General features: G+C 52.1%; 55 protein-coding genes, 1 tRNA gene, 2 pseudogenes and 1 other annotated feature (1 of these 59 only partly in view). Of the genes and pseudogenes, 37 read left to right on the forward strand and 21 right to left on the reverse strand.

Features of this window, described 5'->3' with window-relative positions; genetic code table 11:
* The first annotated feature begins 108 nt into the window (after positions 1-108).
* Positions 109-181 (forward strand) — a sequence feature (ROSE (Repression Of Heat Shock gene Expression) occurs in the 5'-region of heat shock genes and acts as an RNA thermometer to modulate expression.).
* Positions 175-588, forward strand: coding sequence for a small heat shock chaperone IbpA (gene ibpA, locus OGW44_RS06730; protein WP_003023882.1), 414 nt, complete (start codon positions 175-177; stop codon positions 586-588). (Overlaps the previous feature by 7 nt.)
* Before the next feature lie 92 nt (positions 589-680).
* On the forward strand, positions 681-1109 hold the full coding sequence (gene ibpB / locus OGW44_RS06735) for a small heat shock chaperone IbpB (RefSeq protein ID WP_003827096.1): 429 nt from the start codon (positions 681-683) through the stop codon (positions 1107-1109).
* Here ibpB and OGW44_RS06740 read toward each other — a convergent pair.
* The gene (locus OGW44_RS06740) at positions 1098-1319 is read right to left on the reverse strand and encodes a hypothetical protein (protein WP_185654892.1); all 222 of its coding nucleotides are present in this window, start codon (positions 1317-1319) and stop codon (positions 1098-1100) included. The two genes, ibpB and OGW44_RS06740, sit on opposite strands and share 12 nt — an antisense overlap.
* A 71-nt stretch (positions 1320-1390) precedes the next feature.
* Here OGW44_RS06740 and OGW44_RS06745 point away from each other — a divergent pair, with 71 nt between their 5' ends.
* Positions 1391-3052, forward strand: a complete 1662-nt coding sequence (locus tag OGW44_RS06745; protein WP_047415676.1) for a putative transporter — start codon at positions 1391-1393, stop codon at positions 3050-3052.
* Here OGW44_RS06745 and OGW44_RS06750 read toward each other — a convergent pair whose 3' ends face one another.
* Positions 3053-3769: a GntR family transcriptional regulator gene (locus OGW44_RS06750; protein WP_046276201.1), complete on the reverse strand. Its 717-nt coding sequence runs from the start codon at positions 3767-3769 to the stop codon at positions 3053-3055.
* Between the two features lie 223 nt (positions 3770-3992).
* Here OGW44_RS06750 and OGW44_RS06755 point away from each other — a divergent pair, with 223 nt between their 5' ends.
* Positions 3993-5612 carry an alpha-glucoside-specific PTS transporter subunit IIBC gene (locus OGW44_RS06755; protein ID WP_046276200.1) on the forward strand — a complete coding sequence of 540 codons (1620 nt, stop codon included), beginning with the start codon at positions 3993-3995 and terminating at the stop codon, positions 5610-5612.
* Positions 5609-6931 (forward strand): 6-phospho-alpha-glucosidase, encoded by a 1323-nt coding sequence (locus OGW44_RS06760; protein ID WP_019078008.1) that lies wholly within the window; start codon positions 5609-5611, stop codon positions 6929-6931. The genes OGW44_RS06755 and OGW44_RS06760 overlap by 4 nt, the downstream gene beginning before the upstream one ends.
* Here OGW44_RS06760 and OGW44_RS06765 read toward each other — a convergent pair.
* Complete coding sequence (locus tag OGW44_RS06765) at positions 6928-7821, reverse strand: AraC family transcriptional regulator (RefSeq protein ID WP_137352487.1); 894 nt, start codon at positions 7819-7821, stop codon at positions 6928-6930. The two genes, OGW44_RS06760 and OGW44_RS06765, sit on opposite strands and share 4 nt — an antisense overlap.
* A 167-nt stretch (positions 7822-7988) precedes the next feature.
* Here OGW44_RS06765 and OGW44_RS06770 point away from each other — a divergent pair, with 167 nt between their 5' ends.
* The 5 genes from OGW44_RS06770 (at position 7989) to OGW44_RS06790 (ending at position 13101) form a co-directional block, all read left to right on the forward strand.
* The gene (locus tag OGW44_RS06770; RefSeq protein WP_137380536.1) at positions 7989-9704 is read left to right on the forward strand and encodes a solute:sodium symporter family transporter; all 1716 of its coding nucleotides are present in this window, start codon (positions 7989-7991) and stop codon (positions 9702-9704) included.
* Positions 9701-11194, forward strand: a complete 1494-nt coding sequence (locus OGW44_RS06775; protein ID WP_185654893.1) for a sulfatase-like hydrolase/transferase — start codon at positions 9701-9703, stop codon at positions 11192-11194. The genes OGW44_RS06770 and OGW44_RS06775 overlap by 4 nt, the downstream gene beginning before the upstream one ends.
* Before the next feature lie 98 nt (positions 11195-11292).
* Positions 11293-11640: a YidH family protein gene (locus OGW44_RS06780; protein WP_016155059.1), complete on the forward strand. Its 348-nt coding sequence runs from the start codon at positions 11293-11295 to the stop codon at positions 11638-11640.
* Complete coding sequence (locus tag OGW44_RS06785) at positions 11630-11992, forward strand: DUF202 domain-containing protein (RefSeq protein WP_016155058.1); 363 nt, start codon at positions 11630-11632, stop codon at positions 11990-11992. The genes OGW44_RS06780 and OGW44_RS06785 overlap by 11 nt, the downstream gene beginning before the upstream one ends.
* Positions 11989-13101: an anaerobic sulfatase maturase gene (locus OGW44_RS06790; protein WP_158655794.1), complete on the forward strand. Its 1113-nt coding sequence runs from the start codon at positions 11989-11991 to the stop codon at positions 13099-13101. The genes OGW44_RS06785 and OGW44_RS06790 overlap by 4 nt, the downstream gene beginning before the upstream one ends.
* A gap of 12 nt (positions 13102-13113) precedes the next feature.
* On the opposite strand, the gene dsdA is transcribed toward OGW44_RS06790, so the two are convergent.
* Together dsdA and dsdX are read right to left on the reverse strand one after the other, a co-directional pair.
* The gene (dsdA, locus tag OGW44_RS06795) at positions 13114-14436 is read right to left on the reverse strand and encodes a D-serine ammonia-lyase (protein WP_137380535.1); all 1323 of its coding nucleotides are present in this window, start codon (positions 14434-14436) and stop codon (positions 13114-13116) included.
* A 17-nt stretch (positions 14437-14453) separates the two neighbouring features.
* Complete coding sequence (dsdX, locus tag OGW44_RS06800) at positions 14454-15791, reverse strand: D-serine transporter DsdX (RefSeq protein ID WP_016157809.1); 1338 nt, start codon at positions 15789-15791, stop codon at positions 14454-14456.
* Positions 15792-16020: 229 nt separating this feature from the next.
* On the opposite strand from dsdX, the gene dsdC reads away from it, so the two are divergent.
* Positions 16021-16947: a DNA-binding transcriptional regulator DsdC gene (gene dsdC, locus OGW44_RS06805; protein WP_016155054.1), complete on the forward strand. Its 927-nt coding sequence runs from the start codon at positions 16021-16023 to the stop codon at positions 16945-16947.
* A 78-nt stretch (positions 16948-17025) separates the two neighbouring features.
* Positions 17026-18108 carry a cellulase family glycosylhydrolase gene (locus OGW44_RS06810; RefSeq protein ID WP_185654894.1) on the forward strand — a complete coding sequence of 361 codons (1083 nt, stop codon included), beginning with the start codon at positions 17026-17028 and terminating at the stop codon, positions 18106-18108.
* Here OGW44_RS06810 and emrD read toward each other — a convergent pair.
* From emrD to tisB, 3 genes are all read right to left on the reverse strand, one after another.
* Positions 18035-19219 (reverse strand): multidrug efflux MFS transporter EmrD, encoded by a 1185-nt coding sequence (gene emrD / locus OGW44_RS06815; protein ID WP_046276195.1) that lies wholly within the window; start codon positions 19217-19219, stop codon positions 18035-18037. The genes OGW44_RS06810 and emrD overlap by 74 nt on opposite strands.
* A 193-nt stretch (positions 19220-19412) precedes the next feature.
* Complete coding sequence (locus tag OGW44_RS06820; RefSeq protein WP_016155051.1) at positions 19413-20246, reverse strand: EamA family transporter; 834 nt, start codon at positions 20244-20246, stop codon at positions 19413-19415.
* A 123-nt stretch (positions 20247-20369) separates the two neighbouring features.
* A complete protein-coding gene (gene tisB, locus OGW44_RS06825) occupies positions 20370-20459 on the reverse strand; it encodes a type I toxin-antitoxin system toxin TisB (protein WP_047415705.1) in 90 nt (29 codons plus the stop codon).
* Positions 20460-20982: 523 nt separating this feature from the next.
* Here tisB and ivbL point away from each other — a divergent pair.
* From ivbL to ilvN, 3 genes are all read left to right on the forward strand, one after another.
* Positions 20983-21081, forward strand: a complete 99-nt coding sequence (gene ivbL / locus OGW44_RS06830) for an ilvB operon leader peptide IvbL (RefSeq protein WP_003827118.1) — start codon at positions 20983-20985, stop codon at positions 21079-21081.
* A 107-nt stretch (positions 21082-21188) separates the two neighbouring features.
* Entirely contained in the window at positions 21189-22877 is a 1689-nt protein-coding gene (ilvB, locus tag OGW44_RS06835) for an acetolactate synthase large subunit (RefSeq protein ID WP_016155049.1), read from the forward strand.
* Positions 22878-22880: 3 nt separating this feature from the next.
* Positions 22881-23171 carry an acetolactate synthase small subunit gene (gene ilvN, locus OGW44_RS06840; RefSeq protein WP_003023914.1) on the forward strand — a complete coding sequence of 97 codons (291 nt, stop codon included), beginning with the start codon at positions 22881-22883 and terminating at the stop codon, positions 23169-23171.
* A gap of 1 nt (position 23172) precedes the next feature.
* On the opposite strand, the gene OGW44_RS06845 is transcribed toward ilvN, so the two are convergent.
* A complete protein-coding gene (locus tag OGW44_RS06845; RefSeq protein ID WP_185654895.1) occupies positions 23173-23958 on the reverse strand; it encodes a DeoR family transcriptional regulator in 786 nt (261 codons plus the stop codon).
* A gap of 325 nt (positions 23959-24283) precedes the next feature.
* On the opposite strand from OGW44_RS06845, the gene rbsK reads away from it, so the two are divergent.
* The 11 genes from rbsK (at position 24284) to nepI (ending at position 35388) form a co-directional block, all read left to right on the forward strand.
* Positions 24284-25204: a ribokinase gene (rbsK, locus tag OGW44_RS06850; RefSeq protein ID WP_003827124.1), complete on the forward strand. Its 921-nt coding sequence runs from the start codon at positions 24284-24286 to the stop codon at positions 25202-25204.
* A 27-nt stretch (positions 25205-25231) separates the two neighbouring features.
* On the forward strand, positions 25232-26548 hold the full coding sequence (gene fucP, locus OGW44_RS06855; RefSeq protein ID WP_003023919.1) for an L-fucose:H+ symporter permease: 1317 nt from the start codon (positions 25232-25234) through the stop codon (positions 26546-26548).
* 11 nt (positions 26549-26559) lie between these two features.
* On the forward strand, positions 26560-27573 hold the full coding sequence (locus OGW44_RS06860) for an aldose 1-epimerase family protein (protein WP_137379365.1): 1014 nt from the start codon (positions 26560-26562) through the stop codon (positions 27571-27573).
* 195 nt (positions 27574-27768) lie between these two features.
* Positions 27769-28362, forward strand: a complete 594-nt coding sequence (gene uhpA, locus OGW44_RS06865) for a response regulator transcription factor UhpA (RefSeq protein ID WP_016155044.1) — start codon at positions 27769-27771, stop codon at positions 28360-28362.
* Entirely contained in the window at positions 28359-29861 is a 1503-nt protein-coding gene (gene uhpB / locus OGW44_RS06870; protein ID WP_016157802.1) for a signal transduction histidine-protein kinase/phosphatase UhpB, read from the forward strand. The genes uhpA and uhpB overlap by 4 nt, the downstream gene beginning before the upstream one ends.
* A 9-nt stretch (positions 29862-29870) precedes the next feature.
* The gene (locus OGW44_RS06875) at positions 29871-31199 is read left to right on the forward strand and encodes an MFS transporter (RefSeq protein WP_185654896.1); all 1329 of its coding nucleotides are present in this window, start codon (positions 29871-29873) and stop codon (positions 31197-31199) included.
* A gap of 142 nt (positions 31200-31341) precedes the next feature.
* Complete coding sequence (gene uhpT / locus OGW44_RS06880) at positions 31342-32733, forward strand: hexose-6-phosphate:phosphate antiporter UhpT (protein WP_185654897.1); 1392 nt, start codon at positions 31342-31344, stop codon at positions 32731-32733.
* Positions 32734-32881: 148 nt separating this feature from the next.
* Positions 32882-33334: a DUF1198 family protein gene (locus tag OGW44_RS06885; RefSeq protein ID WP_016157801.1), complete on the forward strand. Its 453-nt coding sequence runs from the start codon at positions 32882-32884 to the stop codon at positions 33332-33334.
* Between the two features lie 100 nt (positions 33335-33434).
* A complete protein-coding gene (locus OGW44_RS06890; RefSeq protein ID WP_016157800.1) occupies positions 33435-33776 on the forward strand; it encodes a type II toxin-antitoxin system RelE/ParE family toxin in 342 nt (113 codons plus the stop codon).
* Positions 33777-33784: 8 nt separating this feature from the next.
* Complete coding sequence (locus tag OGW44_RS06895) at positions 33785-34084, forward strand: helix-turn-helix domain-containing protein (protein ID WP_016157799.1); 300 nt, start codon at positions 33785-33787, stop codon at positions 34082-34084.
* Between the two features lie 119 nt (positions 34085-34203).
* Positions 34204-35388, forward strand: coding sequence for a purine ribonucleoside efflux pump NepI (gene nepI, locus OGW44_RS06900; protein ID WP_016155040.1), 1185 nt, complete (start codon positions 34204-34206; stop codon positions 35386-35388).
* A gap of 55 nt (positions 35389-35443) precedes the next feature.
* Here nepI and gmuD read toward each other — a convergent pair whose 3' ends face one another.
* Positions 35444-36826, reverse strand: a complete 1383-nt coding sequence (gene gmuD / locus OGW44_RS06905; protein ID WP_047415720.1) for a 6-phospho-beta-glucosidase GmuD — start codon at positions 36824-36826, stop codon at positions 35444-35446.
* Positions 36827-36918: 92 nt separating this feature from the next.
* The gene (locus OGW44_RS06910) at positions 36919-37212 is read right to left on the reverse strand and encodes a YicS family protein (protein WP_019078023.1); all 294 of its coding nucleotides are present in this window, start codon (positions 37210-37212) and stop codon (positions 36919-36921) included.
* Positions 37213-37342: 130 nt separating this feature from the next.
* Between OGW44_RS06910 and OGW44_RS06915 the strand changes: the two genes are divergently transcribed.
* The 3 genes and pseudogenes from OGW44_RS06915 (at position 37343) to nlpA (ending at position 38853) form a co-directional block, all read left to right on the forward strand.
* Positions 37343-37759, forward strand: coding sequence for a GNAT family N-acetyltransferase (locus OGW44_RS06915; RefSeq protein ID WP_181633089.1), 417 nt, complete (start codon positions 37343-37345; stop codon positions 37757-37759).
* 30 nt (positions 37760-37789) lie between these two features.
* Positions 37790-37906 (forward strand): annotated as a pseudogene (locus OGW44_RS06920) (Rpn/YhgA-type helix-turn-helix domain-containing protein); the annotation flags it as partial.
* Positions 37907-38034: 128 nt separating this feature from the next.
* Positions 38035-38853, forward strand: a complete 819-nt coding sequence (gene nlpA, locus OGW44_RS06925) for a lipoprotein NlpA (RefSeq protein ID WP_016157795.1) — start codon at positions 38035-38037, stop codon at positions 38851-38853.
* A gap of 28 nt (positions 38854-38881) precedes the next feature.
* On the opposite strand, the gene OGW44_RS06930 is transcribed toward nlpA, so the two are convergent.
* The 3 genes from OGW44_RS06930 to OGW44_RS06940 form a co-directional block, all read right to left on the reverse strand.
* Complete coding sequence (locus tag OGW44_RS06930; protein ID WP_049042690.1) at positions 38882-39784, reverse strand: carboxylate/amino acid/amine transporter; 903 nt, start codon at positions 39782-39784, stop codon at positions 38882-38884.
* Between the two features lie 118 nt (positions 39785-39902).
* Entirely contained in the window at positions 39903-40208 is a 306-nt protein-coding gene (locus OGW44_RS06935) for a putative quinol monooxygenase (protein WP_046276186.1), read from the reverse strand.
* 1 nt (position 40209) lies between these two features.
* Positions 40210-41217, reverse strand: coding sequence for a zinc-binding alcohol dehydrogenase family protein (locus OGW44_RS06940; protein WP_016155033.1), 1008 nt, complete (start codon positions 41215-41217; stop codon positions 40210-40212).
* Between the two features lie 110 nt (positions 41218-41327).
* Between OGW44_RS06940 and OGW44_RS06945 the strand changes: the two genes are divergently transcribed.
* Positions 41328-42230 carry a LysR family transcriptional regulator gene (locus OGW44_RS06945; RefSeq protein ID WP_185654898.1) on the forward strand — a complete coding sequence of 301 codons (903 nt, stop codon included), beginning with the start codon at positions 41328-41330 and terminating at the stop codon, positions 42228-42230.
* 36 nt (positions 42231-42266) lie between these two features.
* Here the strand turns inward: OGW44_RS06945 and OGW44_RS06950 are convergent, their stop codons facing one another.
* The 3 genes from OGW44_RS06950 to OGW44_RS06960 all read right to left on the reverse strand — a co-directional run bounded on the left by OGW44_RS06950 (position 42267) and on the right by OGW44_RS06960 (position 45341).
* Positions 42267-43763, reverse strand: coding sequence for a C69 family dipeptidase (locus OGW44_RS06950; protein ID WP_185654899.1), 1497 nt, complete (start codon positions 43761-43763; stop codon positions 42267-42269).
* 343 nt (positions 43764-44106) lie between these two features.
* A complete protein-coding gene (locus OGW44_RS06955) occupies positions 44107-44571 on the reverse strand; it encodes a hypothetical protein (RefSeq protein WP_016155024.1) in 465 nt (154 codons plus the stop codon).
* Complete coding sequence (locus OGW44_RS06960) at positions 44568-45341, reverse strand: winged helix-turn-helix domain-containing protein (RefSeq protein WP_047358481.1); 774 nt, start codon at positions 45339-45341, stop codon at positions 44568-44570. The genes OGW44_RS06955 and OGW44_RS06960 overlap by 4 nt, the downstream gene beginning before the upstream one ends.
* Before the next feature lie 577 nt (positions 45342-45918).
* Between OGW44_RS06960 and OGW44_RS06965 the strand changes: the two genes are divergently transcribed.
* Together OGW44_RS06965 and misL are read left to right on the forward strand one after the other, a co-directional pair.
* A complete protein-coding gene (locus tag OGW44_RS06965) occupies positions 45919-46536 on the forward strand; it encodes a helix-turn-helix transcriptional regulator (RefSeq protein ID WP_016155022.1) in 618 nt (205 codons plus the stop codon).
* Positions 46537-46611: 75 nt separating this feature from the next.
* The gene (gene misL / locus OGW44_RS06970; RefSeq protein WP_185654900.1) at positions 46612-49446 is read left to right on the forward strand and encodes an intestinal colonization autotransporter adhesin MisL; all 2835 of its coding nucleotides are present in this window, start codon (positions 46612-46614) and stop codon (positions 49444-49446) included.
* A 98-nt stretch (positions 49447-49544) separates the two neighbouring features.
* On the opposite strand, the gene OGW44_RS06975 is transcribed toward misL, so the two are convergent.
* Positions 49545-49877: a DUF1493 family protein gene (locus tag OGW44_RS06975; RefSeq protein ID WP_075848930.1), complete on the reverse strand. Its 333-nt coding sequence runs from the start codon at positions 49875-49877 to the stop codon at positions 49545-49547.
* A gap of 296 nt (positions 49878-50173) precedes the next feature.
* Positions 50174-50464, reverse strand: coding sequence for a SymE family type I addiction module toxin (locus OGW44_RS06980; RefSeq protein WP_047415746.1), 291 nt, complete (start codon positions 50462-50464; stop codon positions 50174-50176).
* A gap of 136 nt (positions 50465-50600) precedes the next feature.
* On the opposite strand from OGW44_RS06980, the gene OGW44_RS06985 reads away from it, so the two are divergent.
* Positions 50601-50792, forward strand: a complete 192-nt coding sequence (locus tag OGW44_RS06985) for a toxin-antitoxin system HicB family antitoxin (RefSeq protein WP_003844491.1) — start codon at positions 50601-50603, stop codon at positions 50790-50792.
* Between the two features lie 70 nt (positions 50793-50862).
* On the opposite strand, the pseudogene OGW44_RS25635 reads toward OGW44_RS06985, so the two are convergent.
* Positions 50863-51066 (reverse strand): annotated as a pseudogene (locus OGW44_RS25635) (DUF6680 family protein); the annotation flags it as partial.
* Between the two features lie 183 nt (positions 51067-51249).
* Positions 51250-51344: transfer RNA gene (locus OGW44_RS06990), tRNA-Sec, on the reverse strand.
* 290 nt (positions 51345-51634) lie between these two features.
* Here OGW44_RS06990 and OGW44_RS06995 point away from each other — a divergent pair.
* From OGW44_RS06995 to OGW44_RS07010, 4 genes are all read left to right on the forward strand, one after another.
* The gene (locus tag OGW44_RS06995) at positions 51635-53017 is read left to right on the forward strand and encodes a glycoside-pentoside-hexuronide family transporter (protein ID WP_137366935.1); all 1383 of its coding nucleotides are present in this window, start codon (positions 51635-51637) and stop codon (positions 53015-53017) included.
* Positions 53018-53027: 10 nt separating this feature from the next.
* Positions 53028-55346, forward strand: a complete 2319-nt coding sequence (yicI, locus tag OGW44_RS07000; protein ID WP_185654901.1) for an alpha-xylosidase — start codon at positions 53028-53030, stop codon at positions 55344-55346.
* 446 nt (positions 55347-55792) lie between these two features.
* Entirely contained in the window at positions 55793-57346 is a 1554-nt protein-coding gene (locus OGW44_RS07005; protein WP_016155015.1) for a BglG family transcription antiterminator, read from the forward strand.
* Between the two features lie 26 nt (positions 57347-57372).
* Positions 57373-57671 carry the 5' portion of a PTS sugar transporter subunit IIA gene (locus tag OGW44_RS07010; protein WP_003842172.1) on the forward strand. Its footprint extends 172 nt past the window's final position, so 299 of the gene's 471 nt are visible here — the first part of the coding sequence; it begins with the start codon at positions 57373-57375; its stop codon lies off the right edge, out of view.

Here is a 57671-nt window from a genome sequence, read left to right on the forward strand (position 1 = left end):
TGCAATAGACAACAAACTGCAAAAAAAGTCAGATGAATACGCTTGAAAAGTTTGTATTAAGACCCATTTTTAGAGTGTAGACAAATGAAGGGCATGCCTGATGGGTGTCCTGGCTACCTGACCTGTCCATGATGGAAGGTCTATTATTCTCGCTGATTTCAGGAGCTATTGATTATGCGTAACTTTGATTTATCCCCGCTGTACCGTTCTGCTATTGGTTTTGATCGCCTGTTTAACCTGCTGGAAAACAATCAGGGCCAGAGCAATGGCGGCTACCCTCCGTATAACGTTGAGCTGGTAGACGAAAACCATTACCGAATTGCGATTGCCGTTGCTGGTTTTGCTGAAAGCGAACTGGAAATTACTGCCCAGGACAATCTGCTGGTGGTGAAAGGCGCCCATGCGGACGATCAAAAAGAACGTACTTACCTGTATCAGGGGATTGCCGAGCGCAACTTCGAACGTAAGTTCCAGTTAGCGGAGAACATTCATGTTCGCGGCGCGAACCTGGTGAATGGTCTGCTGTATATCGATCTCGAACGCGTGATTCCCGAGGCGAACAAGCCGCGCCGCATCGAAATCAACTAATTCTGTGGGCCGCTTCAGGCGGCCCTGTTAAGCAATCGGCTTGCCGTCAGGGAGCCAAAAGGTACTTACTCGCTTCTTAGAAGGAGATTATTATGCGTAACTACGATTTATCCCCACTGCTGCGTCAATGGATCGGTTTTGACAAACTGGCCAATGCCTTGCAAAACACGGGCGAAAGCCAGAGCTTCCCGCCTTATAACATCGAAAAGAGCGATGATAACCACTACCGCATTACCCTTGCGTTAGCCGGTTTCCGCCAGGAAGATCTGGATATTCAACTGGAAGGCACGCGCCTGACCGTGAAAGGTACGCCGCAGCAGCCGGAAAAAGAGACCAAATGGTTGCATCAGGGGCTGGTCACTCAGCCGTTCAGCCTGAGCTTTACGCTGGCTGAAAATATGGAAGTCTCCGGCGCAAGCTTCACTAACGGCTTGCTGCATATCGATTTGACCCGGAATGAACCTGAAACCATCGCTCCACAACGTATCGCCATCAGCGAACGTCCCGCATTAGACAGTTAAATAGCTCCATGCCTTTGCCCCGCCAGAAATGACGGGGCTTTTTTGTGCCTCAGCCCACATGAAACTATGATCTGGGAGGGCAGGATGCCGGAAGAGCTGCCATTGCCAGAAAAAAGCATTCAGCAATTTCAAATCGACGTGAAGAAAAACAGTAAAGAACGCCCTTCTCAAGCGCTCCTGGGCGCTTTGTAGCATGATAATGTGCGCCACTCTGCATTCATGCCTGAACGGTTCAGTCATAATCTTCGTTAAATAAAATGTTATTCACAGGGAACAGGAAAATGAGTGATATAGCATTGACGGTCAGCGTTCTGGCAATGGTGGCAGTTGTCGGATTATGGATCGGCAACATAAAAATACGTGGTGTTGGTTTTGGCATCGGAGGCGTGCTGTTCGGCGGTATTATTGTCGGGCATTTTGTCGATCAGGCAGGGATGACCCTGAGCGGCGACATGCTGCATTTTATTCAGGAATTTGGCCTGATTCTTTTCGTCTACACCATTGGTATTCAGGTGGGGCCGGGCTTTTTTGCGTCACTGCGCGTTTCGGGCCTACGGCTGAATCTGTTTGCCGTGCTGATTGTTATCATGGGTGGCCTGGTCACCGCGATCCTGCATAAGATTTTTGCCATTCCCCTTCCCGTGGTGCTGGGCATTTTTTCCGGTGCGGTCACCAATACTCCGGCGTTAGGCGCGGGGCAGCAGATTCTGCGCGATCTGGGTACTCCTGTTGATGTGGTGGATCAGATGGGGATGAGCTATGCCATGGCTTATCCTTTTGGTATCTGCGGTATTTTGCTCACTATGTGGCTGATGCGCCTTATTTTTCGCGTTAACGTCGATGCCGAAGCCCATCAGCATGAATCCACGCTGACCAACGGACACGCGCTGATTCAGACGATGAATATCCGTGTGGAAAACCCGAACCTCAACAATATGGCGATTCAGGATGTCCCAATCCTGAACAGCGACAAAATCATCTGCTCACGTTTGAAACGTGAAGAAACATTGATGGTGCCGTCGCCGGGGACGATTATCCAGATGGGCGACCTGCTACACCTGGTTGGTCAGCCTGCTGATCTGCACAACGCGCAGGTGGTGATTGGGCAGGAGGTGGACACATCGCTGTCGACGCGAGGCACCGATTTACGCGTTGAGCGCGTGGTGGTGACCAACGAACAGGTGCTGGGGAAACGAATCCGCGACCTGCGTTTCAAAGAACGATACGACGTGGTTATCTCCCGTCTGAACCGTGCGGGGGTTGAGCTGGTAGCCAGCAGCGACGCCAGTCTGCAGTTTGGCGACATCCTCAATCTGGTCGGTCGACCTTCCTCGATTGATGCTGTTGCTAATGTGGTGGGTAACGCCCAGCAAAAACTGCAGCAGGTGCAGATGCTGCCGGTATTTATCGGGATCGGGCTGGGTGTTCTGCTGGGTTCAATCCCGCTGTTCATTCCTGGGTTCCCGGTGGCGCTTAAACTGGGGTTGGCCGGTGGGCCGCTGATTATGGCGTTGATCCTGGGGCGTATTGGCAGCATCGGTAAGTTGTATTGGTTTATGCCCCCCAGCGCTAACCTGGCGCTGCGAGAGTTGGGTATCGTGCTGTTTCTCGCAGTGGTTGGTCTGAAGTCAGGCGGTGATTTTGTTCATACCCTGACGCAGGGGGATGGCCTGAGCTGGGTGGGTTACGGTATTTTCATCACCGCGATTCCGCTGATTACCGTGGGGCTGCTGGCGAGGATTTTCGTCAAAATGAACTACCTCACGCTGTGCGGAATGCTGGCTGGCTCAATGACCGATCCGCCTGCACTGGCATTTGCTAACAACCTGCATGCCACCAGCGGGGCAGCGGCGCTGTCGTATGCGACCGTTTATCCGCTGGTGATGTTCCTGCGAATTATCACGCCGCAACTGCTGGCGGTGATTTTTTGGGGGATGGGTTAGTCAGGCTGAGTCTGGGTGGACGCGCCGTAAGTGGTAGTCCACCTGGTACTCGCTGGCGTTTCTGAACATCACCGAATAATTCAAAAACTCCCCGCTATCGCTGTAGGACAGTGAGGTAATCCGCAGCAATGGCGTCTGTTCAGGTACGTTCATCTGCGCGGAAAGCTGCTTATCGGCAAGAACGGGAGTCAGACTTTCATAGTTGCCGCTGATAGTTATTCCGCACTCTTTCTCGATGTAATCGAATTTTGACCCTTCCAGATGCGCCAGCGATAAATTACGGAATAATTTTACCGGCATGTAGCTGTCTTCAAGCATCAGCGGCTTGCCGTCCACATAGCGAACGCGACGTGAGAAGTAGATGCGTTCATTAATCTGGATACGCAGTTGGCTGGCAATTGCTGGTGGTGCGGGCATCACTTCAAATACCAGTACTTCACTGGTGACCTCTTTCCCTTGTCGCTTCAGTACTTCCGCCAGTCCGGTAAGGTTTGTGGTTTCATGATGGACATCTTTGCGCGCCACATAAGTTCCACTCCCATGACGGCGTACGACCAATCCCCAGCCAATCAACATATCAATTGCTTTACGGATCGTCATTCGTGAAACCGCGAACTCTTGGGCAAGCTTTTTTTCACCAGGCAACGGGCTACCGATGTTGTAATCAGACGAATTCAGGCGAATTCGTAGTCGTTCCGCAATTGATTTGTAGATCACTACCAGACCTCTTTTTTCTTTTAATTACTGCACGATAAACCTTTTGATGTCTAACTTTTACTTAAAAAGTAGACCTCATTGCCGAAATTAAAACCATGAAAGCGATCACGAATCGCAGCGGCATGCCATGTCTGAAGGATCGCAACTTTCTATTCTCGTATCAGGCCAGCAATCACTACAAAAAAGGCCTCTCCCCTACTGGTTGTTATATGAGGATGTGAAAATGCTCAGTCAAATACAACGCTTTGGCGGCGCGATGTTCACCCCGGTGCTGCTGTTTCCCTTTGCCGGTATCGTCGTCGGTATCGCTATTATGCTGCGCAACCCGCTGTTTGTGGGTGAAGCGCTTACCGATCCCAACAGTTTGTTCGCACAAATCGTTCATATCATCGAAGAAGGTGGCTGGACGGTATTTCGCAATATGCCGCTGATTTTCGCCGTTGGTCTGCCGATCGGTCTGGCGAAACAGGCTCAGGGGCGCGCTTGTCTGGCAGTACTGGTCAGCTTTCTTACGTGGAATTACTTCATCAATGCCATGGGCATGACCTGGGGAGATTTCTTCGGCGTGGATTTTAGCGCAGACCCGACGGCAGGTAGCGGCTTAACGATGATGGCCGGGATTAAAACACTTGATACCAGCATCATCGGCGCCATTGTCATTTCCGGTATTGTTACTGCCTTGCATAACCGTTATTTCGACAAACCCTTGCCAGTATTTCTCGGTATTTTTCAGGGAACATCGTTTGTGGTGATCATTGCCTTCCTGGTGATGATTCCCTGTGCCTGGCTGACGCTGCTGGGTTGGCCAAAGGTGCAGATGGGGATTGAATCTCTGCAAGCTTTTCTGCGTTCTGCGGGTGCGCTGGGGGTATGGGTTTATACCTTCCTTGAGCGTATTTTGATTCCGACCGGGCTGCATCACTTCGTCTATGGTCCATTTATCTTCGGCCCTGCGGCGGTGGAAGGCGGCATCCAGGTCTACTGGGCGCAGCACTTGCAGGAATTCAGCCAAAGCACAGAGTCGCTGAAAACGCTGTTCCCGGAAGGGGGTTTTGCTCTGCACGGCAATTCGAAAATCTTTGGTTCATTAGGTATTGCTCTGGCGCTTTACTTCACTGCCTCTCCGGAAAACCGGGTGAAGGTGGCGGGATTATTGATCCCCGCTACGCTAACGGCTGTGTTGGTTGGGATTACCGAACCGCTGGAGTTCACCTTCCTGTTTATCTCACCCTTGCTGTTTGCGGTACACGCCGTGCTGGCGGCCTCCATGGCGACGGTAATGTATCTCTGCGGCGTGGTAGGCAATATGGGTGGCGGCCTGCTTGACCAGTTCTTACCGCAAAACTGGATCCCAATGTTCCACAACCATGCCGGAATGATGTTCACCCAGATAGCGATTGGCCTGGCCTTTACCGCGATCTATTTCACCATCTTCCGCGCGCTGATCCTGCGCTTCAACCTGAAAACGCCGGGCCGGGAAGACAGCGAAATCAAACTCTACACCAAAGCTGACTATAAAGCCGCGCGTGGGCAAACCACCGCCGCTACGCCAGACACCAAACTGGGACAGGCGGCCGGTTTTCTGCAAGCGTTAGGCGGCGCAGGCAATATCGGAAGTATTAATAACTGCGCCACTCGCCTGCGGATTGCGCTTCACGACATGGCGAAAACGCAAAGCGATGACGTCTTCAAAGCGCTGGGTGCACACGGTGTTGTGCGTCGCGGCAATGGTATTCAGGTCATTGTTGGTTTACACGTCCCTCAGGTACGCGACCAGCTCGAAACGCTAATGAAATCTACTTTATCAAACGAACAGATCCCCATGACGGAGGCAGTATCATGAAAAAATTCTCAGTGGTTATCGCAGGTGGTGGTAGTACCTTTACGCCGGGCATCGTGCTGATGTTGCTGGCAAATCAGGACCGTTTCCCGCTTCGTGCGCTGAAATTTTATGACAACGATGGCGCGCGTCAGGAGGTGATTGCCGAGGCGTGTAAAATCATCCTCAAAGAGCAGGCGCCGGAGATAGAGTTTAGTTACACCACCGATCCCAAAACTGCGTTTACCGATGTTGATTTTGTGATGGCACATATCCGCGTGGGTAAATACCCAATGCGTGAACAAGACGAGAAAATCCCATTACGTCACGGGGTGTTAGGCCAGGAAACCTGTGGGCCGGGCGGGATTGCCTACGGCATGCGATCTATTGGCGGTGTGCTGGAACTGGTGGATTATATGGAAAAATATTCACCAAACGCCTGGATGCTTAACTACTCTAACCCGGCGGCAATTGTGGCTGAAGCCACGCGTAGACTGCGTCCAAATGCGAAAATCCTCAATATTTGCGATATGCCCATCGGTATTGAAGGACGGATGGCGCAGATCGTCGGCCTTAAAGATCGTAAACAGATGCGCGTGCGCTACTACGGGCTGAACCACTTTGGCTGGTGGACATCAATTGAAGATCTCCAGGGTAACGATTTGATGCCGAAGCTGCGTGAATACGTGGCGAAGCATGGTTATGTGCCGCCATCGAACGACCCGCATACGGAGGCGAGCTGGAACGATACCTTCGCTAAGGCGAAGGATGTGCAGGCGCTGGATCCGGACACCATGCCAAATACCTACCTGAAATACTATCTGTTCCCGGATTACGTGGTCCAGCACTCCAATCCGCAGCGTACCCGTGCCAACGAGGTTATGGATCACCGCGAAAAACAGGTGTTCGGTTCCTGCCGGGCCATTATTGAGGCGGGCCATTCTGCGGCCGGTGAACTGGAGATTGACGAACATGCTTCCTACATTGTCGATCTGGCGGCGGCCATCGCCTTTAACACTCAGGAGCGGATGCTGCTGATTGTGCCAAATAATGGTGCGATTCATAACTTTGATGATGAAGCGATGGTCGAGATCCCATGCCTGGTGGGGCATAACGGCCCGGAGCCGCTGACGGTGGGGGATATCCCGCAGTTCCAGAAAGGGTTGATGAGCCAGCAGGTGGCGGTTGAGAAGTTGGTGGTCGATGCCTGGGAGCACCGCTCTTACCAGCGTTTGTGGCAGGCTATCACCCTGTCGAAAACCGTGCCGAGTGCGTCTGTAGCTAAAGCGATTCTGGATGATTTGATCGACGCTAACAAAGAGTACTGGCCGGAACTGCGCTAACCCAGTTGACCGGCATCCTCTGGGTGCCGGTCCGCATGTTTCAATACCGCCGACGGCGCATAGCCAAATTTGTGTTTAAACGCCTTGCTGAAATGAAACGAGTCAAAGAAGTTAAGTATATCAGCGACCTGCCCGACCGTATTTCCCTCTTGCTTTAACAGCGATAACGCCAGTTCCAGCCGCGCATCCAGATAGTATTCTTTCGGTGTTTTTCCGGCATAGCGTAAAAAAAGACGACGTAGCCAGGCTTCGCTACAGGGGATAGTGGCTGCCATATCCGCCACGCTCCACCGTTTTTGTAGACTGGCATGTAGAGTGGCAATCAGTTTTTCAATCTGTATTCGCTGTGGGTCTTTTTTACCTTCGGCGTAAATAAGACAAATCCATTGATAAATTATTTTTGTGAGAAAGGCGACTGCCAGATTATTTTTTATTGAGTCTGGGGATGTAATTAATCGCGAAACTTCGGTCAGCTCCTGATTATAAATATCACCATTATAAATAATGCTTTGTTGTCGTAGCGGAATATCCATTACGCTGGTTGGTGTGAATTCCATCCAGTATTGTTCCCATACCAACCCTTCACAGTGATAAGACTGTATATCGGTTGGTTTTAAAAAGATTATACAGTTTCCGGTAAGCGTGATTTGTTCACCGCCTTTAAGAAGGATTTTTCCACAGCCCTGGACGGTGTAGACTGCAACCCATGAATTAGCAATCAGCGGTTTTTTCTTATCACGTGGCCAAATAACCCGATAATGTTCGTCGGCATAGGTGTGCCACAGCGAGATCAATGAAATCCCGCTGGAGATCACACTTTCATGAATCAACAGGGGAATATTGTACGTAGTTTCGTTTTTTACATGCGAAATTTGCATCTTTCCATTCATTTTAATTTCCCACCGGAGAATTATGCCCACAACCTGAACTTAACAGAAAAAATCTGTTCAGGGATATGACGTTTTTATTTTAAGAAATCTGACTGCCTGACCCGGCGCACATTACCTTGCATTCCCCCTACAGCTGCCGGGACATAATGAAAAATAAGGGCTATGAGATGAATACGCTACAAATTCTGAGCTTTGTGGGCTTTACGCTGCTGGTGGCGCTAATCACCTGGTGGAAGGTACGTAAAACGGATACCGGATCGCAACAAGGGTATTTTCTTGCCGGGCGTTCATTGAAAGCGCCGGTGATTGCCGCGTCATTGATGTTAACTAACCTTTCAACCGAACAGTTGGTTGGTCTGTCTGGTCAGGCTTACAAAAGCGGAATGTCGGTTATGGGTTGGGAAGTCACCTCTGCGGTGACGCTTATCTTTCTGGCGCTGATTTTTCTACCTCGCTATCTGCAACGTGGTATCGCTACGATCCCAGATTTTCTGGAAGAGCGTTACGATAAAACCACGCGAATCATTATCGATTTTTGCTTTCTTATTGCCACTGGCGTCTGCTTCCTGCCGATTGTGCTTTATTCAGGGGCGCTGGCGCTGAATAGCCTTTTTCACATCGGTGAATCGCTGAATATTTCTCAGGGCGCAGCAATCTGGTTACTGGTTATTTTGCTGGGCCTTGCCGGGATTATTTATGCGGTGATCGGCGGTTTACGTGCGATGGCGGTGGCCGATTCTATCAATGGTATAGGGCTGGTGATTGGTGGATTGATGGTCCCCGTGTTCGGCCTGATTGCGATGGGAAAAGGCAGTTTTTTACAAGGTGTTGAGCAACTGACCACCGTACATGCGGAGAAATTAAACTCAATTGGTGGAGCGAACGATCCGCTGCCGATAGGTGCAGCCTTTACCGGTTTGATTCTGGTGAATACCTTCTACTGGTGTACTAATCAGGGCATCGTACAACGTACGCTGGCTTCCAAAAGCCTCGCCGAAGGGCAGAAAGGAGCATTGCTCACAGCGGTATTGAAAATGCTCGATCCACTGATGCTGGTATTACCAGGTTTAATTGCTTTTCATCTATACCAGGATCTGCCAAAGGCGGATATGGCATATCCGACACTGGTAAATAACGTGCTTCCTGTCCCTTTGGTGGGGTTTTTCGGTGCCGTTTTATTCGGCGCGGTAATCAGTACATTCAATGGATTTTTAAACAGCGCCAGTACCTTATTTAGCATGGGAATATATCGGCGGATTATTAATCAACACGCCCAACCGGAACAGCTGGTTCGGGTTGGGCGTAAGTTCGGATTCTTTATCGCGGTAATTTCCGTGCTGGTAGCACCGTGGATCGCTAATGCACCGGAAGGACTCTACAGCTGGATGAAACAGCTCAACGGTATTTATAACGTGCCGTTGGTGACCATCATCATCATGGGATTCTTTTTCCCGCGCATTCCTGCGCTGGCAGCGAAAGTCGCTATGGGACTCGGTATCGTCAGCTACATCACCATTAATTATCTGGTGAAGTTCGACTTTCACTTCCTTTACGTACTGGCCTGTACCTTCTGCATCAACGTGGTGGTGATGCTGGTTATCGGCATTATCAAGCCGCGTGCGACGCCGTTTAAATTCCATGATGCTTTTGCGGTAGACATGAAGCCGTGGAAAAACGCCAAACTTGCCTCTGTCGGTATCCTGACCGCGATGCTCGGCGTCTATGCTGGACTGGCGCAGTTTGGAGGGTACAACACCCAATGGCTGACGATTCTCTGCTACTCAATTACGGCGGCAGTGATGATGTATTTAATTTACAGCACCTGGCAGACGCGTCGTTTGGCCACTGCACTTTCTGTCTCTGACGCTAAGGATAAAGCATGACCCGCCCTAATTTCCTGTTCATTATGACTGATACTCAGGCGACCAATATGGTCGGCTGTTATAGTGGTAACTCGCTGAATACCAATAACATTGATAGCCTGGCGGCGGAAGGTATTCGCTTCAATTCTGCTTATACCTGCTCACCGGTGTGCACTCCGGCCCGCGCTGGGCTGTTTACCGGGATTTATGCCAACCAGTCCGGCCCGTGGACCAATAACGTCGCGCCGGGGAAAAATATCTCCACCATGGGACGCTATTTTAAGGATGCGGGCTATCACACCTGCTACATCGGCAAGTGGCATCTCGACGGGCACGATTACTTTGGTACCGGCGAGTGCCCGCCCGAATGGGATGCTGACTACTGGTATGACGGGGCAAATTACCTCGCGGAACTGACGGACAAAGAGATCGGTTTGTGGCGTAACGGTCTGAACAGCGTGGAGGATTTGCTGGCTAACAATATCAATGAAACCTTTACCTGGGCGCACCGCATCAGTAACCGGGCGATTGATTTCCTCCGCCACCCTGCACGTGATGAAGAACCCTTCCTGATGGTAGTTTCCTACGACGAGCCGCATCACCCGTTTACCTGTCCCGTGGAGTATCTGCAGAAATATCAGGATTTTTATTATGACCTGGGGATGAAGGCGCACGACTCTTTGAGTAACAAACCTGAACATCATCGTCTTTGGTCTGAAGCGATGCCTTCGCCGGTAGGTGATGATGGGCGCTATCACCATCCGCTCTATTTTGCCTGCAACGACTTTGTCGATGACCAGATTGGCCGGGTTATTAATACCTTAACGCCCATGCAGCGGGACAACACCTGGGTCATTTACACCTCCGATCATGGCGAGATGATGGGGGCGCATAAGCTCATCAGTAAGGGGGCAGCGATGTATGACGACATCACGCGAATTCCGCTGATTATGCGCTCGCCTCAGGGAGAATCCATGCAGGTAGACACGCCGGTCAGCCATATCGATCTGCTGCCGACGATGATGGCGCTGGCGGGTATTGAGAAGCCACAAATCCTGCCGGGTGAAAACATCCTTACCGTTGAAAAACCACGCGGTGTGATGGTGGAGTTCAATCGTTATGAGATTGAACATGACAGTTTTGGCGGATTTATACCGGTACGTTGCTGGGTGACGGATGACTGGAAGCTGGTGCTGAACCTGTTTACCAGTGATGAGCTTTACGACAGACGAAACGATCCCGATGAGCTACACAACCAGATAGATTCGCCGCAATTAGCCGATGTTCGCTGCCAGATGCACGACGCGCTGCTGGACTATATGGATAAAATCCGCGATCCATTCCGCACCTATCATTGGAGTTTGCGTCCCTGGCGTCCTGACGCCGTACCGCGCTGGATGGGTGCTTTTCGCCCGCGCCCGCAAGACGGCTATTCTCCGGTGGTACGCGATTACGACACCGGTTTACCAACCCAGGGCGTAAAAGTGGAGGAGAAAAAGCAGAAGTTCTGACTACAATGCCAATTGGCGCAGATACTCATATTTGCACTTACCTGTCGGCCGGATAAGGCATTAGCCGCCATCCGGCAATGACAGCCAGAGGAGTTTGAATGAAAATTTCCCGCCTTGGAGAAGCCCCGGATTACCGCTTCTCACTGGCAAATGAGCGTACCTTTCTGGCGTGGATCCGTACCGCGCTGGGATTTCTGGCGGCGGGGGTTGGTCTCGACCAACTGGCTCCGGATTTTGCCACGCCGGTAATTCGTGAGCTTTTGGCGCTGTTGCTGTGCCTGTTTGCCGGTGGTCTGGCGATTTATGGCTACCTGCGCTGGCTGCGTAATGAGAGGGCGATGCGCCTGAAAGAGGATTTGCCCTATACCCATAGCCTGTTAATCATCAGTCTGATTTTGTTGATCGTCGCGGTGATTGTCATGGGACTGGTGCTGTATGCCGGATAGCCGTAAGTCGCGACGTATCGCCGATCCGGGGTTACAACCGGAGCGAACATCGCTGGCCTGGTTTCGTACGCTTCTGGGTTATGGCGCGCTAATGGCGTTGGCGCTGAAGCACAACTGGCATCAGGCGGGCTTCCTGTTTTGGGTTTCAATTGTGGTGCTGGCGCTGGTGGCAATCGTTCTGTGGCGCTATACCCGCAGCCGTAATCTGATGGATGTTACGCATAGCGATTTTTCTGAATCTCGCGCGGTGCGTGACAAATTTATGATCTCCCTCGCGGTGTTATCCCTCGCAATACTGTTTGCTGTAACGCATGTCCGCCAACTTATTGCGTTTATCGGGAATTTAGCATGACAGGATGTCAGGTCATGGCCAAACCAGCCAGCTCTCGTTGTAACCTGGATTGTCGTTACTGTTTTTACATCGATAAACCCACTCAACCCGAAATGGATGACGCCACCTTAGAGACGTTTATTCGTCAGCATATCACCGCACAGCCGGGGGCTGACGTGATGTTCGCCTGGCAGGGCGGAGAGCCAACCCTCTGTGGCATCGACTTTTTTCGCCGCGTAGTGACGTTGCAAAAACAGTACGGGGAAGGGAAGAAAATCCATAACGCGTTCCAGACCAACGGGATTTTGCTCAACGACGAATGGTGTCAGTTTTTGCACGATAACGGCTGGCTGGTGGGGATTTCGTTGGATGGCCCCGCCGAGTTGCACGATGCTTATCGTGTTAACCGCAGCGGAAAACCGACTCACCATAAGGTGGTGGACGCCATTGCCAGGCTCCGTAAGCATCAGGTGGAGTTCAATCTGCTGGTAGTGGTTAATTCTCTGAACAGCCAGCAACCTGAGTTGATGTATCGCTACCTTCGCCAGCTTGGCACACCTTTTTTGCAGTTCATTCCGCTGGTTGAATATGATGACGAAGGCGAGCTTACCGCCGAATCCGTCCCGCCTCAGGCGTGGGGAACCTTCCTGAATTCCGTCTTTGATATCTGGGTCAGAGAAGATATTGGCCGCGTATTCGTCCAGTTATTTGATTCAACTCTGGGCGTATGGTGCGGACACCCGGCGCAGATGTGTTCGCTAAGCTCCACCTGCGGACATGCTTTTGCTCTGGAAGCGAATGGCGATTTGTATCAGTGCGATCACTATGTTCACCCTGATTTTCGCCTGGGTAATATTCATCGCACGTCGTTGAGTGAGCTCAACGCCAGCCCGAGGGCAGCGGCGTTTGGTCAGTCCAAGAGAACCACGCTGAGCGCGGAATGCCAGGCGTGTTCGCTATTACGCTTTTGCCATGGTGATTGCCCAAAGCATCGCGACAGCAGTGGAAAGAGTGCGATTTGCGGCGGATACAGCGCTTTCTTCAATCATACCGCGCCGCATATGCGCGTGATGCGTGACCTTCTGAAGCAACATCGCTCACCGATGGAACTGATGGCGATGCTGCGTTAAGTTCAGCGGCGTTTAACGTCCTTTGGTCAGATACTGCGCCATTTCGGCTTCCGGCACCATGCCGCCGCCGGTCGCCCACACCAGGTGGGTGGCGTTATTGAGCTGCTCCGCGCTGAAGCCGTGCATTTGCTGATAGTCAGCAGAAGCGCAAACGTGCTGCGGACCGGCCATCCCGGCCAGCGCCGACGGCTCAAGGCGAATGCCTTCTTCCTGCGCCAGCCAGCCCAGCATGTCGTACATAGTCTGATCGTCCAGGGTGTACAGACCGTCGAGCAGACGTTCCATTGCTCGGCCAACAAAGCCGGACGCGCGGCCCACCGCCAGCCCATCAGCCGCTGTCAGGTTATCGATACCAATGTCCTGCACAGAAATCGTATCGTGCAGCCCGGTATAAATCCCCAGCAGCATGCACGGTGAATGGGTCGGTTCTGCGAAGAAGCAGTGCACGTTATCGCCGAATGCCAGCTTCAGGCCAAACGCCACCCCGCCAGGCCCACCGCCGACGCCGCACGGCAGGTAAACAAACAGCGGATGGTCGGCATCCACCACGCGCCCCTGCTGCGCGAACTGCGCCTTCAGACGCTGGCCGGCGACCGCATAACCTAAAAACAACGTGCGGGAATTTTCATCATCGATAAAGAAACAGTTCGGATCGGACTGTGCCGCCTTACGGCCCTGCTCAACCGCCACGCCATAATCTTCTTCATACTCCACGACCGTCACGCCGTGGCTGCGCAGTTTGGCTTTTTTCCATGCGCGAGCGTCGGCAGACATATGAACCGTCACCTTAAAGCCGATACGGGCGCTCATAATGCCGATCGACATCCCAAGGTTGCCAGTGGAGCCTACGGCGATGCTGTACTGACTGAAGAACTGTTTAAACTCAGGCGAAAGCAGAATGCTGTAATCGTCTTGTGTGGTCAGCAGACCGGCATCCAGCGCCAGTTTTTCCGCGTGGGTTAGCACTTCATAAATACCGCCACGCGCTTTAATTGAGCCGGAAATCGGTAGATGGCTGTCTTTCTTCAGCAGAATTTCGCCGTTGATGCGCTGCCCATACTCTTTTTCCAGCCGCTTTTGCATCGTTGGGATCGCGGCCAGTTCGGATTCGATAATGCCGCCGGTGGCTGCGGTTTCCGGGAATGCCTGCGCCAGATACGGCGCGAAGCGCGTCAGACGAGCGTGGGCATCCTCAACATCGTGCTCTGTCAGGCCAACATACGGTAAACCTTCCGCAAGAGAGGTAGTGCCAGGGTTAAACCAGGTCGTCTCCTTGAGAGCGACCAGATCTTCCACTAAAGGATGCTGGGCGATAAGTGTTTGAATGTTTTCCATAGTCAGTCTCTTTGCGCTTAGATAATAAAGGAAAGCAGGAATGTGCAAACCAGTGCAATAACGGACGCGATAAATGTCGCGGTCGTATAATATTTGAACGTCTCATTTAGGGTGGCGCCGCAGTACTGCTTCACCAGCCAGAAGAGGGAATCGGTGACGATCGTGCAGCCAATCGCGCCGGAACCGATGGCAATGGCGATGATCTCCGGGCTAACGTTGGGGTAGAGCGGCAGCATCGGGGCCACGATTGCCGTCGCGCCCATCATCGCCACCGTGGCAGAGCCCACCGCAGCATGCAGGATTAACGCCACCAGCCAAGCCAGCAGAATCGGGTGCATATGCATGTTCGAGAGGATCAGCGCGAGGGTATCCGCCAGTCCGCTGCTCTTGAGGATAGCGTTGAATGCGCCGCCTGCGCCGATAATCAGCAAAATGTTAGCAATGGAGCCAAAACCGTTTTCGGTGTGGGTCAGCAGCGCACCCATGCCAATGTGCTGACGCAGACCGAGAATGTAATAGGCCACGAAAACGGCAATAAACATCGCGGTGATCGGGTTACCAATAAACTCCAACAGCGTATAAACCGTGCTGCCTTTCGCCATGTTCAGCTCAGCGACGGTTTTTACCAGCATCAGGCCAATCGGCAGCAGTACGGTAAACAGCGTAGCGCCCAGCGATGGCAGCGTACTTTCGTCGCGCACCTTGAGGTCGGAAAACTCAGCCGGAACCGGTTTAAACGGCAGACGGTTACCGAGGAATTTCAGATACAGCGGACCGCCGATCAGCGAGGCCATTAAGCCCACCAGTAAGCCGTAGACAATCACGGTGCCAATGTCCGCGCCCAGCTTGTTCGCCACGAACAGGGCGGCTGGATGCGGCGGCACGACGCAGTGTACCGCCATCAGCGCTGTACATAACGGAATCGCCAGCTTCAGTAGCGAGGTATTGGTTTTTTTGGCAATTGAAAAGGCCAGAGGAATCAACAGCACTACGCCGACTTCAACAAACAGTGTGATCCCGCAAATCAGCCCGACCAGTACCATAATGACGTCAGCGGAAAGCCAGCGACAGCGCTGTAGCGTCAGGCCGATACGTTCGGCCGCGCCGGACACTTCCATCATTTTGCCAAGAATGGTCCCAAGACCGATAACCGCGGCGAGGAAGCCCAGCGTACCGCCGATGCCACTCTCAATGGCATTGACCATATCCAGCGGCCCCATACCCATCATCGTACCCACGAAGAAGCTGGCTAACAGCAGCGCCAGAAACGGGTGGAATTTGAACTTCACGATGGTCAAAACGATTAACACGATGCTTATCAGCAGCGTGCTCACAACCCAGATTTGAGAGTGCATAACTCACCTTGCCCTGTGATTAATATAGGGTTATTGGACAAAAATAAGGCATGGTCTGACAAACGATATAAATCCCCTTTCACATGAGCCAGATTGCATCAAGTAGGTGATTTACGTCTAATTACGCTTTGTTTATGCGATATGGTTCACCTTGATTCATCTTTGTGCTGATTTTTGCAGCGAACTTTTTTACACTCCGGCGAATGAATCAGGAGGACAGGAGGTGAACATGGATCCCTTACGCGAGGTCAGAAATCGGCTGCTCAACGGCTGGCAGTTGTCAAAGCTGTATACCTTTGAAGTGGCGGCCCGGCACCAGTCGTTTGCGCTGGCGGCAGATGAGCTGTCACTAAGCCCCAGCGCTGTCAGCCATCGCATTAATCAGCTGGAAGATGAGCTGGGTATTCAGCTGTTTGTTCGTTCGCATCGTAAAGTGGAACTCACCCACGAGGGCAAGCGCGTGTTCTGGGCGCTGAAATCATCGCTGGATACGCTGAATCAGGAAATCCTTGATATTAAAAATCAGGAGTTGTCCGGGACCCTCACCGTGTACTCACGGCCTTCTATCGCTCAGTGCTGGCTGGTTCCGGCGCTCGGCGACTTTACCCGTCGCTATCCGTCGATTTCGCTGACCATGCTGACCGGGAACGACAACGTCAATCTGCAGCGTGCCGGGGTCGATCTGGCCATCTATTTTGACGACGCGCCCTCCGCGCAGCTCACGCACCACTTCCTGATGGATGAAGAGATCCTGCCGGTATGCAGCCCGGACTACGCTCGCCGCCATGACCTTACCGGTTCGCTGGTGAATTTACCGCACTGTACGTTGCTGCATGACAGACAGGCGTGGAGTAACGACTCCGGGACCGATGAATGGCACAGTTGGGCGCAGCATTTTTCGGTGAATCTGCCGACATCGTCGGGAATTGGCTTCGATCGTTCTGATTTGGCGGTGATTGCGGCGATGAATCATATCGGCGTGGCGATGGGCCGAAAGCGGCTGGTGCAAAAACGCCTCGACAGCGGAGAGCTGGTTGCGCCTTTTGGCGATATGGCGCTGAAATGCCATCAGCACTACTACATCACTACCCTTCCTGGCAGACAGTGGCCGAAAATCGAGGCGTTTATTCGCTGGCTTCAGGAACAGGTTAAATAAGCGGGCCGCGAATATTTTTTACGCTTTCTCGCTACACGCAAAGTGAAAAAGCATGCTAAATACGTGATATCACTCCTGATGATTTGCGTAAGGACGACCGTGTTAAAGCCGATAGTTTCCCTTTTACTGTTAGCCAGCGCCACCGTGTGTGCCGCGCAACCTGTGCTGACCGCGGCGCAGTATGCGCAGCAGCTTGGCGTTGGGATGGACGTAGACTGGGCGCGCACCGATCGGGGTATTCGTGAATTCGATCCGCTGGTGGTGCGGGATTACAAGGCGAAAGGGTTAACCCACGTGCGCATTCGCGTGGCGGGAGAGCCTACGGAGGCGCGGCTTATACATCTGCGCAAGCTGGTGGAAGCCTGCGAGCAGTATGGCGTGATCCCGATAATTGCCTATCAGGCTGACGAATATAAAAAAGATCCCAGTACCGGTAACGAAAAAGAGGTGGTTAACTGGTGGGTGGCGGTGGCGCATTACTTTGGTCAAAGCTCGCCGTTGCTGGGTTTCGACCTGATATACGAACCCTCTGATAAGCTCAACCATAATCAGGTATCGCTCAATCGGGTGTATGACAAAACCATTCGTACTGTCCATGCCATCGACCCGCAGCGGATGATTTTTATCGCGCCGCGACTACGCGCCGCGCCGGAAGATTTGCCTGACCTGAAACTGCCGCCGCAAAGTCAGAATACCGTGCTGGCTCAATGGCATATTTTTCCGTGGGGGCCGCTGAAAAATAACGGTAAATATCCGTGGACCTCAGGCACAGCGGCAGAAAAGGCCGCTATTCGCGCTCGTATCAATACCGCCATTCACTGGCAGCAGAAAACGGGTCATGTCAGTTGGGTGGGAGGCTGGTCGCCAGGAGAAACCATCAGGAACGCGCCTTCTGCCTCGCAAATGGCGTTTGCCCAATTTATGGCGTGCGAACTGAAAAAAGCGAAAATTCCCTATGCTATCAATGCGGATACGCAGTTTTATGATGGCGAGGAAGGCGCCTGGCGTCCGGCGCTGGTACCGTTACTGACGACGATGATCGTGCCTGAATGCGAAAAGCCCGGCGATAAGCCGGGCCATCATACGCTTAAACCGCCTGCCCCTGATGCGACACGCGTGACGCCAGCGGAAGCCAGCAAACAAAAATCAACAGTCCCATAAGGGTCATCAGCAGGCCCAGACTGGCTTGCCCGGTCTGCGGCAGCATTGCAGAAAACCACGCCAGCACGCCGGAACCAATATTCTGTAATCCCCCAACCAGCGCACCGGCAGTGCCTGCCAGGAATGGGAAAGGCTCCATTGCGCCACTGGTTGCCAGCGGAAACAGCATCCCGGCACCGAAGAAAAATAGTGCGGCGGGAATCAGCAGCGTCCAGACGTTCATCACGTCAAACAGACCCGGGATCCACATCATTAAACCGGCTACCAGACAGCAGATAACCGACTGCCACATCAGCGTCGAGAAACGCTTATTCGGGCGACCGGCGAACCAGGCGCCGAAAAATGCCGCCGGGATGGGCAGAATAAACAGGATACTGACCACCATGCTGCTTAAACCGAGCCTTGCGCCCAACAATACCCCGGAGCAGGCCTCGAAGACCGCAACGCCCGCCAGGCCGCCGATCAGCATCAGCACGTAACAGGTGAAAGAACTGTTACCAAACAGCGTTTTATAGCTGGCGATAAGGCGTGGACGCGGTGCGCCCGCAGGACGCGTTTCTGGCATCCAGCGCGCCATGCTAAACGTGACGCCCGCGCACAGAACCAGCAGGAAAATGTAACAGGCGCGCCAGTTCCACAGGGTATCCAGCATGCCGCCAATCAGCGGGGCCAGCAGCGGACTCACCAGAATCCCCATGTTTAACAAACTATTCGCGTGGCGCAGCTGCGTGCCTTCGTACAGATCGCGCGGTAAGGTTCGCGCCATTACACCGCCGACGCCTGTGCCCATGCCCTGGATTGCACTGGCGATAATCAGTACCGTCAGGCTGTGGGTGGTAATCGCGACCAGCGTGGCCAGCATAAAAATAGACATTCCGGCGAGGATCACCGGACGGCGGCCAACGCGATCGGAAAGTGGGCCGTAAAACAGTTGTGACAGGCCGTAGGTCAGCAGGTAGGCGGCCATTACGCTTTGCACCGCTCCTTCGCGAACGTTCAGTTCACGCGCCATATCAGCAATCGCGGGGATATAAATGGTTTGCGCCATCTGACCTACCGCCACCAGTAATACCAACATCAACAACAAATTGACGCTTCTATGCCTTTTCATTTCGCTGATTACTTTTAAAAAAGAGAAAAAAGAAGAATAAGGTGCTGTACATTCCCGTAAATGCGCGTGGAATCTACCACAACAGAAAAAGAAGGCCAGATAGTGGGCTGGAATGTTTACGCGATGAACGGCAGGAAATGTAAACAAAAAGCGGCAACAAATGTTGCCGGATTGCATCGGCTTTACGGCGCGATTATGACAAGCGAAGTAAGACAGCGCCTACGGCAATACCGGCGGCCGCGACAAGGCGTATTCCGGCAACCTTTTCTTTCAGCAGTAGCCAGGCGAGCAGAGCGCCAAACAGAATGGAGGTTTCACGCAGCGCTGCGACCACCGCCAACGGAGCCTGGGTCATGGCCCACAGCGCCAGACCGTAAGAACCCATCGTGCCAATCCCGCCCAGAATACCTTTCTTCCACTGCTGTACCAGATAGCGTGACGCTTCCCGGCGCCGGGCGATCATCGCCCAGCCCAGCAGACAGGAACCGTTCAGAAAGAAGGTCCACAGCGTATAACCGAGCGCGGTTTCTGATAAGCGTACGCCGGTGCCATCAACCAGCGTGTAACCGGCGATAAAGCAGGCGTTAATGAGCGCCAGTACGATCCCGCGTTGTGAGCTGCTGCGTCCGTTAAATGCCATGCCGAGAATGGCCAGACAGATCGTAGCAATCCCCACCCAGGCAAACACAGACAGGCTATCGCCAAGGAACAAGACGCTGATAATCGCAACCAGCAGCGGTGCTGTCCCACGCATCAGAGGATAGGTCTGACTCATATCCGAAACCTGATAGGTTTTGGCGACCAGGACCGTATAAACCACTTGCAACGCGGTTGAGACGGCCAAAAACGGCAGGCTGGCGGTGGAAGGCTGAGGCGCGAAGGGTAAGCAGATCAATGCCATAATCGCCGCGGAGCCGCTGACGCCAATCGCCGAGTACAGTTTATCGTTTCCAGCTTTAACAATGGCATTCCAACTGGCATGCAGCAGCGCGGCAAACAGCAAAATGCAGAAAACAGAAAGCGTCATGGTGGCGTTCTTCCCTGAGAATGTCATAAAAACGTAACATATTGGCGCGAGACAAGCACCAGGGAGAAGGTGAAAGGGGAGCGGAGTGTTACCCGCTCCCCTTAGGTGCGACTTGAATCCGAATTACTTAACGTATTTCAGAACGGCATCAAGTAGTTGCAGTGCTGCAACAATGAGTTTGAGGATAAGAATAGCGATATCCACGATGCTCATACGCTCTCCTTTTGGTACAAGGAGCACGGTGCTGACGTACCTCGCCGCTGCCTGTTGCCAGCACCTTTGTTGACATAACACAGTGTGCTCACACGGGGGTTAAGGCGCTGACGGCACCACCCGTTTCAGCCAGGACTTTGATGCGCCGGTTTACGATGCGGCCCCCCGCATAACACATTGCGTACCGAGACATTATAGATAAATACTGTATAAATTAACAGTATTTTATGGACGTTGTGTCATTCATGTTCCATACTCAAAACCATCAAAATTCGTGCCGAAATTGCGTGTTCTTCGCAGAACGCGTATACTTTTTCCGTTGACATAACACAGTGTGTTCGGCGGCTACCAACCGCACAGCGCTGAAAAAAACCTCGCTCCGGCGGGGTTTTTTGTTTTCCGACTCTGCACAGCGAAATGTGATCGTTGACGCATTTTTATGCAGATGAAAATTTTTCCATTGTCACGCTGAAAAACCTGTGTTTGTATAAATCCAGTTAATCAACAAACAGACAGGTCCCTAATGAACCCTTCCATGCTGACTGCGACCCTACTAAAAACTGCGCCATCTCGCGCAGCGGTCGTCGTGCGTGTGGTGGTGGTCGTCGGCAATGCGCCGTAGGGTCCGGATCAACACACGATTCCAAAACCCCGCCGGCGCAAACCGGGCGGGGTTTTTCGTTTAAGAGACCTGCCCGAAGCAAAGGCCCAGAATAAAAGGACTGGAGCATGGCAAGTTCGGGCATAACATCCAAGCGTACGCGTTTTACGGGCGCAGAATTCATCGTTCATTTCATGGAACGCCAGGGGATTCAGGTGGTCACCGGTATTCCTGGCGGATCGATTCTTCCCGTGTATGACGCCTTGAGCCAAAGCACGCAAATCCGTCATATCCTGGCGCGCCACGAGCAGGGCGCGGGGTTTATCGCGCAGGGGATGGCGAGAACCGATGGTAAACCCGCGGTCTGTATGGCCTGTAGCGGACCGGGCGCGACCAACCTGGTGACCGCCATTGCCGACGCGCGGCTGGATTCTATCCCGCTGGTGTGTATCACCGGGCAGGTTCCGGCCTCAATGATCGGGACCGACGCCTTCCAGGAAGTCGACACCTACGGCATCTCTATCCCCATCACCAAGCACAACTATCTGGTCCGCCATATCAGTGAATTACCGCAGGTCATGAGCGATGCGTTCCGCATTGCGCAGTCCGGCCGTCCGGGCCCGGTGTGGATAGACATTCCTAAGGATATTCAAACCGCCGTTTTTGAAATTGAAGAGATGCCGGAGCCCGCGCAGAAAATGGCGGCACCGGCGTTCAGCCAGGACAGCATTCGCGATGCCGCAGCTATGATTAACGCCGCACAGCGTCCGGTGCTGTATCTCGGCGGCGGCGTGATTAACGCGCCTGAGCGGGTTCGTGAACTGGCAGAAAAAGCCATGCTGCCCACCACCATGACCTTAATGGCGCTCGGTATGCTGCCGAAAGCGCATCCGCTGTCGTTAGGCATGCTGGGTATGCATGGCGCACGCAGCACTAACTTTATTCTGCAAGAAGCGGACTTATTGATTGTTCTGGGCGCACGTTTTGATGACCGGGCGATTGGTAAAACCGAGCAGTTCTGTCCGAACGCCAAAATCATCCACGTGGACATCGACCGCGCGGAGCTGGGTAAAATCAAACAACCACACGTGGCGATTCAGGCGGATGTCGATGAGGTTCTGGCACAACTGATCCCATTAATTGACGCGCAGCCGCGAGAGTCGTGGCATCAAATGGTGGCCGATTTACAACGCGAATTCCCCTGCAGCATTCCGCAGGAAAGCGACCCGCTCAGCCACTATGGGCTGATCAACGCCGTAGCGGCCTGCGTGGATGACAATGCCATTATCACCACCGACGTAGGCCAGCATCAGATGTGGGCCGCACAGGCTTACCCGCTGAACCGTCCGCGTCAGTGGCTGACCTCCGGCGGTCTGGGAACCATGGGCTTTGGCCTGCCGGCGGCAATTGGCGCAGCGCTGGTCAACCCGGACAAAAAGGTGCTGTGCTTCTCCGGCGACGGTAGCCTGATGATGAATATTCAGGAAATGGCGACGGCCAGCGAAAATCAGCTGGATATTAAAATCATCCTGATGAATAACGAAGCGTTGGGTCTGGTGTATCAGCAGCAGAGTTTGTTCTATAAGCAGGGCGTTTTTGCAGCGACATATCCGGGGATGATTAACTTTATGCAGATAGCCGCCGGGTTTGGCCTCGAAACCTGCGATTTGAATAACGAAGCGGATCCACAGGCAGCGTTGCAGGAGATTATTAATCGCCCTGGACCTGCGCTGATCCACGTGCGCATCGATGCCGAAGAAAAAGTGTACCCGATGGTGCCGCCGGGTGCGGCAAACACAGAAATGGTGGGGGAATAAGCCATGCAACAGCAGACTCATGACAACGTAATCCTGGAACTCACCGTACGCAACCATCCGGGCGTAATGACCCACGTCTGCGGGCTGTTTGCCCGCCGCGCATTCAACGTGGAAGGCATTCTCTGTCTACCGATTCAGGACAGCGACAAGAGCCGCATCTGGCTACTGGTCAACGACGATCAACGTCTTGAGCAGATGATAAGCCAGATCGACAAGCTGGAAGATGTGGTGAAAGTGGCCCGCAACCAGTCCGACCCGTCGATGTTTAACAAAATCACGGTTTTCTTTGAGTGAGTTAGTCGCCGTCTGAATCCGGGGTGATGACTTTGACAGAACCGTTCCGGCAGTGGGTTGCGTAATCTGCCGGCAACGGGCGATCGCTTATCAGTACGTCAAAAGTGGAGAGCGGGCCAATGCTGGCGGGGGCAACCTCATCAAACAGGGCGTGGCGGGTCAGCAGAATTTTGCGCAATCCGCGTTCCATCGCTTTGCGTTTGGTGGACAGATCGTCCGGATTGAACCAGCTAACGCCGAAATGCTCATGGACTCCGCTGGCAGAGATAAACACTTTTCGTGGGTTGAGCGCATCCAGCGGAGAGGGATTGTTGGTGTCGTAAAAGGCATCACTTTTCGCCCGATAGGTGCCCCCGCAAAGAATCACCGTGGCGTTGGGTTTTTCATTTAGCGCCACGAATACCCGGTGTGAGTAGCAAATTCCGGTAAAGGTAATATCGTCCGGGATCATGCTGACGACTAATGGCATTTCGGCACCATTATCAAAAAAGACCAGATCGTTTTCACTGACCAGTCCCGCGGCCAGAATGGCAACCGGTAAATCGTCGCGATGATACTGCTTTTGCACGGGGAGCGGAGCGTTAACGAGGGTGGCGGGCTTGTTCACCATCACGATGTAACCACCGAGTAGCGTAAGCGGCAATGGTTCGTCATCCTGGCTGAGATCCCGACGGATGGTCATCACGGAAACCTCCAGCATGCGCGCCGCCTCTTTCAGATGGATTCTGTCGGTCTTCTTCAACAATTCCATCAGACGTCGAATACGTTCTTTTTGCTTGGTTTCCATGCACACTCTCCACAAATCATGTTTTCATGTTCCTTCAGTAACATTTATGTGTTTCTGGGAACATGATATTGCTGCATTACTATACGTCTGACCATTGGGAAATAAAAGCGTGTTTTTACACGTTTTATTGATTATAAGCAGCGAGTTTTCAGTCAATTGTAAGCAAGTTAATCATTTTGAGTGTGATAGAGATGCAACATTTAGCATAATAAATAAACAATAAAATGATCCTCCAATCGCGATCCTAGTCACAAATGATACGGAAGTAACATGATAATGTTATTTTAATATCATTGTTGTGTGATTGTTTCTGAGAGGTAGTAAAATGGATATCGCGGTTATTGGCTCCAACATGGTGGATCTCATCACCTACATCAACCAGATGCCCAAAGAAGGGGAAACGCTGGAAGCACCCGCCTTTAAAATTGGTTGTGGCGGTAAAGGGGCAAATCAGGCCGTTGCGGCTGCTAAGCTCAATTCCAAAGTGCTGATGCTGACGAAAGTCGGTGATGATATTTTTGCGGATAACACCATTCGTAATCTCGAATCCTGGGGGATTAATACGACCTATGTCGAAAAGGTACCCTGCACCAGCAGCGGCGTTGCACCGATCTTTGTTAATGCAAACTCCAGCAACAGCATTCTGATTATTAAAGGCGCCAACAAGTTTCTCTCCCCGGAAGATATCGATCGCGCGGCGGAAGATCTGAAAAAGTGTCAACTTATTGTCCTGCAGCTGGAAGTACAGTTGGAAACGGTTTATCACGCGATTGAATTCGGTAAAAAACACGGTATTGAAGTGTTATTAAATCCCGCCCCTGCATTACGGGAATTAGATATGTCTTATGCCTGTAAATGCGATTTCTTCGTGCCAAATGAAACCGAGCTCGAAATATTAACCGGTATGCCGGTGGATACCTATGACCATATTCGCGCCGCGGCACGTTCTTTGGTCGATAAAGGTCTGAACAATATTATCGTCACCATGGGGGAGAAAGGTGCTCTGTGGATGACGCGTGACCAGGAAGTCCATGTCCCGGCGTTTAAAGTGAACGCTGTCGATACCAGTGGCGCAGGTGACGCTTTCATCGGTTGTTTTGCCCACTATTACGTTCAAAGCGGTGATGTCGAAGCCGCCATGAAAAAAGCCGCTCTCTTCGCTGCATTCAGCGTTACCGGGAAAGGCACTCAATCATCTTATCCAAGCATCGAACAATTTAATGAGTTTCTTACCTTAAACGAATAATACTCCTGCATTGTAAAAGGTAGCACTATGAACGATAAAAACATCATTCAGATGCCCGACGGCTATCTGAATAAGACGCCTCTGTTCCAGTTTATTTTGTTATCCTGTTTATTCCCTTTATGGGGATGCGCAGCCGCATTAAATGATATTCTGATTACGCAATTCAAAAGCGTATTTTCACTCAGCAACTTTGCTTCGGCATTAGTTCAGAGTGCCTTTTATGGCGGTTATTTTTTAATTGCGATTCCGGCATCTTTGGTGATTAAAAAGACCAGTTATAAAATCGCCATCTTAATGGGACTGACCCTTTATATTGTTGGCTGTACGCTCTTTTTCCCGGCATCGCACATGGCCACCTACACCATGTTCCTCGCGGCAATTTTTGCGATTGCGATTGGCCTGAGCTTCCTGGAAACTGCAGCCAACACCTACAGCTCCATGATTGGCCCAAAAGCGTATGCCACCCTGCGCCTGAACATCAGCCAGACCTTTTACCCCATTGGTGCAGCCGCTGGTATTCTGCTGGGTAAATATCTGGTCTTCTCTGAAGGCGAGAGTCTGGAAAAACAGATGGCTGGGATGAACGCGGAGCAGATCCACAACTTTAAAGTGTTGATGCTGGAAAATACCCTTGAGCCTTACAAGTACATGATTATGGTGCTGGTTGTGGTGATGGTGTTGTTCCTGCTGACCCGCTTCCCGACCTGCAAAGTCGCGCAAACGGCGAGTCATAAACGTCCGTCAGCGATGGATACGCTGCGTTATCTGGCCAGCAATGCCCGTTTCCGCCGTGGGATTGTGGCGCAGTTCCTGTACGTGGGGATGCAGGTCGCGGTGTGGTCATTTACCATCCGTCTGGCGCTGGAATTGGGCGATATCAACGAGCGCGACGCCTCAACCTTCATGGTCTATAGCTTTGCCTGCTTCTTTATCGGCAAGTTTATCGCCAACATCTTGATGACACGCTTCAATCCGGAAAAAGTGCTGATCCTCTACTCCATCATTGGCGCACTGTTTCTGGTCTATGTTGCGCTGGCGCCAAGCTTCAGCGCCGTGTACGTTGCCGTACTGGTGAGCGTCCTGTTTGGACCCTGCTGGGCGACAATCTATGCCGGTACGCTGGATACCGTGGATAACGAACATACTGAAATGGCGGGAGCAGTCATTGTCATGGCGATTGTTGGTGCAGCGGTGGTTCCGGCAATTCAGGGCTATGTGGCCGATATGTTCCACTCGCTGCAACTCTCGTTCCTGGTCTCCATGTTGTGCTTCGTGTACGTCGGTATCTACTTCTGGCGTGAAAGCAAAGTGCGCAATAACCTGGCTGAAGCGACTGTTTCCTGAGGAGAGCGATCATGACAACACGTATCACGCTGTGGCGGGAACTCTTTGCAGAGCATCCGCGAATCTTACTGAAGAATAGCGACTTCACGGTTACCGCATTTCGTTACGCCAGCGGTGTGGAAGGGCTGAAGGTAGAAAACAGTCGTGGACATCTGGTTATTCTGCCCTGGATGGGGCAGATGATCTGGGATGCTCAGTTTGACGGGCATGAACTGACCATGCGCAACATGTTCAGTCAGCCGAAACCGGCTGCGGAAGTGGTAGCGACATACGGCTGCTTTGCTTTCCACTCGGGTATATTGGCTAATGGCTGCCCTTCGCCGGAAGATTCTCACCCGTTGCATGGCGAAATGGCCTGTGCCGCGATGGATGAGGCCTGGCTGGAGCTGGAGGGAGAGAATTTGCGCGTGAGCGGACGCTACGAGTATGTGATGGGCTTCGGTCATCATTATCAGGCGCATCCTGCGGTGATTATGCGTAAAGCGAGTGCGCTGTTTGATATTCAGATGGCGGTCACCAACCTCGCCTCAGTGGCAATGCCTTTACAGTATATGTGCCATATGAACTATGCCTACGTACCGGAAGCGACCTTCAGCCAGAATATCCCGGATGAAGCCATGAAGCTGCGTGAGTCGGTACCCGCGCATGTTAAGCCTACCGAGCAGTGGCTGGCGTTTAATCAGCGGATCATTCAGGGCGAGACCTCGCTGGGGCGCCTCAACGAGCCCGATTTTTACGATCCGGAAATCGTTTTCTTCGCTGACCAACTGGACCGATACACGGATAAGCCTGAATTTCGCATGATCGCACCTGATGGCACCACGTTCGTGACGCGTTTCTCCAGTGCGGAGCTGAATTATGTCACCCGTTGGATCCTCTATAACGGCGATCAACAGGTGGCAGCCTTTGCCCTACCTGCGACCTGTCGCCCTGAAGGCTTCCTGGCGGCGCAGCGAAAAGGCACGTTGATTCAGCTAGAACCGCAGCACACCCGCACATTTACCGTCACAACTGGCATCGCCTGATCGCTCAAGGCTTAAACAGCAGCGCGTCGGAACACAAAATCCTTCAAGCTGCATAAGGCGGCAAGTCTGCTCACCTCAGAAGCTTACTCAAGTCAGTGACTGGGGTGAGCAGACCAAGCCAACGCAGAGGCTGCTTGAAGGATAAAGTGTATATCGTTAAGGTAAGCACGTTTTTTATCCCCCAGGACAGAACCCATGATCACCGTTGCCCTTATCGACGACCACACTATCGTCCGCTCCGGCTTTGCCCAGTTGCTGGGGCTGGAACCTGATTTGCAGGTTGTGGCTGAGTTCGGCTCAGGCAGTGAGGCGCTGGCGGGATTACCGGGACGTGGCGTGCAGGTATGTATCTGTGATATCTCGATGCCTGATATCTCCGGTCTTGAACTGTTAAGCCAGTTGCCAAAAGGGATGGCGATTATCATGCTCTCCGTCCACGACAGCCCGGCGCTGGTGGAGCAGGCGCTCAACGCGGGCGCGCGTGGTTTCCTTTCTAAACGCTGTAGCCCTGATGAGCTGATCGCGGCGGTGCATACCGTGGCGACCGGCGGCTGCTATTTGACGCCGGATATCGCCGTCAAACTGGCGGCTGGTCGTCAGGATCCGCTGACCAAACGCGAACGTCAGGTGGCGGAGAAACTGGCGCAAGGCATGGCGGTAAAAGAGATTGCCGCCGAACTGGGCCTGTCGCCGAAAACGGTGCACGTGCATCGCGCTAACCTGATGGAAAAACTGGGCGTTAGCAACGATGTCGAACTGGCCCGCCGGATGTTTGACGGCTGGCAATGAACACGCTCTGTTCCCGGTTAATCACCGTTGTTGCCTGCTTCTTTATCTTCTCTGCCGCGTGGTTTTGCTTGTGGAGTATCAGCCTGCACCTGGTTGAGCGCCCGGAGCTGGCGGTACTGCTGTTTCCGTTTGGCCTGCGTCTGGGGCTGATGCTGCAATGTCCACGCGGCTACTGGCCGGTGCTGCTGGGTGCGGAATGGCTGCTTCTTTTCTGGCTGGCGCAGGAAGTGGCGCTGGCTCACTTGCCACTTTTGATGATCGGGAGCTTCCTCACGTTACTCCCGGTGATGCTGATTTCGCGCTACCGCCATCAGCGCGACTGGCGCACGCTGCTGTTACAGGGCGCGGCGCTGACGGCGGCGGCGTTGCTGCAATCGCTGCCCTGGCTTGGGCAAGGCGAAGAGGCGTGGAATGCCCTACTGCTGACGCTCACTGGTGGATTAACGCTGGCTCCGATCTGTCTGGTTTTCTGGCACTATCTTACCAGCACCACCTGGTTGCCGCTGGGCCCGGCGGTGGTGTCTCAGCCGGTGAACTGGCGCGGGCGGCATCTGGTCTGGTATCTGCTGCTGTTTAGCGTCAGCCTGTGGTTGCAGCTTGGCCTGCCCGATGAACTGTCACGCTTCACGCCGTTTTGCCTCGCGCTGCCGATCATTGCGCTCGCCTGGCACTACGGCTGGCAGGGGGCGCTGATTGCCACGTTAATGAACGCCATTGCGCTGATTGCCAGCCAGACCTGGCACGATCATCCCGTCGACCTGTTGCTCTCCCTGCTGGTGCAAAGCCTGACCGGGCTGCTGCTCGGCGCGGGGATCCAGCGTCTGCGCGAGCTTAACCAGTCGCTGCAAAACGAATTAGCGCGCAACCACCGTCTGGCTGAACGCCTGCTGGAGACCGAAGAGAGCGTGCGCCGGGATGTGGCGCGCGAACTGCACGATGATATCGGTCAGACCATCACCGCCATTCGCACCCAGGCGGGCATTGTCCAGCGGCTGGCGCCGGAAAACGCAGGGGTGAAGCGCAGCGGGGCGCATATCGAACAACTTTCTCTTGGCGTGTACGATTCGGTGCGTCGTCTGTTGGGTCGTCTGCGTCCGCGCCAGTTGGATGATCTCACACTGGAACAAGCCATCCGCTCATTGATGCGTGAAATGGAGCTGGAAAGCCGCGGCATCGTCAGCCACCTTGACTGGCGAATTGACGAATCTGCACTCAGCGAAAGTCAGCGGGTGACGCTGTTTCGCGTCTGTCAGGAAGGGCTGAACAACATCGTTAAGCACGCCAACGCCAGCGCGGTGACGCTTCAGGGCTGGCAGCAGGATGAACGACTGATGCTGGTGATTGAGGACGACGGCAGCGGCCTGCCGCCGGGGTCGAATCAGCAGGGATTTGGCCTCACCGGGATGCGTGAACGTATTACCGCCCTCGGGGGATCGCTCTCGATTTCCTGTACGCACGGCACGCGGGTCAGCGTGTCGTTACCCCAGCGTTATGTGTAAGGAGCGGTCATGTTTTCGTTTTTAAAAGCCCCAGTCAGCGCGCCGCTCATCACCGATAAGCGTGAAGTGGATGCCCTCTACCGCTACTGGCGGCGGCATATTCTGACCACTATCTGGCTCGGCTACGCGCTGTTCTATTTCACACGCAAGAGCTTCAACGCCGCCGTACCGGATATCCTCACCAGCGGCGTGCTGACCCGCAGCGACATTGGTCTGCTGGCGACGCTGTTTTACATCACCTACGGCCTGTCGAAGTTTGTTTCCGGTATCGTCAGTGACCGTTCCAACGCCCGCTATTTTATGGGGTTTGGGCTTATCGCCACCGGCGTGGTGAACATTCTGTTTGGCTTCTCCACCTCGCTCTGGGCTTTTGCGGTGCTCTGGGCGCTGAACGCCTTTTTCCAGGGCTGGGGGTCGCCGGTCTGCGCGCGTTTATTGACTGCGTGGTATTCGCGTACCGAACGCGGCGGCTGGTGGGCGCTGTGGAATACTGCGCACAATGTTGGCGGGGCGCTGATCCCTATCGTGATGGCGGCGACGGCGCTGCACTACGGCTGGCGTGCCGGGATGATGATCGCCGGGCTGCTGGCGATTGTGGTGGGGGGTTTTCTCTGCTGGCGGCTGCGCGACAGGCCGCAGGCGATTGGTCTGCCGCCGATTGGCGACTGGCGCCATGATGAGCTGGAAATCGCCCAGCAGCAGGAAGGCGCAGGGCTGAGCCGTAAAGAGATCCTCACCCGCTATGTATTGCTGAATCCCTATATCTGGTTGCTGTCGCTGTGTTACGTGCTGGTGTACGTCGTCCGCGCCGCCATCAACGACTGGGGCAATCTGTATATGTCGGAGACGCTCGGCGTGGATCTGGTGACCGCCAATACCGCCGTGACTATGTTCGAATTGGGCGGATTTATCGGCGCGCTGGTCGCAGGCTGGGGCTCGGACAAACTGTTTAACGGCAACCGCGGTCCAATGAACCTGATTTTCGCTGCCGGAATTTTGCTCTCCGTGGGCTCGTTGTGGCTGATGCCGTTCGCCAGTTACGTGATGCAGGCGGCGTGCTTCTTCACCACCGGATTCTTCGTCTTCGGCCCGCAAATGCTGATCGGCATGGCGGCGGCGGAGTGCTCGCACAAAGAGGCAGCGGGCGCGGCAACCGGATTTGTCGGGCTGTTTGCCTATCTGGGGGCATCGCTTTCCGGCTGGCCGCTGGCGAAGGTGATGGAGGTCTGGCACTGGACCGGATTCTTTGTGGTGATCGCCATTGCGGCGGGGATTTCCGCGCTGCTGCTGCTACCGTTTTTGAACGCCCAGGCTCCACGCGAACTCAACGAAGCGTGATGCACCTCACCTTTTTGCCCCGAGTAGGGTAAAACTAAGAAATTTTCCCGGTTTCACCTGGACGCTGTCTCAGGCGCGTCTCCCGGCTGATTTTTACAATGCCTGCCATTCGCAGGTATAAAAATTAGCTCGGGAGTGTCAAATGCTGGCCTTTCTAAACCAGGTACGCAAGCCGACCCTGGATCTGCCGCTCGATGTGCGGCGCAAAATGTGGTTCAAACCGTTCATGCAGTCCTATCTGGTGGTCTTTATTGGCTACCTGACCATGTATCTGATCCGCAAAAACTTCAACATCGCGCAGAACGACATGATCTCCACCTACGGGCTGAGCATGACGCAGCTGGGGATGATTGGCCTGGGCTTCTCCATCACCTACGGCGTGGGTAAAACGCTGGTTTCCTACTACGCAGACGGCAAAAATACCAAGCAGTTCCTGCCGTTTATGCTGATCCTCTCCGCCATCTGTATGCTCGGCTTCAGCGCCAGCATGGGGGCGGGTTCAACCAGCCTGTTCCTGATGATCGCCTTCTACGCGCTGAGCGGTTTTTTCCAGAGTACCGGTGGCTCGTGTAGCTATTCCACCATCACCAAATGGACGCCGCGTCGCAAGCGGGGTTCTTACCTCGGCATGTGGAATATCTCCCATAACCTCGGTGGTGCGGGTGCGGCTGGCGTGGCGCTGTTTGGCGCCAACTATCTGTTCGACGGTCACGTCATTGGTATGTTTATCTTCCCGTCAATTATCGCCCTGATTGTCGGCTTTATCGGCCTGCGCTACGGCAGCGACTCCCCGGAGTCTTATGGCCTCGGTAAAGCTGAAGAGCTGTTCGGCGAGGAGATAAGCGAAGAGGACAAAGAGACTGAAGAAAATGAGATGACCAAATGGCAGATCTTTGTTGAATACGTGCTGAAAAACAAAGTGATCTGGCTGCTGTGCTTCTCCAACATTTTCCTGTACGTGGTGCGCATCGGTATCGACCAGTGGTCCACTGTCTACGCTTTCCAGGAGCTGAAGCTCTCCAAAGAGGTGGCGATTCAGGGCTTTACCCTGTTTGAAGTGGGCGCGTTGGTCGGCACGTTACTGTGGGGTTGGCTCTCTGACCTGGCTAACGGTCGTCGTGCGCTGGTAGCCTGTGTGGCGCTGGCGTTGATTATCGCGACCCTGGGCGTTTATCAGCACGCCAGCAACCAGTATGTCTATCTGGCTTCGCTGTTTGCGCTGGGCTTCCTGGTGTTTGGTCCTCAGCTGTTAATCGGCGTTGCAGCCGTCGGATTCGTACCGAAAAAAGCGATCGGCGCAGCCGACGGGATTAAAGGCACCTTCGCATATCTGATTGGTGACAGCTTCGCCAAGCTGGGTCTGGGGATGATTGCCGACGGCACGTCGATTTTTGGTCTGACCGGCTGGGCGGGCACGTTCGCCGCGCTGGATACCGCCGCCATCGGTTGTATCTGCCTGATGGCCATCGTGGCCGTGTTTGAAGAACGTAAAATTCGCCGCGAGAAAAAAATTCAACAATTGAAAGTCGCTTAAGTTAAGTGTGCATTGGTAACTTTTGCCCGCCTCAATGGCGGGCTTTTTTATGCCGCGGATCCATCCTGAATCGCGTTGATACGTTCAGTCGTCGACAGAGAGGAATTTGCCGTTATGATGGGCATCCTGTCTGGTAATGGATGTGCGCATGATTTGGATAATGCTGGCCACATTGGTCGTTGTTTTTGTAGTGGGTTTTCGGGTGTTGACGTCCGGATCTCGACGGGCAATTCGCCGTCTGAGCGAGCGACTGAATATTGATGTTGTGCCGGTAGAGTCGATGATCGATCAGATGGGAAAAGTACAGGGTGAGGCTTTTTTACAGTACCTCCACCGCCCAGATGAATCGCATCTGCAAAATGCTGCCCAGGTGTTGTTGATCTGGCAAATCGTTATTGTCGACGGCAGTGAGTCGAATCTGCTGCAATGGCACCGTTGGCTGCAAAAAGCCCGATTGGCCACGCCGATTACTGACGCACAGGTGCGTCTGGCGCTCGGTTTTCTGCGCGAGATAGAGCCGGATATGCAGGAGTTTAATGCGTTTCAGATGCGCTATAACGCCTTTTTCCAGCCCGAAGATGGCGTGCACTGGCTGCACTGACAGTCATGCCTGTTGGCGAATTAATTGTGCAAATATAAATTGATTTAATAGCTAATGGGCTATAATTTACCTATAGCTTATTAGCTATGAGGGATCGTTGATGTGGGAAGTGGAAACAACGGATGTTTTCGATAAATGGTTTGACGTACAGACCGAGGCGCTCAAGGAAGATATGCTCGCAGCGATGATGATTTTATCCGAGTATGGTCCTCAGTTAGGCAGGCCGTTTGCTGATACGGTAAATGCTTCTGCTTTTTCAAATATGAAAGAGTTGCGAGTGCAGCATCAGGGCAACCCGATTCGGGCGTTCTTCGTGTTTGATCCTTCTCGCCATGGCATCGTGTTATGCGCTGGCGACAAAACAGGGTTAAACGAGAAGAAATTCTATAAAGAGATGATCAGGCTTGCTGACGCTGAGTACCGAAATCACCTTAATAAGTAAGGAAAATTATGGCGACGCTTAAAGAATTGATGGCGAAACAAAGCCCGGAAAGCCAGGAGCGCATTGCTGAAAAAGTAGAAGTGCTACGTCAGGTGATTGCGTTAAATATGTTACGGGAAGAACTGAATCTCTCTCAGGCGGAACTTGCCTCGGCAATGGGCGTTAAGCAGCCAACAATCGCAAAAATGGAACAGGCGGATAACGATCCTCGTCTGTCGACGCTTAAGCGTTATGTCACGGCGTTAGGTGGCGAACTGAGCATTGATGTTAAGTTACCGACAGGTAAAAGAGTCGCGTTTCATCTTTAAAAATCCGTGTGGCCTGGATTTTGTGTTAGATGAAAGTAGTTGCCAAAACGTTAAATGCGTCACAAATTTAGTGTTACACTGCGTAACTTATTCTGCAATAACCCCACGCAGGTAACAAAATGAGTGAAGCTGTTGAACAAAAATCCCGCGCTGAGGCAAATGCCCGACCGAACTGGTCGGCGGTATTCGCCGTGGCGTTCTGCGTTGCCTGCCTGATAACCGTTGAGTTTCTGCCCGTTAGCCTGTTAACGCCGATGGCGCAGGATCTGGGGATTTCTGAAGGTGTTGCCGGACAATCGGTGACTGTGACGGCATTTGTTGCCATGTTCGCCAGCCTGTTTGTGACGCAAATTATCCAGGCGACCGATCGTCGCTACGTGGTGATCGTGTTTTCGGTGCTGCTGACGCTCTCCTGCCTGTTGGTTTCCTTTGCCAACTCTTTTTCACTGCTGCTCATTGGCCGCGCCTGCCTCGGTCTGGCGCTTGGCGGATTCTGGGCGATGTCGGCGTCGCTGACCATGCGTCTGGTTCCCGCCCGTACGGTACCGAAAGCGCTGTCGGTGATTTTTGGCGCGGTCTCTGTCGCGCTGGTGATTGCTGCGCCGCTGGGGAGTTTTTTGGGCGGTATTATCGGCTGGCGCAACGTGTTTAATGCGGCGGCGGTAATGGGCGTGCTGTGCACGATTTGGGTGGTGAGAGCGCTGCCGTCGTTGCCAGGTGAACCTTCGCATCAGAAACAAAATATGTTCAGCCTGCTGCAGCGCCCGGGGGTGATGGCCGGGATGATTGCCATCTTTATGTCCTTTGCCGGACAGTTCGCCTTCTTTACCTATATTCGCCCGATCTATATGAATCTGGCAGGCTTTGAAGTTGATGGCCTGACGTTGGTGCTGCTGAGTTTTGGTATCGCCAGCTTTGTCGGGACATCGCTCTCCTCGGTGGTTCTGAAGCGCTCGGTCAAACTGGCCTTAGCCGGTGCGCCGCTGGTGCTGGCGCTTAGCGCGCTGGTCCTGATCCTGTGGGGTAGCGACAAAGTTGTGGCGGCAGGTATTGCGATTATCTGGGGCCTGGCGTTTGCGTTGGTTCCGGTCGGCTGGTCGACGTGGATCACCCGATCGCTTGCCGATCAGGCAGAAAAAGCCGGATCCGTCCAGGTCGCCGTGATCCAGCTTGCCAATACCTGCGGGGCAGCGGTGGGAGGCTATGCGCTCGATAACCTCGGACTGCTTTCGCCCCTGATGCTTTCCGGCAGCCTGATGCTGCTGACGGCGCTTCTGGTCACGATGAAGGTCAGAATACAGTGAGATTGTTGCCTGATGGCGCGCAGCTTTCAGGCAACATCGTTATCTGACGACTGAATCAATCAAAACCATTGTTTTCGGCGGTATGGGCAAACCATTCGCCGCTTTTCTTCACCGTACGTTTTTGCGTATCTAAATCTAACTGGACAAAACCGTAGCGGTTTTTATATCCGTTGAGCCAGGACCAGTTATCAATAAAGGTCCACATATGGTAGCCAAGACAATTACACCCTTCGCTAATGCCTTTATGTAGCCATTTAAGATGCGCAGAAACAAATTCAATACGGTAGCTGTCGTTGATTTGGTCCTGCTGAATAAAACGTTGCTCATTTTCGACTCCCATGCCGTTTTCAGAAATAAAACAGCGCGGGTTGCCGTAGTTATCACGCAGATTAGTAATAATATCGTAAATACCTGGCTCGTAAATTTCCCAGCCACGGTAAGGGTTCATTTTACGCCCCGGCATTTCGTAATAATCAAACAGCCACTCCGGCATAAACGGCGCGTCAGGATTGACGGCAGTATCACGACATTTCACGCGGCGCGGCTGATAATAATTAATACCGAGCAGGTCGATTTTGCCATCGGCGATGAGCTGACTGTCGCCTGGCTGACATGCTGGGAGTTGATCGTACTCTTTTAGCAGCGCTATCAGATCCGCCGGATATTCACCTTTTAGCACCGGGTCAAGGAAGCTGCGGTTAAACAGCAGATCCGCATGGTGCGCAGCTTTTACATCCGCTGGGTGTTGTGAGCGCGGATAAGAGGGCGTTAAATTCAGGATCACACCGATTTCACCGTCATAACTTCCGGCGTGGTACGCGCGTACCGCCGTGGAATGCGCCAGTACGGTGTGATACGCCACGGTGGCCGCGCGTTTGAAATCCACCACATTAGGGTAATGGAAGTCATACAGATAGCCGCCTTCTACTGGGACAATCGGTTCGTTAAAGGTGAACCAGTGCTTCACCCGATTGCCGAACAAGGTAAAACAGGTTTGTGCGTAGCGACCAAACGCCTCAACCACATCTCGGTTTTCCCAGCCACCTTTCTCCTGCATCACCATCGGCATATCAAAGTGAAACAGGGTGATAAATGGCGTAATGCCTTGCGCCAGCAGCTCATCGATGACGTTGTTATAGAAATCAACCGCCTGCGGATTGACGTCGCCAGTACCGTCCGGGATCAGTCGTGACCAACTGATTGAAGTGCGGAAGCTGTTGTGCTTCAGCTGTTTGAGCAGTGCGATGTCCTGTTTCCAGTGCTGATAAAAGGTCGAGGTGTTCGCCGGGCCAACCCCCTGATGGAAACGCCCAGGCTGGCGGTCGAACCACACGTCCCATGTCGTCTGGCTTTTGCCGCCGTTCAGACTATCCCCTTCGGTTTGCAGCGCCGAGCAGGCACTGCCCCACCAAAAGTTTTCGGGAAAACGGTATCGCATTATCTTGCTCCTTGATGTGTTTCATTTCCCTACACAATAGGCGATTTTGCAAAACAGAAACCGGTTACAGCACTCGTTTTTCAATGCGATAGTTACAAATCCGGGCATTCAACTTTGCCCAGCGCTTCCCAGTAGTTGTTCTGATTGTTTCTTTGTATTGCCAGAATGGCTTCGCGGATGTGTTGCTGATTACGGGTATCAGCCATAATCGTTTTTTCCCACACCTCATCCGATGGCGACCCCTGCGGGGTACAAATCTTGCGTAAATCCTTCAATACGGTGTTTTTTTCATGAACGGACTGTAGAGAGCCATAAGCCGAATCGGCCTGCGCCAAACCCGGCAGCATGAAAAGAATGGCAATAAGCGGTAAAACGGCTTGTTTCATGATAATAATCCTTGTTGTCGATGCGCATCATCTCAAGAGTAAGTGTAGACGGCATGCGCCTCACTCATCAGCCTGTGTTAATTTCTAAAAAGAAAATCAGCCAGAAGTTTTAGTTTTTCAGGAGGATAGGATGCAAATACAGATTACAGATACCATTACTGAAGACGATCAAAATGCTCTGCTTGTTGGACTGCGCGCCTACAATCGCCAGTTCCTGAGGACCACCAATTTTGGCGACCTGGCGGTGTACTGGCGCGATGAGCACAATGAAATACTGGGCGGGCTGATCGGTAAAATCAAAGGCGAATGGCTGTGCATTGATTTCCTGTGGATGCATGAATCGCTGCGTAAAGGCGGTTACGGCACAAAGTTGATGCAGGCCGCTGAACAGACGGCGCGTGAGAGAGGATGCCTGCATGCGCTGGTGGACACGATGAGTTTCCAGGCGCTGCCGTTTTATCAGAAAAACGGCTATCAGTTGCAAATGACCCTCGATAACTTTCCAGAAACCGGTTCCGCGCGCCATTATTTGTCGAAAACGTTTTGATGACCGGAAGGACTGCAAAAGGGATGACTTGAAGGCAAACAGGAAGAAGCGTTGCGGATAGCCCAAGCCATGCTTGAAAAGGGGATTGATCGTGAACTGGTGCTAATTATTACTGGGCTTTCCTTTGATGAGCTAACGGCACATTCCGACTCATTTTCCTTTTCGCATTATGCTTTTTTCTTCTTGCTGATGCTTTTTCGTTTTTTAAACCGCAGCGGCCTTCCCGCTATAGTCATTTCATTACTCATCAGGCGGTTATTGCAAAAGGATAAAACGTGAAACTGAAGATACCTTATTTCGGGGCTGGGGCGGCGTTATTACTGGCGGGATTATTGCTGGCAGGATGCGATCAGCAGAACAATGATGCAAAGCATATTAAAGTGGGCGTGATTAACGGTGCAGAGCAGGATGTGGCGGAAGTCGCGAAGAAAGTCGCTAAAGAAAAATATGGCCTGGAGGTGGAGTTGGTGGGATTTAGCGGTTCTCTGCTGCCCAACGATGCCACTAATCATGGTGAGCTGGATGCCAACGTCTTCCAGCATCGTCCGTTCCTTGAACAAGATAATAAAGCGCACGGCTATAAGCTGGTAGCGGTGGGCAATACCTTTGTGTTCCCGATGGCGGGTTATTCGAAGAAAATCAAAACTGTTGCTGAACTAAAAGACGGTGCGACGATTGCGATACCTAACGATCCGACCAACCTTGGGCGGGCGCTGTTGCTGCTACAAAAAGAGAAGTTAATCACTCTGAAAGCGGATACCGGCCTGCTGCCAACGGCGCTGGATATTACGGATAATCCGCGACATCTGAAAATTATGGAACTGGAAGGGGCGCAGCTACCGCGCGTGCTGGACGATCAAAAAGTGGATGTGGCGATTATCAGTACCACCTACATCCAGCAAACCGGACTTTCTCCGGTACATGACAGCGTATTTATCGAAGACAAAAATTCACCGTACGTGAACATCCTGGTGGCGCGAGAAGACAATAAAGATGCCGAGAATGTGAAAGAATTCCTGCAATCTTATCAGTCACCGGAAGTGGCGAAGGCCGCTGAAACTATCTTTAACGGCGGCGCAGTTCCGGGCTGGTAATCGTCACCCGTTGCCGCGCCGGTTGGGGTTAAACCGCTCTGGCGCGGCGACGTGAGTCCATTGAGATAAGCACGACCGATGAGAGGATCAAAAGCGTACCCAGCCAGTCTGGCAGGGTAAAGGTGATGCCTAACAGCAGCAGGGACAGCAACGCACTGCTCAACGGTTCCGCGCAGCTTAAAATGCTCGCTTTCGGTCCGCCAATCATCTGCGCGCCTTTCAGGTACAGGCTAAACGTGAGCGAAGTACCGATGACCACCAGATAGAAAAACGCCAGAATTAAACTGCCATTCACCACGAAATGAGTTCCCTGCCCGGCATAGAACGGCAGTAGGATCATTCCACCGATTAACATACTCCAGCCGACAACCGGCAACGTGCCGTAGCGCGCGATGAGCGTTGAGGGGTAGGTGGTATAGAACGCGGCGGCAAACGCCGAGGCTATTCCCCAAAACAGCGCGGCAGCTGAGATAGATAACGACGTCGGATTACCGTGGGTGACCAGTAAGAAAGTACCGATGAGCGAGGTGAAGATCGCCGTCAGCACTAAAACCCCCGGCCGCGCTTTGCGCACCATGGAGAACCACGCCACGATAATGGTCGGTGACAAAAATTGCAGCACCGTCGCGGTGGCGGCGTTGGATTTTTCGATGGTCAGCAGGAAGGTTAGCTGTACGGTGAGTGCTCCGACCACGGAAAAAATCAGCAGGCTGATGGCGTCCTTGCGGTTTTTGATAATGGAGAACACGTTGTCGCCATGAACGAAAGAGAGCATCAGCAGAATGAGCCCCGCGAAAATCAGGCGCGTCATGGTCAGAAACTGCGACGACATCTGGCTTTGTTCCATGATGTACTGCGCGCAAACGCCTGAACTTCCCCATAATACGGCGGCAATCAGGACGTTCATCATCCCTCTTCTGGTGGAACTCATCTTTCCCTCTGCATGCTGTTTTGTTTTATTTGTGTGCAGGCATCATAGCAGAGATAGCGAAGCGAGTGAGACATGACGGGCACAGCCCCCCACACCGCAGGGGGCTTCGGCAGTCATCTTACGGCGCAATCGGCGTCAGATAATCCAGTCGTAGCGGTTCGGCCAGCAGCTCGTTCATTTGCAGAATAAACGCCTGGAAATGGGGCAGGGCGATATGCTCGTCCAGACCGGCCTGACCGCGCCAGGATTCACGAACGTAGAAGACATCCGGTGTGTCGCGCAACTGGAACAGGGCATACTCAATATTGCCCGGCTCCTGGCGCGTGGGCAGCAGCAGAGCCTGCAGCGCCTGTTTTAGTGCGTCGATTTTCCCCGGTCTGGCTTTCAGTACCGCAATAATTGAAATCACCTCTGAATCAGACATGTTAAAACCCCTCCAGCACAATCTTGCCGACTGAACGACCGGTTTCAATTTGCGCGTGCGCTTTTTGCAGATTCGCCGCGTTGATTGCGCCAAAATGCTCGCCCAGCGTGGTGCGAATGGTGTTGTCATCGATCAACTGTGCCACGCGGGTTAATAGCTGATGCTGCGCAATGATGTCGTGGGTGGTAAACATCGAACGGGTAAACATAAATTCCCAGTGCAGCGAAATGCTTTTGGCCTTCAGTGGACGTGCATCGAGGGTTTGCGGATCGTCAATCAGCGCCAGTTTGCCCTGCGGCGCCAGGGCGGCAATAATTTGCGGGTAGTGCTGCTCGGTATTGTTCAGGCTGGCAACGTGCGTCACCTCTTTAATGCCTATCCGAGCCAGCTCTTCCATCAGCGGCTTGCTGTGGTCAATCACATGATGAGCGCCTGCTTCACGTACCCATTTCTGGCTCTGTGGACGTGAAGCGGTACCGATGACAGTCATTTTGGTCAGCTTACTGGCCAGTTGCGTCAGGATAGAACCGACGCCGCCAGCAGCGCCAACAATCAATAACACATCATTTTCATTGCCATTTTCCTCAACGCCCAGACGGTCGAACAGCATTTCCCAGGCGGTGATGGCGGTCAGCGGCAGTGCCGCGGCAGAAGCATTGTCCAGCGATTGCGGCTTCAGCGCGGTAATACGTTCATCAACCAGCTGAAATTCACTGTTACTGCCAGCACGGCCCAGCGCACCGGCATACCAGACTTCATCGCCAGGAGCGAACAGGGTGACTGCTTCACCCACGGACTTCACTACGCCAACGGCGTCCCAACCCAGCACGCGGGGCACATCAGCGTTAAAACCTTCGCGGACCTTGGTGTCAACGGGATTGACGGAAATGGCCTTCACTTCAACCAGCAGATCGTGCCCGGAGGCGACGGGCATGGGCAGGTCAATCTCTTGTAAAAATTCAATGTTACTGCCGTCGGTTGCGGCGCGGGTAATAGCGATGGCTTTCATAATCTCTCCGGTTAATAAACCTTCTATCTGTTGAATAATTCGATGGTAAACCGGTAGCAGAACGGGAAAAATAGCCCTTCGGCGACAGGACTTATACTCGGGGAGTGAAAATGTTCCGGCTTGAAGATCTCACGTTGTTTGTCCGCGCCGCGGCGCTGAATAGTTTTAGCGATGCCGCACGCGAAGTCGGCGTTCAGCCTGCTCAGGTCAGTTCTGCTATTAAGCGCCTGGAATCTACGCTGGCTATCCGCTTGTTCGCCCGCTCCACGCGCAGTCTGCGCCTGACGCCGGAAGGTGAGGTCTGGCTACCTTATGCCCGCCAGATGCTGGACGTGATGCATGCCGGACTGCAAAAAATTCAGACCCCGGAAGATGAAGTTTCAGGCACGCTGCAAATCGCCGTACCTTCCGATCTCGGTCGGAACCTACTGCTGCCGGTCTTTCAGTCGTTTCGACGCCGCTATCCCGCGCTGCGCCTGCGGATTTTTTTCTCCGACCAGGTGACGGATGTCTTTAAAGACCCCGTCGATGTAGCGTTTCGCTATGGCAACACCGAAGACGCATCTTACATTGCGCTGCCTGTCGCACCGGGTAACCGGCGCGTGCTGGTGGCATCACCGGAATGGGTTGTGCAAAACGGCGCGCCGCAAACTCCGGATGATTTAACACAGCTCAACGCCATGACCTTCGTCTTACGCGGACGCCTGCACGATCGCTGGACGTTTACGCATAACGGCGAGGTTAGCAGTGTGCAGGTTAACGGCACCATTATGAGCGACGATGCTGAAGTAATCCGACGGCTGGCGATTGCCGGAGAAGGCATCGCGTACAAGTCGTGGCTGGATGTCAGCGAGGATGTGCGTGATGGACGATTGCAGCTACTGATGCCTGATTACCTGGGCGAGAAAGCCCCGCTAAATATGATTTGCCCACATCGTAAGCAGCTTTCAACGGCGGTCCGTCTGCTGCATGACGCCGTGAAGGTGCGGTGTGACACGTTGACGCAAAGCTAATAAGTACTTTGCGCCAGCATGTCATCGTGTCGTTACTCAGTCTTTTTTCGCAGCGTTTGCGAAGAAGATATCAGACTGAATGTCTTTAGTGCGGATGGTAAAGAGCTGATTAGTCAGATCTTCCGTCAACTTCTCGGCATCGGCCATGATGCGCAAGTTGAAGTCATTCAGCATCTTATCTGCGGCAGGTTTATCAGTTTTCGCCATCTTCAGATATTTTGCTTCGACCTCTTTTTGCTCCTTCGCCACTTTATCTTCCCATGCTTTGTAGGTTTTTTTGACGATTGGCGCGAGCTTCGGATAATCGGTCATCGTCAGCGTCTGTAACTTACGGTATTTCCAGTAAATGGACTGATCGTCCGCTTTATCGGTACCCATCGTATAGTTTGCCGGATACGCTTTCAGGCCGCTGTAGTACGGAACAAACGCGGTGAGGTCGGCCATACCCAGACCAATGTAGGTCGTTTCACCAATCTCTTTTGGCAACCACGGACGGACCTGCATCACGTGTGCTTCATAGGTGCGGAAGACGCTAACCGGACGCCATGGCTCTTTGCCGTTCAGACCGTTGGTGTACGGGTCATGGCTGGTGCCTTCGTAATGGTTACGCAGCACGGCCTTCACATCATCCAGCGTCATCTTCTTCTCTGGCGTCATGAACACCGGGAATTCGCGCCCTTTGGCCATATCCTGATTTACGGAAGGATTGAACTCTTTCTGGATGGTCCATACGCGAGGATCGTTATACGTGCGGTCACGCTCATCATCACGGGTATAGGCTTTGGAGAAGTTGAATTTGCCATCTTTTGCCGGTTCATACAGACCTTTATCGGTCGCAAATTGAATCAGGTTTTTTGACGCCATCATGTCCGGGTTTTTAGGGTCGTAATCCTGTAAGCGGCCCTGATTACCGGTGGCAAAATACTGGTTACTCGGCAGGCGTTGCGCCATCCACTGGTGACCGCTGCCGGTTTCCAGGTACCAGATTTCGTTATCGTCGACGACGGCCACGCCAAAACCTTCCCCAGCGCCGACGGTCTCAACGATATGACCCAGTAGCGCCACGGCCTCGCGCGCGGTTTTGCTCTGGGACAGCAGAATATCCGGGATATCATCTTCGGTGATCCCTTTATCCTCGACATAGGGGTCGGCAGCCAGCGCTTTTGCTGAGGCAAAAATAGATTCTGTACCGCTCACGCCAACGCCCAATTCGTTAAATCCGGTCGCGCCGTGCAGTTGGGTTTTCCAGTTTGGAACGGTGGTATAACGCAGAGAGTTTTTGGGTAGCGGCCAGGTAAAGTCATTCGCGCCATTATGTGCTTTGGTGCTGTATACCCCGGTCTGATTCTGCTTTGCCGGATGAATGACAAAATGCTGCGCTTTCAGGGCATCGCTGTCAGCGCTACGGGCTACCAGCATGGAGCCGTCCGCTGATGCTTCATTACCGACCAATAGGGTCGTACAAGCAAAACCTGATGAAACAACGGCCAAATTTATAGAAAGTGCAATCAGGCACTTTTTAAAAGTAAACATTACGTATCCCTCATATGTACGCCAAAAATACACCGGAAACACACCGTTTCCTGAAATGCGATAACGCCTGAACGCTCAGACATTGCTCGCGAGAGAGATAAACGCCCCTGTCCACGTCTTCTCCAAATATCCATCCGTAGGTTGAAGTCTTCTGGGCAAAATAAAACGCCCATTTCGCTTAATTATTGCGCAATGGATATCGTGGTATTCAGGATGTTTCCTGATTCGGGATGAAGAATAGCAATGGGATATGAGTGGATTCAGTGACCCATGTCGCGTAAGTCGATGATGGCAAATATGAATTCTATTTGAGGGGGCGTGCTTTTTGTATCCGGATATGACGTTACCTTTTGCGGCAATACAGCGAGGGGACATTTGAGCTGGCAAAAATCCATGCGCCCTTATACTCCTCCATGACCAGGCTCAGGTTTCGTCCGCTTTGACGGTAAAATCCGGGTAATGTGTTGTTAATATCAGCTTCATCGGCGCTGTCAGCGAAGGTTTTGACCACCTGCATTGCCTGTAGCACTCGGGCTTCGTGCTGCCGGGTATAACTGAAATAGATGTTCCTGCTAATGTCTGAGGTATTACGTCCGTACAGTTTTCCGGTAATGGTCGCTAGCCCTGCATCTTTGTACATCCGAAATGAAACCGTACCTGCAAAGCGGTTGCTGCCAATATTCCATTCGACATTTCCAACGCAATTTAGCTGCTTTTCGGCATAGCGTGAATGCCATAGCCATCCGCCTGAGCCGAGCAATGTCGCCACGCCGATTACGATTAAAATAAGGTGGTGTATTTTTTTCATTGCCCGCGCATCCAGTAATAATGGGTAGTACAAAACGCGTACGCATCTACCCGTGCATCTTTATCACAAACAAATGCCACGATCCTCTCCGCTTTACGGTAGCCAGAAAGGAAAACATGCTTGTTGTTTTCACAGAGAGAAGGGTGCAGTTGCATCAGATTGAAATAATTTTCCTGATCGTGATCATTCAGTGAGTAATAAATTTTACAGTTTTGCCGAGATGGGACCTGCATAGAAACAGAAATGAATTTACTAAACGGCATAACAGGACGTGTCTGATACCACACCAGCCAGATAATCAAAGTGGCAATAACGATGCCAGCGCTAAATATAATATTCCACCAGGGGACCCGCGTCGTTTGTTGTGCCGCGGGAGGAATTATCTTTGGGGGCGCGTATTCCTCTATTAGCGGTGACTGGAAAACTTCACTCTGAAGATGCGTTATCGCCTCTACCTGCGTATTTCCATTTAATCTGAGTCCGCGTCGTGAAATAGTTTTCACCGTATCACGTGGCAGACCCACATCCGCCAGCGCGTTACGTAGCGTCAGAATAGCCTGGTAAAATGTGTTGGTTGTGGTCACATTATTTCTCTCACCCCAACCCACTTTTATCAATGTGTTCTGCGAAACAATGTCACTTGCGTGAGTAATTAAATAGAGAAAGCAAAGCGAAGCTGGGAGCTGAAGTTGTATTGCGCGCCCGGTCTGACGATTGACCAGACTTTTGCTGTCAGGATTAAATTCGACCAACTGATTGATAAGGTACAATTGCCCAGCCCTCAGTAACTATAACGTATCACCGCGTGTGCCTACACATACCTTAAATTTTACATCCAAATCGTGAATATGCCTCACTCTTTGTACGTGATCGAAGATAAGAATTTCACTTAAGGATTAAAAATACTTTAAATACAACGTGTTACGTGTGTAAATTCTTAGGTGAGTATTAACTAATGTTAAATAATGAGAATTCATTACAGTTTTATCTGAATTCTCATTATATTTATCAACAGCACTTCAAGGGGGATTGAGTTATCAGGATTGTGTAATTAATAAGAGCCCCTTTCATTGGTTAATTTTTAGCAAATAGTGCTTTTTTAATTTTTATTCTGGGATTTGGATTTATGCATAAAATTCCTAATACCCAGACTGTTATTCTGAGATAAAGCAGAAAAAAGCTTAGCGCAATCGCATTGCTTACAGCCTATTCATAATAGCGTATCAGGAGTTTATTACATTTTTTAAGTGTCACTGTTATTAACTGACAAGGAATGTCATACGTGTCGGATTGACACATTTATTTACCAATGAAATATTTATGGAAAAATAACAGGAGTCATTTTTGATGAAGAGATCACCATCACAGAGTGTTCGTTGCATAAGCTGTGAATTATCCTGTCAATTATTTCCGGATACTGTGGTACGCGCCAACTACTGTCACCGAGCCACTTTTGCGATCTGGCCAGAGGGAAATAGTTTTCTGCAAAAAGGAATTATTGAAAAACTTCTCCTTAATAATCAAAATCATTTGTCGCGTGGGTTTATTTTTGTGGACTTTTCCTTCCCAAACTTGCGCCTGTTCGCCGATCCGCAATGGGTTGACCGGCTGGCCTACAGCGGTATGTATATTGTGTTGATAGCGGACAGGAATCTCGCGCCGTTAGCCAACTACTGGCTGTCGAAAAGCAATAAAATACAAGGGATTATATATTCCGATGATGATGATGAAGTTCAGCATCAGAAAATTCGCCGATTATTTACCGGCCACCTTGCGAACAGTAAACGCGGACGCTCACTCAACTATACAGAAATGATATTACTGAAGCGGTTTGTGTCAGGGAAAAGTATTCAGCAAATTACCAAAATAGATAATATAGATATTAAGAAAATATATGTCTACAAGCTCAGGCTTGAAGATAAATTAGGCCATAGCATTCATCAAATACTGTCGAATATTTTATAACGCATTTTTGATTCTTACTATTTTCACATCTTTGCGATGTGGTGGACGCCCTACGCCCGAAAGCAGGAGGCTATTATGAAAAAACCTAAGCATTACTCACGCATTGCGATAGCGGTATCAACCGCGTTAACGTCAATGGTATTTTCAACCCACGCGGCCTGGATTGATATTGATAGTCTTCCTGCCAGTGGATTGGTGAGCAGTCTTTCGCCGGAGTTGCAGGCTTTATTTCCTGCACAGACGAATGACAGTTTCAAAAAAAACAGCGAAACGCCGAATTATGTTTATCAGTGGAGTGCCGGTACCATTCCCGTTTATGGTCATGGATTAACGCTGAATGGGCCAGGAGGAGAAGCCTTCGACCACACCATTACCGTTATTCAGAACAGCGCGACGGGTAGCCCGGGCGTTATTTTCGGTGACGACCTTACGATTCGCACACAGTCAAAGAATGCCGCTAATAATGGTAAAGATGTTGACGGTATCCGCACGCACGGGGCTAATACGCCGGATAATCCAGTCTTTATTATCACCGGGGATCGCACCAGTATTTATGTGGACGGCCAGGATGGTGATGGTATTAACGCCGGATACAACGCCATCGGTCAGGGTGGGATAGGCTCAGCAAACATCTACGTCGGCGACGATCTGTATATTCAAACCACCGGTAACCAGGGACGTGGCATCACCGCCAACGCGTTTAGAGACGCAACGCTTGCCAAAAATACGATTATTGTCGGCGATCGTGCCCACATTGTGACTACCGGTAACAGCTCAGAGGGAATCCGCTCCGGACAGAGCGGGTCCTCAATCCGCCTTGGCAATGACGCCACCATCGAGACATCGGGCACTTCCTCAATAGGGGTCTACGCCGCCTCATCTTCCAAAACGGAACTGGGCAATAACGCCACTATTTCGGTGAGCGGAGCCAGCGCCCATGCGGTCTATTCCTATAATGCGACGGTGAATCTGGGTGATAATGCGACGATTCGTGTTAACAGCATCGATAAAGTTTACTCATTCAGCAAGGCCCCACGCGGCCTGTATGCGATTTCACGCGGCACGGTAAATCTCGGTGGCGGCGCTACTATTGCTATGGCGGGCAATCACAGCAATGAAAGCTATGCCATCAGTACAGAAACGGGCGGCATCGTCGACGGTTCTGCTGGCGGGCGTTTCCTTATCGACGGCGATCTTCACGCCGCCGGTGCTACTGCCGCAAACAACACCCAGCCGCAGCAAAACAGTACCATCAAACTCAATATGACTGACAACTCGTTGTGGAGTGGGGCGTCATACGTCACCAGCGCCACTGCCGGGACGGGGGTTATCTCGCTGCAAATGAGCGATGCGACCTGGAACATGACCAACAGCTCAACGCTCACTGACCTGACTCTGAACGGCGGGTCAGTGGTGAACTTTGGGCATGCTGACGGCGAACCGTGGCAGACGCTTACTATCAATGAAGATTTTACCGGCAACGGCGGAAAACTCGTTTTCAATACCGTCCTGAATGACGATACCTCCGAAACCGACAAGCTGAAAGTGCTCGGCAACACCGCGGGTAACGCATTTGTGGCAGTGAACAATATTGGCGGAACCGGGGCGCAAACCATTGAAGGTATTGAGATCATCGAAGTGGCCGGTAATTCTGACGGTACTTTTGAGAAAGCGGGCCGTATTGTTGCCGGTGCGTACGACTATAACGTGGTGCAAAAGGGCAGCAACTGGTATCTGACCAGCTTTATTCCTGCTCCGCCGGATCCGGAAGAGCCGGACCCCGTCGATCCGGACCCGGTTGACCCTATTGACCCAGATCCCGTTGACCCGGACCCGGTTGACCCTATTGACCCAGGTCCTGTTGACCCGGACCCGGTCGATCCTGTCGACCCGATTATCCCTGAGCCGGAAGAACCTGTTGAGCCCCCTGTCACTGAGCAGCAGTACCGCCCGGAAGCAGGCAGTTATCTGGCGAACAACTACGCTGCTAACACGCTGTTCATGACCCGACTCCACGATCGTCTGGGGGAAACGCAGTACGTCGATATGCTGACGGGCGAGAAAAAAGTCACCAGTCTGTGGATGCGTAACGTCGGGGCACATACCCGCTTCAAAGACGGTAGCGGGCAGTTGAAAACCCAAAGCAACAGCTATGTCCTGCAGTTAGGCGGTGACCTGGCGCAGTGGAGTAGCGACGGTCTCGACCGCTGGCACCTCGGCGCGATGGCTGGTTATGCCAACAGCCAGAACCGCACGCAGTCCAGTCTGACCGGCTACCATTCACGTGGTCAGGTCACTGGTTACAGCGTGGGACTGTACGGCACCTGGTATGCCAATGACGCTGACAAGACCGGCACTTATGTAGACACCTGGGTGCTGTACAACTGGTTTGATAACAAGGTGATGGGTCAGGAGCAGGCGACGGAGAAATATAAATCCAGCGGGATCACCGCTTCTGTTGAAGCCGGTTACAGCTTCAAACTGGGTGAAAACGAGCGCAACAGCTATTGGCTGCAACCGAAAGCTCAGGTGGTGTGGATGGACGTGCAGGCCGACAGCCACCGCGAAGCGAACGGCACCCGCGTGAAGGACAACACCGATGGCAACCTGATGACCCGTCTGGGGGTAAAAGCCTTTATCAACGGTCACAACGCCATCGACGACGGTAAATCTCGTGAGTTCCAGCCGTTTGTTGAAGCCAACTGGATCCACAACACGCAGACGACTCGCGTGAAGATGGACGATGTGAGCAACGACATGCGTGGCACCAAGAACATTGGCGAGCTGAAAGTCGGTGTTGAAGGTCAAATCACTCCGCGCCTCAACGTGTGGAGCAACGTGGCCCAACAGGTTGGTGACAAAGGCTACAGCGATACCCGCGGTATGCTGGGCGTGAAATATAACTTCTGACGTAGTTGCAGGTAATGGAAAAGCCGCTGATTAATGGGTCAGCGGCTTTATTTTTTGTGGAAGCGGTAGGTCGGATAAATGGCATCCGTCAATAAGGTTCAGTCATAAAGCCATTTACCCGCTTTTGCAGACTCTGCCAGCATGCGGAGTGTTAATGGCTGTGGCTCATCGTCATCTCTGCTACAGGTAAACATTGCATAAAGTATGAATGTCTCAATAGGCCAATATTTATAGAAATCGAAATTGGCGCAATCAACATTGAAAGTTGCAAAGTAAGTATCCATGATGTCTGCACCCGTTTCACTGGCCCACACATAATCTCCCGTTGAAAGGCTGGTATCGAGAGTGACTGGCCAACGCTTTTTAAAGAATAAGCTGGGTTTATTAAATGTTTCATCGTACCAGGCGATGATATCATCATCACTTACCATAGCTTATCTTTACCTCTGACGTCTTTGAGACAGAGGTAAACAGTAATTGCCATTTTAACAACTCATTTTGTTGAAAAATAATATATGAGGGTTTTTACGATTGGTTTGCAATAGTGAAAACATTAATAATAGAGAAAAATAAATAAATCATTCCACAGTTAAATTTAAAATAGCCATATATAATTAGGATGATTGGTTATGGAAGAGTGATTCATTTTGAAAGTAGGCCGGATAAGCGTTAGCGCCATCCGGCACCTGGTAAACCTATAAGTAACGCTTACAGGTTCAGTTATATGTTACTGAAGAGTCGCCAGCGTGCTCCCAATTCTATTCAGCTTCTGATTTGCCTCTTTCAACTCATCCTGCAACCGTTGCTCCTGCTCACCATAGACCATCAGGACGATGCAGCCATTCATCACTTTTACGGTAATCTGTTGCCCGGTATCAAACCCCGCTTCGCGTAGCCACTTGCCGGAAAGAATAATTTTGGGTGTGGATTTGTCGAAAACATTCGGGCGATATCCCACAATTACCGAACGCTCGGTTCCAGATTGGTCGGTGTCTGGGGTAGAATGCGAATCAGCCATAATCAACTCCTTGATAGTTGGTGAGGTTAGCTCTCGTCGGGTACTGCGAATACCGGGCGAGAGCGTTTATGAGTCAGGTCGTCAGATATAAAGGTACGTACCTGATTGGTGGTATACTGCTCTTGTAGGTACGTACATGTCAACAGCTAAACGCGACCCAAATCAGTCTAAATCCGGAAAAGCACCAACTTTCCAGATTCGTATCACACCCGAGTTAAAGGCGCAGTTCGAGGCTGCGGCAAAGGCAGAGGGGATGAGTTTGGGGAATTGGCTCAAAACCTTGGGGAGAAATGAATTACGTAAATTAGGTATTGAGCCAGAAATGTAGGTTAGTTCTATTAAGAATTTTGAGCGTCAGAGGGTTCGGGAAAAGAAACTACATCCATTTTCAATGCTGTTTAACCAGAGAAAATTGAAGCCATCCCTTTGCGAATTTTTAGATTATCTAAATTTATTTGCCCGTGAGCAACAGCTATATAAATAGTATTCTGCAAATGAACTCGATCAAAATCGTAGCCTATATCTTTAGCCATAACAGAAAGTAAATTCGCAAAAAGTCTATGGCTAGTCTGATCCCATATCGTGTTACCACTCTCACTTTCTGGAAAGTGTGTGCATAAAGGAGTGTTTTTCGATAAGTTTTTGTACTCGGACTGCGAGCAAAGGACTTAAAAGTGTAGCAAAACAGTAGCGGCAGTTAGTGCTAAATTTATTGTCTTTTCCTTAATTCTGAAGGTTATGACAATTGAGACGAAATAAAATCTTTGAGGATGATATGAGCATTTTGGCGGAAGATCACAGGAGTCGAACCTGCCCGGGAACGCTGGCGTCCCCAACTGGATTTGAAGTCCAGCCACCTCACCGGAGATGACGATCTTCCGCGCCTCGATTGCTACATGGAGGCGGGGCGCATTATAGCTACTTCCAAACGTTTCCACACCCCCTCACTCACTTTTTTAACTTCCGTTTCTCTATACCATGACCAGTTTCAAATAAATCCCCGCAAAATCCATTACTTACACTTAGACACATTTTTAGACGCTACGCTGATCACAGAAAACAAGAATCGTAATTTGATAACGAGATATCGGAATACCCGCGCTCACAGGGATGGTTTACAAGAACTGTAACCGGTATCAGGGCGTGTGAAAGTGCTAACAAGGATGCGTAATGAAAAGTGAAATTCTGTCTGTTAAAGAGAAGATTGGCTACGGAATGGGCGATGCGGCTAGCCACATTATCTTCGATAACGTCATGTTATATATGATGTTCTTCTATACCGATATTTTTGGTATCCCAGCCGGATTTGTCGGCACCATGTTCTTACTGGCCCGCGCGCTGGATGCCATCTCAGACCCTTGTATGGGGTTGCTGGCTGACCGTACCCGTTCGCGCTGGGGGAAATTCCGCCCATGGGTGTTGTTTGGCGCACTGCCGTTTGGTCTGGTTTGCGTGCTGGCCTACAGCACGCCGGATCTCAGCCTGAACGGCAAAATGATTTATGCCGCAATCACCTACACGCTGCTGACCCTGCTTTATACCGTGGTCAATATTCCCTACTGCGCGCTGGGCGGCGTGATCACTAATGACCCAACGCAGCGTATCTCCCTGCAATCATGGCGCTTTGTGCTGGCGACGGCGGGCGGCATGCTCTCCACCGTGCTGATGATGCCGCTGGTGAATCTGATTGGTGGCGAGGATAAAGCGTTCGGCTTTCAAGGCGGGATTGCGGTGCTCTCCGTGGTGGCGTTCCTGATGCTGGCGTTCTGCTTCTTCACTACCAAAGAACGCGTGGAAGCGCCGCCGAGCACCACCTCTATGCGTGAAGACCTGCGCGACATCTGGCAAAACGACCAATGGCGCATCGTCGGCCTGCTGACCATCCTCAATATTCTGGCCGTCTGCGTTCGTGGCGGGGCGATGATGTATTACGTCACCTGGATTTTGGGTAAGCCGGAGGTGTTTGTCGCCTTTCTCACCGCCTATTGCGTCGGCAACCTGATCGGCTCTGCGCTGGCAAAACCGCTGACCGACTGGAAATGCAAAGTCAGCGTCTTCTGGTGGACCAACGCTGCGCTGGCGGTGGCGAGCATGGCGATGTTCTTTGTGCCGATGCACGCCAGCATCACCATGTTTATCTTTATTTTTGTCATTGGTGTACTGCACCAGCTCGTTACGCCAATCCAGTGGGTAATGATGTCCGACACCGTTGATTACGGCGAATGGTGCAACGGTAAACGCCTGACGGGGATCAGCTTTGCGGGCACGTTGTTCGTGCTCAAGCTGGGTCTGGCGCTCGGCGGGGCGCTGATCGGCTGGATGCTGGCGGGCGGTGGCTACGACGCCGCCGCGAAAACCCAGAACAGCGCCACCATTAGCATCATCATCGCCCTGTTCACCATTGTCCCGGCGATTTGTTACCTGCTGAGTGCCGTGATTGCCAAACGCTTCTATACCCTGAAAACGCCGTATCTGACGGAAATTATGAGCCAGCTGGCTCAGGGCGCGCGCCGCAACCAGCAGGATTTCACGACGAAAGAATTACAGAACTAAGGAACTGACGATGAAAATTAGCGATGGAAACTGGCTGACCCAACCTGGCCTGAATTTAATACACCCAATTCAGGTGTTCGACGTTGAACAGCAGGGTAACGAGATGATTGTCTACGTTGCGCCGCGCGACGTGCGTGAACGTACCTGGCAACTGGATACCCCACTCTTCACCTTACGCTTTTTCTCGCCGCAGGAAGGTGTGGTGGGCGTACGTATGGAACACTTCCAGGGCGCGCTGGATACCGGCCCGCATTACCCGCTGAACGTGTTGCAGGACGTCAATGTTGAGATGCGAAACACCGCTGAATTTGCCGAACTGAAGAGCGGCAATCTGAGCGTTCGGGTGACCAAAGGTGAGTTCTGGTCGCTGGATTTCCTGCGTAATGGTGAACGTATTACCGGCAGTCAGCTAAAGAATAGCGGTTACGTGCAGGATACCCACAGCGGGCGTAACTATATGTTTGAGCGTCTGGATTTGGGCGTGGGGGAAACGGTGTACGGGCTGGGCGAGCGTTTTACCGCGTTGGTACGTAACGGCCAGACGGTGGAAACCTGGAACCGCGATGGCGGTACCAGTACCGAGCAGTCTTACAAGAACATCCCGTTTTATCTCACCAACCGCGGCTACGGCGTGCTGGTGAACCATCCGCAGTGCGTGTCGTTTGAAATCGGCTCTGAGAAAGTGTCGAAAGTGCAGTTCAGCGTTGAAAGCGAGTATCTGGAATATTTCGTCATCGACGGCCCAACGCCGAAGGCGGTGCTGGATCGCTATACCCGCTTTACCGGCCGTCCGGCGTTGCCGCCAGCCTGGTCGTTCGGTCTGTGGCTGACCACGTCATTCACCACCAATTACGACGAAGCGACGGTGAACAGCTTTATCGACGGCATGGCCGAGCGCAATCTGCCACTGCACGTCTTTCACTTCGACTGTTTCTGGATGAAGGCCTTCCAGTGGTGCGACTTTGAGTGGGACCCGGTGACCTTCCCGGACCCGGAAGGTATGATCCGCCGCCTGAAAGAGAAAGGGCTGAAGGTGTGCGTATGGATAAACCCCTACATCGGTCAGAAATCCCCGCTGTTCAATGAACTGAAAGCGAAAGGGTATCTGCTCAAGCGCCCGGACGGTTCCCTGTGGCAATGGGATAAATGGCAGCCGGGCCTGGCGATTTATGACTTCACTAATCCACAAGCCTGCGAGTGGTATGCCAACAAGCTGAAAGGTCTGGTGGATATCGGCGTTGACTGCTTCAAAACTGACTTTGGCGAACGCATCCCCACGGATGTGCAGTGGTTTGACGGTGCCGATCCGCAGAAGATGCACAACCATTATGCGTACATCTACAACGAACTGGTGTGGAACGTGCTGAAAGAAACCGTCGGTGAAGAAGAGGCGGTGCTGTTCGCCCGTTCGGCCTCCGTGGGCGCACAGCAGTTTCCTGTGCACTGGGGCGGCGACTGCTACGCCAACTATGAATCGATGGCGGAAAGCCTGCGCGGTGGCTTGTCTATTGGCCTGTCCGGCTTTGGCTTCTGGAGCCACGATATCGGCGGCTTTGAGAATACTGCTCCGGCGCACGTCTACAAGCGCTGGTGTGCGTTTGGGCTGCTCTCCAGCCACAGCCGCCTGCATGGCAGTAAATCCTATCGTGTGCCATGGGCGTACGATGACGAATCCTGCGATGTGGTGCGCTACTTCACCGAACAGAAATGCCGCATGATGCCGTACCTGTATCGTGAAGCAGCGCGCGCTAATGCGCAGGGCACCCCGATGATGCGCGCGATGATGCTGGAGTTCCCGGACGATCCGGCGTGTGATTATCTCGACCGCCAGTACATGCTGGGCGATAGCGTGATGGTCGCGCCGGTGTTTAGCGAGGCGGGCGATGTGCAGTTCTACCTGCCGGAAGGACGCTGGACGCATCTGTGGCGTAATGATGAGGTGTCTGGTAGCCGCTGGCATAAACAGCAGCATGACTTCCTGAGTCTGCCGGTTTATGTGCGTGACAATACCCTGCTGGCGCTGGGTAGCAATAACCAGAAGCCGGACTACGCCTGGCACGAAGGGACAGCGTTCCAGCTGTTCCATCTGCAGGAGGGGCGGGAAGCACTCTGTGAAGTTCCGGCTGCTGACGGCTCGGTTATCTTCACGCTGAAGGCGACGCGTGTAGGTAATACCATCACTGTGAAAGGGAATGGTGAGGCACGTAACTGGACGTTGTGCCTGCGAAATATTCAGAAAATTGGCGGCATTAAATGCGGGTCGCATATGGGCAGCGAGCTGGGTGTAGTTATTACTCCACAGGGCAGTGAGCTGACGATTACCTTGTAAGCATGTGTCGACGTGGTGCCGGATGCGTCTTATCCGGCCTACGCTGCGAGCAGCGTTCCAGATCTGAAAATCAAAAACATCCCGACTTAAATTTTTACCTCCCCATATTTGCGAGCGCTATCACTCTAATTCCCGCGAAAAATGTGATCTGCGCCGTAAATATCTCACTATTTCCTCTTTTTGTCTTATTTCTGTCCGGAATACAGGACACGATTTAGTATTGTTGGCGCATCGTAGTCCTCTTATATTTATCATCACGGATTACACGTGGAGCATAAATGCTTCTTTATTACCTAAATAATTCGAGTTGCAGGAAGGCGGCGACGCAGCGAATCCCCTGAGCGTACATAAGTACGTGACAGGGGTGAGCGAGGAAAGCCAACGCACATGCAGCTTGAAGTATGACGGGTATAGATATTTAATCTGGTATGTAATAAGGGTAAATAATGCAAATGATTACCTCGCGACAAAACAGATTATTAAAGTTTCTTCTGTCCCGGAAGGAATATGTTACGCTGCTAAAAATTGCCGAATATTTATCTGTTTCAGAGAAGACCGTCCAGCGCGATCTGCGGTTACTGGAACAATGGTTATCGGAATGGAAAATATCTATCGATAAACGTGCCGGTGCGGGCGTGATATTAAGTGCCGATAACATTACTGACCTTTTATATCTGGATCAGTTATTAGGGTCGGAGGGTGATGATGCTGACGGCATGATGAATAATTCACGGCGGGTTAAGATAGCCTCGCAATTATTAAGTGAAACGCCGCATGAAACATCGATCAATAAATTATCCGAACGTTATTTTATTAGTAGTGCATCGATTGTTAACGATCTGAAAGTGATTGAATCGTGGATTACCCCGCTGGGCCTGTCGCTGATTCGCAGCCAGAGCGGCACACACATTGAAGGCAGCGAGAGCGGGGTGCGCCAGGCGATGGCGTCGCTGATTAACGGTGTGATTAACCATAATGAACCTGGAAGCGTGATTTATTCACGACTTGATCCGGGCAGTTATAAAGCGTTAGTGCATTACTTTGGCGAAGAAGACGTTTTATTTGTCCAGACGCTGTTGCAGGAAATGGAGAACGATCTGTGCTGGTCGCTGGGCGAGCCTTATTACGTCAATATCTTTACTCATATTCTGATCATGATGTACCGCATTACGCGGGGCAATGCGCTACCGAGAAAAGAAGAAAGCATCACGTCATGTGATGAGAACATCTTTTCCATTGCCAGTCGCATGATTCAGCATATCGAAAAACGCATTGCCCACCCGCTGCCGGAAGACGAAGTCTGGTTTATTTATCAATATATTATCTCCTCCGGTATGGTGATTGAAGAGCATAACGATGTGAGCGTGATTGGCCATATGCACTCCAGCGACGAAGCACGCTTGATCACCCATCGGCTGATTGCCACCTTCGCCGAAATGGTTGACTGCGATCTTAGCCAGGACACTGCGCTGTATGACGGATTGCTGATCCATATTAAGCCGCTGATTAACCGCCTCAACTACCAGATCCGCATTCGTAATCCGCTGCTGGAGGACATTAAAGGCGAGTTGCAGGACGTCTGGCGTCTGACTCAGTGTGCGGTGAATCGGGTGTTTAGCGGCTGGGGCGAACGGGCCGTGTCGGATGATGAGGTGGGATATTTAACCGTGCATTTTCAGGCCGCGATGGAGCGTCAGATAGCGCGTAAACGTGTGCTGCTGGTCTGCTCAACCGGTATCGGCACCTCTCACTTACTCAAAAGCCGCATTCTGCGCGCCTTTCCGGACTGGACCATCGTCGGCGTGGTGTCGGCAGGCAGCTTGCCCTCCGTCCTGACGGACGATATTGAACTGGTGGTATCGACGATCAATTTACCTGCCGTTGCCATGCCGGTCGTGTATGTCACCGCCTTCTTCAATGATGCGGATATTAAGCGGGTAACAGAAACGGTTATTACGGAAAAATTACATCGGGCGACGTCGCTGGTCGTTGAAAATTAATGTCTGAACTCCATGAGGTATGATTTATGGACATCACGAAAATACTCAATACAAATCGCGTTATTTTGGACATGAAGGCCACAAACAAAACGGAGGTTATTGAGGAACTGACAGATATTCTGCAAAAAGATGGGGCAATTAGCTGTCGGGAAACGTTTATTCAGGATGTCTGGCAGCGTGAATCAGAAGGCTCGACCGGCTTCGAAAATCATATTGCGATTCCGCACGGGAAATCCTCGGCGGTGGTCAATACCACGCTGGCGATTGGGCGTACCCGCCAGGATATTCCCTGGGAAACCCTGGACGGCAGCAACGTGCGCTGCAT

Source organism: Citrobacter sp. Cb023 (assembly GCF_030336805.1).
GTDB lineage: Bacteria > Pseudomonadota > Gammaproteobacteria > Enterobacterales > Enterobacteriaceae > Citrobacter > Citrobacter braakii.

Excerpts from the sequence above, each read along its gene's own strand:
- OGW44_RS06955 (WP_016155024.1), bottom strand. The coding sequence starts at position 44,571 with ATGAAAAAAATACACCACCTTATTTTAATCGTAATCGGCGTGGCGACA.
- OGW44_RS07005 (WP_016155015.1), top strand. The coding sequence starts at position 55,793 with ATGCAAATGATTACCTCGCGACAAAACAGATTATTAAAGTTTCTTCTG.
- OGW44_RS06860 (WP_137379365.1), top strand. The coding sequence starts at position 26,560 with ATGACAACACGTATCACGCTGTGGCGGGAACTCTTTGCAGAGCATCCG.
- OGW44_RS06980 (WP_047415746.1), bottom strand. The coding sequence starts at position 50,464 with ATGGCTGATTCGCATTCTACCCCAGACACCGACCAATCTGGAACCGAG.
- OGW44_RS06965 (WP_016155022.1), top strand. The coding sequence starts at position 45,919 with ATGAAGAGATCACCATCACAGAGTGTTCGTTGCATAAGCTGTGAATTA.
- OGW44_RS06985 (WP_003844491.1), top strand. The coding sequence starts at position 50,601 with ATGTCAACAGCTAAACGCGACCCAAATCAGTCTAAATCCGGAAAAGCA.
- fucP (WP_003023919.1), top strand. The coding sequence starts at position 25,232 with ATGAACGATAAAAACATCATTCAGATGCCCGACGGCTATCTGAATAAG.
- OGW44_RS06780 (WP_016155059.1), top strand. The coding sequence starts at position 11,293 with ATGAAAATTTCCCGCCTTGGAGAAGCCCCGGATTACCGCTTCTCACTG.
- OGW44_RS06930 (WP_049042690.1), bottom strand. The coding sequence starts at position 39,784 with ATGAGTTCCACCAGAAGAGGGATGATGAACGTCCTGATTGCCGCCGTA.
- ilvN (WP_003023914.1), top strand. The coding sequence starts at position 22,881 with ATGCAACAGCAGACTCATGACAACGTAATCCTGGAACTCACCGTACGC.
- OGW44_RS06975 (WP_075848930.1), bottom strand. The coding sequence starts at position 49,877 with ATGGTAAGTGATGATGATATCATCGCCTGGTACGATGAAACATTTAAT.
- OGW44_RS06745 (WP_047415676.1), top strand. The coding sequence starts at position 1,391 with ATGAGTGATATAGCATTGACGGTCAGCGTTCTGGCAATGGTGGCAGTT.
- OGW44_RS06935 (WP_046276186.1), bottom strand. The coding sequence starts at position 40,208 with ATGTCTGATTCAGAGGTGATTTCAATTATTGCGGTACTGAAAGCCAGA.
- OGW44_RS06945 (WP_185654898.1), top strand. The coding sequence starts at position 41,328 with ATGTTCCGGCTTGAAGATCTCACGTTGTTTGTCCGCGCCGCGGCGCTG.
- tisB (WP_047415705.1), bottom strand. The coding sequence starts at position 20,459 with ATGAGCATCGTGGATATCGCTATTCTTATCCTCAAACTCATTGTTGCA.
- uhpB (WP_016157802.1), top strand. The coding sequence starts at position 28,359 with ATGAACACGCTCTGTTCCCGGTTAATCACCGTTGTTGCCTGCTTCTTT.
- misL (WP_185654900.1), top strand. The coding sequence starts at position 46,612 with ATGAAAAAACCTAAGCATTACTCACGCATTGCGATAGCGGTATCAACC.
- ivbL (WP_003827118.1), top strand. The coding sequence starts at position 20,983 with ATGAACCCTTCCATGCTGACTGCGACCCTACTAAAAACTGCGCCATCT.
- OGW44_RS06915 (WP_181633089.1), top strand. The coding sequence starts at position 37,343 with ATGCAAATACAGATTACAGATACCATTACTGAAGACGATCAAAATGCT.
- OGW44_RS06755 (WP_046276200.1), top strand. The coding sequence starts at position 3,993 with ATGCTCAGTCAAATACAACGCTTTGGCGGCGCGATGTTCACCCCGGTG.
- dsdC (WP_016155054.1), top strand. The coding sequence starts at position 16,021 with ATGGATCCCTTACGCGAGGTCAGAAATCGGCTGCTCAACGGCTGGCAG.
- OGW44_RS06765 (WP_137352487.1), bottom strand. The coding sequence starts at position 7,821 with ATGAATGGAAAGATGCAAATTTCGCATGTAAAAAACGAAACTACGTAC.
- ibpA (WP_003023882.1), top strand. The coding sequence starts at position 175 with ATGCGTAACTTTGATTTATCCCCGCTGTACCGTTCTGCTATTGGTTTT.
- rbsK (WP_003827124.1), top strand. The coding sequence starts at position 24,284 with ATGGATATCGCGGTTATTGGCTCCAACATGGTGGATCTCATCACCTAC.
- yicI (WP_185654901.1), top strand. The coding sequence starts at position 53,028 with ATGAAAATTAGCGATGGAAACTGGCTGACCCAACCTGGCCTGAATTTA.
- ilvB (WP_016155049.1), top strand. The coding sequence starts at position 21,189 with ATGGCAAGTTCGGGCATAACATCCAAGCGTACGCGTTTTACGGGCGCA.
- dsdA (WP_137380535.1), bottom strand. The coding sequence starts at position 14,436 with ATGGAAAACATTCAAACACTTATCGCCCAGCATCCTTTAGTGGAAGAT.
- OGW44_RS06940 (WP_016155033.1), bottom strand. The coding sequence starts at position 41,217 with ATGAAAGCCATCGCTATTACCCGCGCCGCAACCGACGGCAGTAACATT.
- OGW44_RS06845 (WP_185654895.1), bottom strand. The coding sequence starts at position 23,958 with ATGGAAACCAAGCAAAAAGAACGTATTCGACGTCTGATGGAATTGTTG.
- dsdX (WP_016157809.1), bottom strand. The coding sequence starts at position 15,791 with ATGCACTCTCAAATCTGGGTTGTGAGCACGCTGCTGATAAGCATCGTG.
- OGW44_RS06820 (WP_016155051.1), bottom strand. The coding sequence starts at position 20,246 with ATGACGCTTTCTGTTTTCTGCATTTTGCTGTTTGCCGCGCTGCTGCAT.
- OGW44_RS06790 (WP_158655794.1), top strand. The coding sequence starts at position 11,989 with ATGACAGGATGTCAGGTCATGGCCAAACCAGCCAGCTCTCGTTGTAAC.
- OGW44_RS06890 (WP_016157800.1), top strand. The coding sequence starts at position 33,435 with ATGTGGGAAGTGGAAACAACGGATGTTTTCGATAAATGGTTTGACGTA.
- OGW44_RS06785 (WP_016155058.1), top strand. The coding sequence starts at position 11,630 with ATGCCGGATAGCCGTAAGTCGCGACGTATCGCCGATCCGGGGTTACAA.
- OGW44_RS06995 (WP_137366935.1), top strand. The coding sequence starts at position 51,635 with ATGAAAAGTGAAATTCTGTCTGTTAAAGAGAAGATTGGCTACGGAATG.
- uhpT (WP_185654897.1), top strand. The coding sequence starts at position 31,342 with ATGCTGGCCTTTCTAAACCAGGTACGCAAGCCGACCCTGGATCTGCCG.
- OGW44_RS06875 (WP_185654896.1), top strand. The coding sequence starts at position 29,871 with ATGTTTTCGTTTTTAAAAGCCCCAGTCAGCGCGCCGCTCATCACCGAT.
- OGW44_RS06770 (WP_137380536.1), top strand. The coding sequence starts at position 7,989 with ATGAATACGCTACAAATTCTGAGCTTTGTGGGCTTTACGCTGCTGGTG.
- OGW44_RS06910 (WP_019078023.1), bottom strand. The coding sequence starts at position 37,212 with ATGAAACAAGCCGTTTTACCGCTTATTGCCATTCTTTTCATGCTGCCG.
- OGW44_RS06810 (WP_185654894.1), top strand. The coding sequence starts at position 17,026 with ATGATTTGCGTAAGGACGACCGTGTTAAAGCCGATAGTTTCCCTTTTA.
- OGW44_RS06775 (WP_185654893.1), top strand. The coding sequence starts at position 9,701 with ATGACCCGCCCTAATTTCCTGTTCATTATGACTGATACTCAGGCGACC.
- uhpA (WP_016155044.1), top strand. The coding sequence starts at position 27,769 with ATGATCACCGTTGCCCTTATCGACGACCACACTATCGTCCGCTCCGGC.
- OGW44_RS06885 (WP_016157801.1), top strand. The coding sequence starts at position 32,882 with ATGATTTGGATAATGCTGGCCACATTGGTCGTTGTTTTTGTAGTGGGT.
- OGW44_RS06760 (WP_019078008.1), top strand. The coding sequence starts at position 5,609 with ATGAAAAAATTCTCAGTGGTTATCGCAGGTGGTGGTAGTACCTTTACG.
- ibpB (WP_003827096.1), top strand. The coding sequence starts at position 681 with ATGCGTAACTACGATTTATCCCCACTGCTGCGTCAATGGATCGGTTTT.
- OGW44_RS06950 (WP_185654899.1), bottom strand. The coding sequence starts at position 43,763 with ATGTTTACTTTTAAAAAGTGCCTGATTGCACTTTCTATAAATTTGGCC.
- nepI (WP_016155040.1), top strand. The coding sequence starts at position 34,204 with ATGAGTGAAGCTGTTGAACAAAAATCCCGCGCTGAGGCAAATGCCCGA.
- gmuD (WP_047415720.1), bottom strand. The coding sequence starts at position 36,826 with ATGCGATACCGTTTTCCCGAAAACTTTTGGTGGGGCAGTGCCTGCTCG.
- emrD (WP_046276195.1), bottom strand. The coding sequence starts at position 19,219 with ATGAAAAGGCATAGAAGCGTCAATTTGTTGTTGATGTTGGTATTACTG.
- OGW44_RS06895 (WP_016157799.1), top strand. The coding sequence starts at position 33,785 with ATGGCGACGCTTAAAGAATTGATGGCGAAACAAAGCCCGGAAAGCCAG.